The sequence below is a fragment of the Niameybacter massiliensis genome, from assembly GCF_001282685.1.
Lineage (GTDB): Bacteria > Bacillota > Clostridia > Lachnospirales > Cellulosilyticaceae > Holtiella > Holtiella tumoricola.
The window spans coordinates 59,637-117,307 of sequence record NZ_LN875032.1 but is presented as its reverse complement, the minus strand read 5'-3'; the positions used below and the strand labels follow the sequence as shown (position 1 = coordinate 117,307).

Annotated in this window: 54 protein-coding genes, 1 tRNA gene and 1 pseudogene (2 of these 56 cut by a window edge); 49 read left to right on the top strand and 7 right to left on the bottom strand. The window is 33.0% G+C overall.

Annotation, left to right across the window (positions count from 1 at the left end; all coding sequences use genetic code 11):
- Positions 1–117, bottom strand: the 5' portion of a protein-coding gene (locus BN2390_RS01700) for a S8 family peptidase (RefSeq protein ID WP_053982620.1). The gene continues 1,602 nt to the left of window position 1, outside the view; only the first 117 of its 1,719 coding nucleotides appear in the window; its start codon is at positions 115–117; its stop codon lies beyond the left edge, outside the window.
- A gap of 108 nt (positions 118–225) precedes the next feature.
- Here BN2390_RS01700 and BN2390_RS01695 point away from each other — a divergent pair, with 108 nt between their 5' ends.
- Both BN2390_RS01695 and metG read left to right on the top strand, forming a co-directional pair.
- Entirely contained in the window at positions 226–795 is a 570-nt protein-coding gene (locus tag BN2390_RS01695) for an NUDIX hydrolase (protein WP_242847633.1), read from the top strand.
- A gap of 143 nt (positions 796–938) precedes the next feature.
- Positions 939–2,894 (top strand): methionine--tRNA ligase, encoded by a 1,956-nt coding sequence (metG, locus tag BN2390_RS01690; protein ID WP_053982619.1) that lies wholly within the window; start codon positions 939–941, stop codon positions 2,892–2,894.
- Positions 2,895–3,057: 163 nt separating this feature from the next.
- On the opposite strand, the gene BN2390_RS01685 is transcribed toward metG, so the two are convergent.
- Both BN2390_RS01685 and BN2390_RS01680 read right to left on the bottom strand, forming a co-directional pair.
- Positions 3,058–5,121, bottom strand: a complete 2,064-nt coding sequence (locus BN2390_RS01685; protein ID WP_053982618.1) for a methyl-accepting chemotaxis protein — start codon at positions 5,119–5,121, stop codon at positions 3,058–3,060.
- 179 nt (positions 5,122–5,300) lie between these two features.
- Complete coding sequence (locus BN2390_RS01680) at positions 5,301–6,662, bottom strand: glycoside hydrolase family 18 protein (RefSeq protein WP_082238532.1); 1,362 nt, start codon at positions 6,660–6,662, stop codon at positions 5,301–5,303.
- Positions 6,663–6,812: 150 nt separating this feature from the next.
- On the opposite strand from BN2390_RS01680, the gene BN2390_RS01675 reads away from it, so the two are divergent.
- From BN2390_RS01675 to trxA, 14 genes are all read left to right on the top strand, one after another.
- Positions 6,813–7,985: a GNAT family N-acetyltransferase gene (locus tag BN2390_RS01675; protein ID WP_053982617.1), complete on the top strand. Its 1,173-nt coding sequence runs from the start codon at positions 6,813–6,815 to the stop codon at positions 7,983–7,985.
- Between the two features lie 16 nt (positions 7,986–8,001).
- A complete protein-coding gene (locus BN2390_RS01670; protein WP_053982616.1) occupies positions 8,002–8,190 on the top strand; it encodes a hypothetical protein in 189 nt (62 codons plus the stop codon).
- 98 nt (positions 8,191–8,288) lie between these two features.
- Positions 8,289–8,882, top strand: coding sequence for a 5' nucleotidase, NT5C type (locus BN2390_RS01665; protein ID WP_053982615.1), 594 nt, complete (start codon positions 8,289–8,291; stop codon positions 8,880–8,882).
- A gap of 139 nt (positions 8,883–9,021) precedes the next feature.
- On the top strand, positions 9,022–9,780 hold the full coding sequence (locus tag BN2390_RS01660) for a TatD family hydrolase (protein WP_053982614.1): 759 nt from the start codon (positions 9,022–9,024) through the stop codon (positions 9,778–9,780).
- A gap of 531 nt (positions 9,781–10,311) precedes the next feature.
- The gene (locus BN2390_RS22205) at positions 10,312–11,334 is read left to right on the top strand and encodes a 3D domain-containing protein (protein WP_053982613.1); all 1,023 of its coding nucleotides are present in this window, start codon (positions 10,312–10,314) and stop codon (positions 11,332–11,334) included.
- Between the two features lie 124 nt (positions 11,335–11,458).
- A complete protein-coding gene (gene rsmA / locus BN2390_RS01650) occupies positions 11,459–12,343 on the top strand; it encodes a 16S rRNA (adenine(1518)-N(6)/adenine(1519)-N(6))-dimethyltransferase RsmA (protein WP_053982612.1) in 885 nt (294 codons plus the stop codon).
- Positions 12,344–12,732: 389 nt separating this feature from the next.
- Entirely contained in the window at positions 12,733–13,758 is a 1,026-nt protein-coding gene (aroF, locus tag BN2390_RS01645; RefSeq protein WP_053982611.1) for a 3-deoxy-7-phosphoheptulonate synthase, read from the top strand.
- A gap of 4 nt (positions 13,759–13,762) precedes the next feature.
- Entirely contained in the window at positions 13,763–14,719 is a 957-nt protein-coding gene (gene pheA / locus BN2390_RS01640) for a prephenate dehydratase (RefSeq protein ID WP_053982610.1), read from the top strand.
- Positions 14,720–14,742: 23 nt separating this feature from the next.
- A complete protein-coding gene (locus tag BN2390_RS01635) occupies positions 14,743–15,126 on the top strand; it encodes a RidA family protein (protein WP_053982609.1) in 384 nt (127 codons plus the stop codon).
- A gap of 116 nt (positions 15,127–15,242) precedes the next feature.
- A complete protein-coding gene (locus tag BN2390_RS21535) occupies positions 15,243–16,997 on the top strand; it encodes a DUF7922 domain-containing protein (protein WP_053982608.1) in 1,755 nt (584 codons plus the stop codon).
- A 142-nt stretch (positions 16,998–17,139) separates the two neighbouring features.
- Positions 17,140–17,817, top strand: coding sequence for a deoxyribose-phosphate aldolase (gene deoC, locus BN2390_RS01625; RefSeq protein WP_053982607.1), 678 nt, complete (start codon positions 17,140–17,142; stop codon positions 17,815–17,817).
- Positions 17,818–17,841: 24 nt separating this feature from the next.
- On the top strand, positions 17,842–18,495 hold the full coding sequence (trmB, locus tag BN2390_RS01620; RefSeq protein WP_053982606.1) for a tRNA (guanosine(46)-N7)-methyltransferase TrmB: 654 nt from the start codon (positions 17,842–17,844) through the stop codon (positions 18,493–18,495).
- Positions 18,496–18,540: 45 nt separating this feature from the next.
- Positions 18,541–18,750 carry a hypothetical protein gene (locus BN2390_RS01615; RefSeq protein ID WP_053982605.1) on the top strand — a complete coding sequence of 70 codons (210 nt, stop codon included), beginning with the start codon at positions 18,541–18,543 and terminating at the stop codon, positions 18,748–18,750.
- A gap of 80 nt (positions 18,751–18,830) precedes the next feature.
- Positions 18,831–19,148 carry a thioredoxin gene (trxA, locus tag BN2390_RS01610; RefSeq protein ID WP_053982604.1) on the top strand — a complete coding sequence of 106 codons (318 nt, stop codon included), beginning with the start codon at positions 18,831–18,833 and terminating at the stop codon, positions 19,146–19,148.
- An 88-nt stretch (positions 19,149–19,236) separates the two neighbouring features.
- Here the strand turns inward: trxA and BN2390_RS01605 are convergent, their stop codons facing one another.
- Positions 19,237–20,487 carry an AI-2E family transporter gene (locus BN2390_RS01605; protein ID WP_053982603.1) on the bottom strand — a complete coding sequence of 417 codons (1,251 nt, stop codon included), beginning with the start codon at positions 20,485–20,487 and terminating at the stop codon, positions 19,237–19,239.
- Positions 20,488–21,021: 534 nt separating this feature from the next.
- Here BN2390_RS01605 and BN2390_RS01600 point away from each other — a divergent pair.
- The 15 genes from BN2390_RS01600 (at position 21,022) to BN2390_RS01530 (ending at position 37,227) form a co-directional block, all read left to right on the top strand.
- Positions 21,022–21,106, top strand: a tRNA-Leu gene (locus tag BN2390_RS01600).
- Positions 21,107–21,868: 762 nt separating this feature from the next.
- Positions 21,869–23,029, top strand: a complete 1,161-nt coding sequence (gene ytvI, locus BN2390_RS01595) for a sporulation integral membrane protein YtvI (RefSeq protein ID WP_053982602.1) — start codon at positions 21,869–21,871, stop codon at positions 23,027–23,029.
- A 10-nt stretch (positions 23,030–23,039) separates the two neighbouring features.
- Positions 23,040–23,882, top strand: a complete 843-nt coding sequence (locus BN2390_RS01590; RefSeq protein WP_053982601.1) for a fumarate hydratase — start codon at positions 23,040–23,042, stop codon at positions 23,880–23,882.
- Positions 23,883–23,893: 11 nt separating this feature from the next.
- Positions 23,894–24,421 (top strand): Fe-S-containing hydro-lyase, encoded by a 528-nt coding sequence (locus BN2390_RS01585; RefSeq protein WP_053982600.1) that lies wholly within the window; start codon positions 23,894–23,896, stop codon positions 24,419–24,421.
- 33 nt (positions 24,422–24,454) lie between these two features.
- Positions 24,455–25,426 (top strand): ABC transporter substrate-binding protein, encoded by a 972-nt coding sequence (locus BN2390_RS01580; RefSeq protein ID WP_053982599.1) that lies wholly within the window; start codon positions 24,455–24,457, stop codon positions 25,424–25,426.
- Entirely contained in the window at positions 25,398–26,153 is a 756-nt protein-coding gene (locus BN2390_RS01575) for an ABC transporter permease (protein ID WP_053982598.1), read from the top strand. The genes BN2390_RS01580 and BN2390_RS01575 overlap by 29 nt, the downstream gene beginning before the upstream one ends.
- Before the next feature lie 16 nt (positions 26,154–26,169).
- Complete coding sequence (locus BN2390_RS01570; RefSeq protein ID WP_053982597.1) at positions 26,170–26,787, top strand: ATP-binding cassette domain-containing protein; 618 nt, start codon at positions 26,170–26,172, stop codon at positions 26,785–26,787.
- A gap of 79 nt (positions 26,788–26,866) precedes the next feature.
- Complete coding sequence (locus tag BN2390_RS01565; RefSeq protein WP_053982596.1) at positions 26,867–27,820, top strand: carbohydrate kinase family protein; 954 nt, start codon at positions 26,867–26,869, stop codon at positions 27,818–27,820.
- A gap of 13 nt (positions 27,821–27,833) precedes the next feature.
- Complete coding sequence (locus BN2390_RS01560) at positions 27,834–29,027, top strand: AI-2E family transporter (protein WP_198524839.1); 1,194 nt, start codon at positions 27,834–27,836, stop codon at positions 29,025–29,027.
- A 53-nt stretch (positions 29,028–29,080) separates the two neighbouring features.
- Positions 29,081–30,124, top strand: a complete 1,044-nt coding sequence (locus tag BN2390_RS01555) for a PTS fructose transporter subunit IIC (protein ID WP_053982594.1) — start codon at positions 29,081–29,083, stop codon at positions 30,122–30,124.
- Positions 30,125–30,423: 299 nt separating this feature from the next.
- Positions 30,424–32,070, top strand: coding sequence for an ABC transporter ATP-binding protein (locus BN2390_RS01550; RefSeq protein ID WP_053982593.1), 1,647 nt, complete (start codon positions 30,424–30,426; stop codon positions 32,068–32,070).
- A complete protein-coding gene (locus BN2390_RS01545; RefSeq protein WP_053982592.1) occupies positions 32,064–33,692 on the top strand; it encodes an ABC transporter ATP-binding protein in 1,629 nt (542 codons plus the stop codon). The genes BN2390_RS01550 and BN2390_RS01545 overlap by 7 nt, the downstream gene beginning before the upstream one ends.
- A 159-nt stretch (positions 33,693–33,851) precedes the next feature.
- Positions 33,852–34,439 carry a TetR/AcrR family transcriptional regulator gene (locus BN2390_RS01540; protein ID WP_053982591.1) on the top strand — a complete coding sequence of 196 codons (588 nt, stop codon included), beginning with the start codon at positions 33,852–33,854 and terminating at the stop codon, positions 34,437–34,439.
- Positions 34,440–34,582: 143 nt separating this feature from the next.
- Positions 34,583–36,505 (top strand): hypothetical protein, encoded by a 1,923-nt coding sequence (locus BN2390_RS01535; RefSeq protein WP_053982590.1) that lies wholly within the window; start codon positions 34,583–34,585, stop codon positions 36,503–36,505.
- Entirely contained in the window at positions 36,505–37,227 is a 723-nt protein-coding gene (locus BN2390_RS01530; RefSeq protein ID WP_053982589.1) for a hypothetical protein, read from the top strand. The genes BN2390_RS01535 and BN2390_RS01530 overlap by 1 nt, the downstream gene beginning before the upstream one ends.
- Positions 37,228–37,294: 67 nt before the next feature.
- Here BN2390_RS01530 and BN2390_RS01525 read toward each other — a convergent pair whose 3' ends face one another.
- On the bottom strand, positions 37,295–38,131 hold the full coding sequence (locus BN2390_RS01525; protein ID WP_053982588.1) for an ROK family protein: 837 nt from the start codon (positions 38,129–38,131) through the stop codon (positions 37,295–37,297).
- A gap of 229 nt (positions 38,132–38,360) precedes the next feature.
- Here BN2390_RS01525 and BN2390_RS01520 point away from each other — a divergent pair, with 229 nt between their 5' ends.
- Positions 38,361–39,320, top strand: coding sequence for an MraY family glycosyltransferase (locus BN2390_RS01520; protein ID WP_053982587.1), 960 nt, complete (start codon positions 38,361–38,363; stop codon positions 39,318–39,320).
- A 219-nt stretch (positions 39,321–39,539) separates the two neighbouring features.
- Positions 39,540–40,511 (top strand): SGNH/GDSL hydrolase family protein, encoded by a 972-nt coding sequence (locus BN2390_RS01515; RefSeq protein ID WP_053982586.1) that lies wholly within the window; start codon positions 39,540–39,542, stop codon positions 40,509–40,511.
- A gap of 58 nt (positions 40,512–40,569) precedes the next feature.
- Here the strand turns inward: BN2390_RS01515 and BN2390_RS01510 are convergent, their stop codons facing one another.
- Positions 40,570–41,487: a dihydrodipicolinate synthase family protein gene (locus BN2390_RS01510; protein WP_053982585.1), complete on the bottom strand. Its 918-nt coding sequence runs from the start codon at positions 41,485–41,487 to the stop codon at positions 40,570–40,572.
- Positions 41,488–41,787: 300 nt separating this feature from the next.
- Between BN2390_RS01510 and BN2390_RS01505 the strand changes: the two genes are divergently transcribed.
- The 15 genes and pseudogenes from BN2390_RS01505 (at position 41,788) to BN2390_RS01435 (ending at position 55,095) form a co-directional block, all read left to right on the top strand.
- Complete coding sequence (locus BN2390_RS01505) at positions 41,788–42,471, top strand: N-acetylmannosamine-6-phosphate 2-epimerase (RefSeq protein WP_053982584.1); 684 nt, start codon at positions 41,788–41,790, stop codon at positions 42,469–42,471.
- A 77-nt stretch (positions 42,472–42,548) separates the two neighbouring features.
- Positions 42,549–43,919, top strand: coding sequence for an ABC transporter substrate-binding protein (locus tag BN2390_RS01500; protein ID WP_053982583.1), 1,371 nt, complete (start codon positions 42,549–42,551; stop codon positions 43,917–43,919).
- A gap of 87 nt (positions 43,920–44,006) precedes the next feature.
- Positions 44,007–44,903, top strand: a complete 897-nt coding sequence (locus BN2390_RS01495; protein ID WP_053982582.1) for a carbohydrate ABC transporter permease — start codon at positions 44,007–44,009, stop codon at positions 44,901–44,903.
- Between the two features lie 17 nt (positions 44,904–44,920).
- On the top strand, positions 44,921–45,793 hold the full coding sequence (locus tag BN2390_RS01490; protein WP_053982581.1) for a carbohydrate ABC transporter permease: 873 nt from the start codon (positions 44,921–44,923) through the stop codon (positions 45,791–45,793).
- Between the two features lie 73 nt (positions 45,794–45,866).
- Positions 45,867–46,319, top strand: a complete 453-nt coding sequence (locus tag BN2390_RS01485) for a NanQ anomerase/TabA/YiaL family protein (RefSeq protein WP_242847632.1) — start codon at positions 45,867–45,869, stop codon at positions 46,317–46,319.
- Between the two features lie 8 nt (positions 46,320–46,327).
- Positions 46,328–47,203 (top strand): ROK family protein, encoded by an 876-nt coding sequence (locus tag BN2390_RS01480; RefSeq protein ID WP_053982579.1) that lies wholly within the window; start codon positions 46,328–46,330, stop codon positions 47,201–47,203.
- Positions 47,204–47,224: 21 nt separating this feature from the next.
- Positions 47,225–48,082: a MurR/RpiR family transcriptional regulator gene (locus BN2390_RS01475; RefSeq protein WP_053982578.1), complete on the top strand. Its 858-nt coding sequence runs from the start codon at positions 47,225–47,227 to the stop codon at positions 48,080–48,082.
- 265 nt (positions 48,083–48,347) lie between these two features.
- Positions 48,348–48,650, top strand: a pseudogene (locus tag BN2390_RS01470) (NUDIX hydrolase); the annotation flags it as partial.
- Positions 48,651–48,737: 87 nt separating this feature from the next.
- Positions 48,738–50,309 (top strand): RNA polymerase sigma factor, encoded by a 1,572-nt coding sequence (locus BN2390_RS01465; protein ID WP_053982577.1) that lies wholly within the window; start codon positions 48,738–48,740, stop codon positions 50,307–50,309.
- A 212-nt stretch (positions 50,310–50,521) separates the two neighbouring features.
- Positions 50,522–51,346 (top strand): sensor histidine kinase, encoded by an 825-nt coding sequence (locus BN2390_RS01460; RefSeq protein ID WP_053982576.1) that lies wholly within the window; start codon positions 50,522–50,524, stop codon positions 51,344–51,346.
- Positions 51,347–51,466: 120 nt separating this feature from the next.
- The gene (locus BN2390_RS01455; RefSeq protein ID WP_082238528.1) at positions 51,467–51,964 is read left to right on the top strand and encodes an NfeD family protein; all 498 of its coding nucleotides are present in this window, start codon (positions 51,467–51,469) and stop codon (positions 51,962–51,964) included.
- Positions 51,965–52,016: 52 nt separating this feature from the next.
- On the top strand, positions 52,017–53,009 hold the full coding sequence (gene floA, locus BN2390_RS01450; RefSeq protein WP_053982575.1) for a flotillin-like protein FloA: 993 nt from the start codon (positions 52,017–52,019) through the stop codon (positions 53,007–53,009).
- A complete protein-coding gene (locus BN2390_RS01445; protein WP_053982574.1) occupies positions 52,990–53,448 on the top strand; it encodes a hypothetical protein in 459 nt (152 codons plus the stop codon). Before floA ends, BN2390_RS01445 begins: the two co-directional genes overlap by 20 nt.
- Positions 53,448–54,188 (top strand): LytR/AlgR family response regulator transcription factor, encoded by a 741-nt coding sequence (locus tag BN2390_RS01440; RefSeq protein WP_053982573.1) that lies wholly within the window; start codon positions 53,448–53,450, stop codon positions 54,186–54,188. Before BN2390_RS01445 ends, BN2390_RS01440 begins: the two co-directional genes overlap by 1 nt.
- Before the next feature lie 223 nt (positions 54,189–54,411).
- On the top strand, positions 54,412–55,095 hold the full coding sequence (locus BN2390_RS01435) for a manganese efflux pump MntP (RefSeq protein ID WP_053982572.1): 684 nt from the start codon (positions 54,412–54,414) through the stop codon (positions 55,093–55,095).
- Between the two features lie 87 nt (positions 55,096–55,182).
- Here the strand turns inward: BN2390_RS01435 and BN2390_RS01430 are convergent, their stop codons facing one another.
- Positions 55,183–55,662: a hypothetical protein gene (locus BN2390_RS01430; protein ID WP_053982571.1), complete on the bottom strand. Its 480-nt coding sequence runs from the start codon at positions 55,660–55,662 to the stop codon at positions 55,183–55,185.
- Between the two features lie 236 nt (positions 55,663–55,898).
- On the opposite strand from BN2390_RS01430, the gene BN2390_RS01425 reads away from it, so the two are divergent.
- Positions 55,899–57,671: the 5' portion of a glycoside hydrolase family 31 protein gene (locus tag BN2390_RS01425; protein ID WP_082238526.1), read on the top strand. The gene runs 291 nt beyond the window's last position; 1,773 of the gene's 2,064 nt are visible here — the first part of the coding sequence; it begins with the start codon at positions 55,899–55,901; the stop codon falls past the right edge of the window.

Here is a 57,671-nt window from a genome sequence, read left to right as displayed (position 1 = left end):
AATACGATCAGTAACGGGTTGGAACTGAATGTTAGGATAGAGAGTGCGTAGAATACTCAAGTTAGTAATATGTTCAATGATATAATATCCTAGAAGATTTTCATCTATATAGATCACCCCTTTGGTTATGTTTGTGTAGATGAGTTCCGTGAAATATTAAAAGCACTACTTTCTATTTTATATGCTATAATTTAAGAAAAAATAAGTGATTAGGAGATTAAATCCATGAAAATGTGGGAGCAACAAATTAGAGACTATAAACCTTATAATGAACAAGAAGAAAAGGATAAGGCTCTTATAGTAGGTTGTATGGACACTTATGATAACCTTCTTACAAGAGAAAACCCATTAGCACATTTCTCAAGCTCAGGTTTTATAGTAAATAAAACAAGAGATAAGGTACTTATGATTCATCATAATATTTATAATGCTTGGTCTTGGACTGGTGGGCACACTGATGGAGAGATAGACTTTTTAGGCGTAGCTATAAGAGAGGCTCAAGAAGAAACAGGGGTAAAAGAGGTAAGACCTATTTCTCAGGAAATATTTTCATTAGATGTACTTCCAGTAAAGGGACACATTAAAAGAGGAGAATATGTATCCGCTCATGTACATTTATCAATAGCTTATTTAGTTGAGGTAGATGAAACAGAAGAGCTAATGATTAAGCCTGACGAAAACAGTGGTGTGAGATGGATAGCAGTAGACGAGTTAGATACTTATGTTGATAATGAACCGGATATGCTTATTGTTTATAAGAAGTTTATGGAGAAAATTAAGGAATTTAAGTTATAATACGGTATGAAATCTGAAAAAATTAGTCACACTATAGAAAATATAGGTAATATTTTCAGGTATGGTTGTTGTCAATGGATACATTTGTATCTATAATACTATAAGAGATAATGAAAAATAAACTTTAAGGAGGCTAGGGCGTAATGAGCAAACCAACATTTTATATTACAACCCCTATTTATTATCCAAGTAATAAGCTTCATATTGGACATTCGTACACAACAGTGGCAGCAGATGCCATGTCAAGATATAAAAGACTTCGTGGATATGATGTAATGTTCCTTACAGGAACAGATGAACATGGACAAAAGATTGAACGTCGTGCGGCTGAAGAAGGTGTAACACCTCAAGCATTCGTAGATAATATTGTAGATTGGATCAAAGATCTTTGGAAAACAATGGACATCAGTTATGATAAATTTATTCGTACAACAGATGAAGACCATAAGGTAACTGTACAAAAAATCTTCAAGGCACTTTATGACAAAGGGGATATCTATAAAAGTGAATATGAAGGTATGTACTGTACACCTTGTGAAACATTCTTTACAGAACACCAACTTGTAGATGGTAAATGTCCAGACTGTGGTAGACCAGTAGAAAAAGTAAAAGAAGAATCATACTTCTTCAAGCTTTCTAAATACCAAGATCGTTTAATTAAACATATTGAAGATCATCCAGAATTTATTCAACCACAAACAAGACAAAATGAGATGCTTAATAACTTCCTTCGTCCAGGTCTTGAAGATCTTTGCGTATCTCGTACATCATTCAAATGGGGTATTCCAGTAGAATTTGATACAAATCACGTTGTATATGTATGGCTTGATGCGTTATCAAACTATATCTCAGCACTTGGATACGGTAGTGATAATCAAGAACTTTACAATAAGTTCTGGCCAGCAGATGTACATTTAGTAGGTAAAGAGATTATTCGTTTCCATACAATTATTTGGCCAGCTATTCTTATGGCTCTTGATCTTCCACTTCCAAAACAAGTATTTGGTCATGGATGGCTTGTAATTGATGGTGGTAAAATGAGTAAATCTAAAGGTAACGTAGTAGACCCTAGCGTTCTTGTAAATCGTTATGGTAGTGATGCAATTCGTTACTTCCTTCTTCGTGAAATTGCTTTTGGACAAGATGGTAACTTTACAAATGAAGCACTTATTTCACGTATTAACTCTGACCTTGCAAATGACCTTGGTAACCTTACATCTCGTACAGTTGCAATGATTGAAAAATACTTCGAAGGTGGTGTATTACCAGAAGTACATGAAGGCAATGAGTTTGATGCGGATGTACAACAAATTATCACAGAACAAATCGCTAAAATGGAAGCAAATATGGAGAAACTCTTCTTCAACAATGCTCTTGAAGATATTTGGGTAATCATTAGAAGATTTAACAAATACATTGATGAAACAATGCCATGGGTACTTGCAAAAGATGAAGCAAACAAAGCTAAACTTGCAGGTGTACTTTACACATTAGCAGAAGGTTTACGTATTGTAAGTATTATGATTGAACCGTTTATGCCTCGTACACCAGAACTTATCTGGGAACAAATCGGTTTAACACGTGGAGAGCTTACAGCTTGGGATACAATCCATACATGGGGTACAATGCCAAATACTGTACATGCTAAAAAAGGAACAAATATGTTCCCACGTATTGATAAAGAAAAAGAACTTGCAGAGTTAGAAGCAGCAATGAAAGCAACTCAAGCAGCTGCAGCACCACAAGAAGAAAAACCAGCTAAACCTAAAAAAGAAGAAATCACAATTGATGACTTCGGTAAAGTAGAACTTAAAGTTGGTGAAGTTATTGAATGTGAACATGTACTAAAAGCAGACAAGCTTCTTGTATCTAAAATTAAAATAGGTGATGAAGTAAGACAAATTGTATCTGGTATTGCTAAGTACTACACACCAGAAGAATTTGTAGGTAGAAAAGTAGTTGTTGTAACAAACCTTAAACCAGTTAAGTTACGTGGTATCCTTTCAGAAGGTATGGTACTTTGTGCATCAGATGATGAAGGTAACCTTGTTGCTGTAGGGCCACTTGGAGAAATGGTTGACGGAGCAGAAGTAAAATAATCTATTAGTAATAGATTATTAAAAATATATAAATAACCTATAAAAAGGGAGATAAAACTAATTTTTATATTAGTTTTATCTCCCTTTTGTTTAAGCTAAATTTTAATTAATAATATAATAGCAGTGTTTATAAAGAATGTCTATTTTTATAAATTGTTATGTACTAGATTTTAAACTTAGCAACTTCATGAGCAAGTTTATCTACGCTTTCTTTAGTTTCTAAAATCTGTTCCATAACCTCAGAAGAAGAGTGTGTAATACCGTAGACTTTATCTGCAATATTACTTGTACCAATAGCACCTTCACAAGATGCTTGAGACACCCATTCAATAGATTGTAAGATATTTTCCATGGAACTTGTGAGTTCCTGGGTTGCAGCACTGAATTCTGTAACTAGTGCATCTACATAGTTTGCATCATGACTATAGTGGTCTGCTACTTCTAGCATCATTTGATAATCAGCATCTACATCTGTTGTCACATAGTTAAGAAGCTCATTAGCACTATCAGATAGATTCCCTACTGAACTTTGAACAGTATCAGTAATCACTTGAATTTTAGTAACAGCTTCTTTAGATTGCTCAGCAAGCTTTCTAATCTCTTCAGCTACGACAGAGAAACCACGTCCAGCTTCACCAGCACGAGCCGCCTCAATAGCCGCATTAAGGGCTAAAAGGTTAGTTTGTTCTGTGATTTGCATAATAGATTCAGAAAGAACATCAATTTGTTTAACAACTTGAGAAGAGACAATAGCTTCTTCTAATTTAGCTTTGGTATCGCTGAAGATAAGTTGAGATTTCTGATGAGATTGATGTACATTTTCTTTAGTAGCAATAGCACGTTGGTTGATTTCTTTTGCATCTTGAGCACCCTGGCTAGATCTTTCAGCAATAAAACTAACTGCTTTTTGGATATCTTGAGAGATTGTTGTCATCTGTTCAGTAGTAGCAGATGTTTCTTCCATATTTGATGCAAGCTCTTCAGTAGTAGCAGAAATATCTTCTAAATGCATATTAAGAGATACAATATTTTCTTTAACAGTTGTGATTTTATCTTCAATAGAATGTGACTCATTTTTAATATTAGAAATGAGCTGAAGTAATGCATTTTTCATAGCATTAATACCCTTGAAGATAACACCAACTTCATCCTTCATATTTAAGAAGGATTCATTAATATCTCTAGAAAAATCTGTACGACTAATATCATTAAGATGTTCGGCAGAACGTTTAATAGGAATAGTAATACGTCTTACAACAAAAATAATGCAGGCACTAATAATAGCTAAGATTACCAGTGAGACTATAATGAAAAGTGTAGAGATTTGACGTGCAGTTGCTTTAAGCTCTTTATCAGTAATAAGAGAAGCGATAGTCCAATCAGTACCTTCAACTTTTTGTGCATTAACTTGGTAGGCTTGGTCATCAATTTTTATATTAAAGCTAGGTAAGCTTGTATCAAATATTTTTTCTAAGCCATCAATATTTACTTCATCAATTTGTTTATAATTATTATCAGGATTATTACCATCGGCCATAATCATACCCGTATCATGGACAAGCATGAAATAGCCTGTACGTCCAAGTTTCATAGAACTAAGAATATCGCTAATAGCAGATTGTTCTACGTCAATTCCAATTACGCCGAGAATATTACCAAGTTCATCAAGTACAGCACGTGCATTACTAATAATCATTGTATTAGTTGCATCAATATAAGGCGCTGTACGAATAATATTACCACGTGCTTGTTCAGCATCTTTATACCATGCCCTCTCACGAGGATCATATTGAGCAGATATAGTTGTTTCTGGCCAGTTTAGATAACCGCTATCATTTGTTGCAAAATAAACATATTTAGTTCCAGGATGATTAATGGCATAATGATCAAATACCTCATAAGCTATTTGTTCAGTGCCTCCATTAGTAGCTGGAGTCATAAAAGTTTCTGTAGGAGCATCTTTATAGCTTGTAATATGTCCTACACTTGTTTTGATAATAGGATTTGTAGCCATCATATTGATATTTTGGTCTACCTGTTCATAAAAAGTTTGGATAGTATCCGAAACAATATTCATTTGCTCTCTTGAATTTTGAGTGTAGTTGAGTTGAGCCATAAGGGTTACACGATGCATCATAAGAAATAGCATGATAGATAAGCCAATACAGATCATACCTACAGAAAGCAATAGGAATTTTGCTTGGATACTGGATGAAAGTTTTTTCATTCTAGTATTCCTCCGAAGATAATATAATTTTAAACTCTAGACTTTGAGTTAAAATTTAAAGACAATCTATATAATATATCGTAACCTATAACATTATCAATAGGATTTGTATAAAAATTAAATAATGGTATAAAAATAACTACCACTATTCTAGAAAATTAGTGGTAGTTATTTTTATACTATTCGCCTAGGTATTCTTTCTTTAAGATATCTTCAAGTTCGGCTGGGTCATTAATAGATAAATTCATAGCATTAGCTAGAATATTAGCTTTATCCATATTGGCTTGCCAAGAGAAGATACCACCTAAACAATTATCAATAACGTATTGACCTTTAAAGTAGATTGAAATATTATTATCAAAACTTAAAACGAAGTTACCATTTCGATCTACAATATAAGGTGCTTTAGCAACATTATCCCATCTTACAGTATAGCCATTTTTATTAATATAAGATTGTCTAATTTGATCATAGGTCTTTGTAATAGTTGCACCATTACGTCCATAAGAAGCAACACCTAGAAGGATTTTTTCTGAAGGCATACCAGCAGCTATAAGGTTTTGAATATAAAGGTCAGTGCTAATGTTATTAAATGCCATATCAGAAGGGAAAAGGTTAGATTGATGTTTAGCACCAGCAGCACCAGTAGCACCAGCGGTATAATCATAAGACATTAAGTTGAAGTAATTAATGATCGGTGCAATACCAGCAATATCTACATTTTTAATGTAAGTAGCATCACCTATACCAGCTACACTAATCCATGCATTAGGACCTAAGACATCTCTAAGTGCTTGAAGAAGAAGTGTAAAGTTCTCTCTATCTTGTGGACGAGATTTAATACCACCAGCACTTGAACCAGGATACTCCCAATCAATATCCACACCATCTAGTTTATACTCATCTACCCATTTTTTTACTTCACGAGCAAAGTTGTAGCGGGATTGAGGCGTAAGTGCAGCATCAGAGAAGCCATCATTACCCCATCCACCAATGCCTAGGATAACTTGTAATTCAGGATCAATTAAACGTAAGTCTGCGAGTTGTTGTAAATAACGTCTTGAGTAGACATCTAGTGTTAAGTTAGGTTGGATAAGAGCAAAGGCATAGACTACAAAATCTAATAAATAAGGGTCTACATTACTAGGATTACCTAGAACATATTGACCAACAATTCGTTCAATATCAGGGCATGCAGGATTAACTGGTTGTTGACGTATACTTTGAGGCTTGTGTTGTGAACGCAATGAATCAACAATATTAACTAAATGAGTAACAGTCAATGGGGAGCTTTCATCATTATGAAGGGCTGCTCTAAGTATATAATTAGAATCTATAATATAAAGAGTAGTATCAGATGTACGGGCTGGGAAATGCACAATTTCAATGTCATTTTTATTAAAGTAATCATTATGACCTAAAAGGTTAGAACAAGTATCATTGTTTGTATTTGAAGAAACACATACAATACTCCACTTACCTGTACTACTCGTTCCATGAAAATTAGGAAATACAGAACCAATCTGCGGAAGTCGTGACATGAAGGAACCTCCTTTAAAGTATTATATATTAATAATATTTCCAGTTATTTACAAGTGTGCTTGTCTAAGGAGAAAATGTTTAAAGTTTTGCAAAAAATATATAAAAAGATTAAAATAAAGCTTATAAGGATAAGTATGAGGAGAGAGTACATGAATAAGATTATTAAAATCAATGAGAATAAATCAATTTATGAAAACCGCTTTATTGACTTGATGACCTATTGTTTTAAAATGTGCACAGAAGAAGATTTTAAGACAGACTGGAACTTATCGACACCGGAGAGAGAAACTATATTAGGAAGTTTTGATGGTGAGGTATTAGCAAGTTGTATAACGATACCTTATCGTCAAATATATGTAGATGGTAAATGCCTTAAAATGGCAGGATTAGGTGGAGTAGCAACAGCAAGTACTTATAGGAGTGGTGGAATTTGTAGTAATCTTATTAAAGAAGGTATTAAAGTAATGTATGAACAAGGGGCTGTGTATTCTCTACTTGCACCTTTTTCTTATGAGTTTTATCAAAAATTAGGATGGAAATGGTGTTATAACAATTTAACTTATACATTTGAAATAGATAAACTCAAAAAGTTTAGGAATGAAGGATATATAGAATACTTAAGTGAAACCAATAGGTTAGAACTTAATAACTACTATGAAGGGTATATACAAGGTTTAAATGGATCTTGCATAAGGGACAAGCATCATTGGGAACGTCGTATAAGTAGAAAATTAGATTATTATACTGTATTATATAGAAACACAGAAGGTAAGATACAAGGGTATATGATCTATAAACTCATACATGCTACATTAACTTTTGAAGTTGTTGAGATGCAATATAGTAATATGTCTACCCTTAGAAGTTTATTGAACTATATTTCTACCCATAGTGCCCAAGTATTTAATGTTCAAATGAATGTAAAAGAACATGATTTAATATTAGATGTACTTAGTAATCCTAGATGTAATGCATCGATTCAAAGCTATATGATGGCAAAAATTATAGATGTACAAAAAGCATTGGAAGCTTATAATTTTGTAAAAAATGGTACATTTGTAATAGGCGTAAAGGATGATATTTGTGAATGGAATGATGGTTGTTTTGAAATAAACATTAATAAAGAAGTAACTGTATCAAAAACAGATAAACAAGCAGACTTTGTACTAGATATTAGAGACCTTGCACAAGTATTGATTGGATTCAGAACGCTACTAGATTTAGATACTCTTGAGAAGATACAATGGAATCAAACATCAGAATCTATGAAGTCGTTCTTTAAGACAGAACGTAGTAAGGTCGCTTTATATGATTATTTTTAAATCAAGGAGTTAAAAAATGATAAATGACATCAAAAGTATAGATGAAGAAATTAAAAGACGAAGGGTAGTTTTACAAACCTTAGATATTCAGTTTAAAAACTCACCTTATAATAAACAACCAGAAAACACTTTACGTAAAAAGGAAGCTCTATTAATGGAGATTGAAAAATTAAAACAAATAAGGAACGAAAAATTATCTCAATAATAAAATAATAGTAACCTAAAAGTGTAAATGGACAAATCACATCTATTTAGATATGATAGAAGACCCAGGAGTATTTAGCGATAAGGAAGGTGAGGACTTTGCAAAAACATAAACCTGTACTCTTAATTGACCAAGATGACGTACTGGCAGAATATATTAAAGGTGTAGTTGAAATCTTTAATGAGAAATACGATACAAACTATACAACAGATGATTGTGTGTGTTGGGACTTAGTATCTATTTTTGGTGAGGAAATATTAGAACTCATGCATCAACCGGAATTGTTTAGAAACTTAGAGCCTGTATTAGAAGCTATTGAAACATTCCAAAGGTTATATGAGAGTAATTTATTTGATATGTATATTGTAACGGCAGCTCATCCAAGGTCGGTAGAAGCAAAATATGAGTGGATTAGAAACTATATGCCATTCTTTCCACAAAACCACATTATTATATGTTCAGTGAAGCATATGGTAAAAGGAGATTATCTATTAGATGATGGTATGCATAATATTATAGATTTTAGAGAAGCAGGGGGAACACCTGTAATTTTTGATAGACCACATAATCAAAATGCTTGTTCTAGTTATCCTAGAGTTAAAGGGTGGAGAGATTTTGAAAAGTGGATTATAAATGAATGTTACCCTGATATACATGAGAAATATTATGAAATAGAAAAAGAAATTATTTAATAGGTTAGAGAAAGACTCTATTTAAATCACTACACAGCGATTTAGATAGAGTCTTTTAACTTAGATATAGTTTATTTTATAAAGAATACTGCTATAATACACAGTAAAGATTATTAATAAATGATAGAAGGAGATTGTTATGTATTTTGATTCACATGCTCATTACAATGATGAACGATTCGATGAAGATCGTGACATGCTTTTAAATAGAATACACCAAGAAGGAGTAGAGTTTATTATTAATATAGGTGCTGATATGCCTTCATCAAGAGAAAGTATTTCTCTTGCTGAAACCTATCCCTTTATTTATGCAACAGTAGGTGTACATCCTCATGATGTAAGTACAATGACAATGAATGACATTGAAACATTAGAAGAAATGGCGAGACATCCTAAAGTAGTAGGAATAGGTGAGATCGGATTAGATTATTACTATAATCACTCATCAGAAGAAGAACAAGTTAAATGGTTTAAAGCTCAGTTAGAGCTTGCAAAGAAGTTAGACCTGCCAGTAAGTATTCATAGTAGGGATGCAAGTCAACTCACATTTGATATTATAAAAGATAGTGGTATCAAAGAAGGTGTTATTCACTGCTTTTCAGGTAGCCACGAATTAGCTGTTGAATATGTAAAGAGAGGATTTTATATAGGAATCGGTGGTTCCTTAACATTTAAGAATGCAAGAAAAACTGTAGAAGTAGTGGAGCGTATACCGTTAGAATCTATACTTATAGAAACGGATTGTCCTTATTTAACGCCAGTACCTCATAGAGGAAAAAGAAATGATTCTTCTTATTTACCATTTGTAATGCAAAAGATTGCTGAAATAAAGGGAATTACAGAAGAAGAAGTAGCTAGAATAACGTTAGAAAACACAAAAAAACTCTTTAAGATATAGAAAAAAGTCTCTTCATAAACAATGAAGAGACTTTTTTGTTGAAATAAAAAGTTTAGTATTAATAAACATTGTGTGTATCTATATATTTATATATAAATACATAAAATGGAGTATAAAATGTTACAAAATGGTAAAAACTTAAAATATAAAAATAAAAAATGTATTTTTAGTACTAAATCACATTTAAGAACATATAAATGGTATTAAGTAAATGTTACAAAGATGTTAAATTGGAAAAATGGAAAATATTTTAAATTAATAAAGGAGGCATTGAAAAATAAGGGTTTGTAAGATGGAAGAAATGGAAAAATAGCCACTGCCTGGCAAAAAGTATTACAAAAAGCTTGATTTAAAAAATAATTTATATTACAATTCATAATATAGCATTTAAAAATTATGCTATATTTTATTTCCAGTAAAGCGCCGATAAGCACGATTGTAGAAATGAGAGGTTGAAACCTTACTGCTTTGATAAATAAAAATAATACTAAACTTTCTATCAAAGTAGCAACCGGATTCAAGGAGGTAATCATGAAAAATCGAATTAGGATAGCTTTATTGATTGTGGCGCTGTTTATGCTCGGTACAGGCACAATCACAGCGTATCAATCCCTATCGAAAACAGTAGCAATTGTTGAAGATGGGAAAGTAACACAGTATGAAACATTACATCAATCGGTGAGTGATATATTAGCAGCCCAAGAAATTGTTTTAGGTGATAAAGATGAGGTTGAACCAAGTATGGAGACAGCAATCGAGGATGGTATGAAAATTACCGTTACAAGATGGAAACCAACAGTAGTTCTTACTGTAAATGGATCAGCGAGTACATTTAAAACATCTGCAATGACAGTTGGCGAACTAATTGACAATAGACATATAAAACTTGATGAACATAGTGAAGTAACACCAGCTTTAGATACACCTATCACAGATGATGTTGAAGTAAGTGTTAAAACAAGAGAAGTTGCAGTAGAAGTTGTACAAGAGGAAATTCCTTTTGAAAAGACAGTAGAAGAAGTAACAACTCTTGCAGCTGGTGAATTAAAGGTTATAGAACAAGGTGCAACAGGCCTTAAAGAAAAAACTGTTGAAATCGTGCGCTTTGGCGGTGAAGTTCAATCTGAAACTGTCAAAGAAGAATTTGTAATAAAAGAACCTGTAACAAAAGTGGTTCAAGAAGGCAAGAAAAACATTATTAAAGATTCTGCTACTGGAAAAATGTATGAATATACAAAGGCACTTACGTTGGAAGCAACAGCTTACACAGACGTTGAAGGGGATCAATGGTCAGGAAAAACAGCATCAGGTATGCCTACATTCGTAGGAATGGTGGCTGTAGATCCTAAGATTATTCCACTGGGGACAGTTTTATATGTTGAAGGCTATGGCATTGCCATCGCAGGTGATACAGGCGGAGCTATTAAGGGTTATGATATAGACTTATTTATGAATACAAATAGTGAATGTAAACAATTTGGAAGACGTAGTAAACAAGTTTATATTTTACAAGATCAAAATGTTGATGTTCGTGCAGAACGTAAAAATTATTAAAATACAGGCTTAGAGGGACTGTTACATTAAGGGTAATAGTTCCTTTTTTGCGTCTAAAGTATGGTAGACTATACAATATTGATATGGGTATGGTATGATGATAAACAGTAAAGGAGTGAACGATATGAACCGAATAGCAACACCTGAAGGTACGAAGGCGATATTAAATAAGTATCCTTTTGCTTTCCAAAAGAAATTTGGCCAAAACTTTCTTATTGATCCAAGAGTTTTAGATAAAATCATTGCTGCTGCAGATATTACAAAAGAGGACTGTGTTATAGAGATTGGTCCAGGGATAGGAAGTGTAACACAAGCCCTACTTGAGAATGCAGGTAAAGTAATTTCTATTGAAATAGATGATCAGCTTATTCCGATTTTAAAAGAAGAATATGGACACAATGAGCATTTCAAGTTAATCCATAAAGATGTATTAAAAGTAGACCTTAAATCACTTATTGAAGAAGAATCTCCAAATAGAAAGATTAAAGTTGTAGCTAACTTACCATATTACATTACAACACCAATCATTATGATGCTTCTTGAACATAACTTACCAATTGAAAGTATTACAGTTATGGTACAAAAAGAAGTAGCAGATCGTATGGCATCTAAACCAGGTAATAAGCAATATGGAGCTATTACAGTGGCTATGAATTACTATTGTAGTACAAGCCTTGTAGCAAATGTACCACAAAATTGCTTTATGCCACGTCCTAATGTAGATTCAGCTGTTATTAAACTTTCTTTACATGAAAAATCTATAGTAGATGTAGACAATGCAGAACAAATGCTTAAAATCATTAAAGCAGCATTCTCTCAAAGAAGAAAAACCCTTTTAAATACATTAGCATCTAACGGAAATCTAGGCTTAGATAAGGAAGATCTTAAAAATGCTTTAGAGGAAAGTGGTATTGGTGCAAGTACAAGAGGAGAGACTCTTTCTCTTGAAGATTACGCTATGTTATCTAATTTTATAGACAATTATAGAAAAAAGTTAATTGACAAATAAAATCGTGGACTATATAATAGGTTTTAATTAAAAACTAATTATTATACATTTAATTAATATATTAAAAATTATGGAGGAAACAAAAATGGAACGTATTTCTATGTTTACAACAAAATTTTATACATTCTTTTTTAGCTGGGGCTACTTTTATTTTAGCGCTGGTACTTTTTGTTGTAAAAAAAATAGACGTACGCTGCATTTGTTATTAGGGTGATTCCATATTATTATTCGTAGAATAATCTAAGGCTCTATGCATCTAGCGTGCATAGGGCTTTTTTATTTATACAGGAGTGCAATAAAATGCTTTTATAAGCCGGCCATAAAAGTATAAAAAGCATTTCATTATACATCAGAATGAATAAACTTAAATTTGAAAGAGGTGTAAGAACATGATTATTGTTTTAAAAAGAGATATAGATGAAAAAGGCGTAAATAGTTTAATTGGAGAAATTACAGGGAATTACGAAGTACAAGTGCAACCTATCAAAGGAAGTGAATGTACAGTATTAGGTCTTGTTGGAGATACATCTAAAATTGTTGTTGAAGAATTAGGATCAGATGAACGTATTCATAAAGTAATGCGTGTAAGAGAACCATTCAAGAAAGCAAATCGCGCGTTCCATCCAGCAAACAGTATTATCCAAATTGCTGATCGTACAATTGGTGGTGAAGAATTTGCAATTATTGCAGGACCTTGCTCAGTAGAAAGTGAAGAACAAATTGTAGAGATTGCTAAGAGTGTAAAAACTTCAGGTGCTACATTCTTAAGAGGAGGCGCATATAAACCAAGAACATCCCCATATGCATTCCAAGGTCTAGAAGAAGATGGTTTAGATCTACTTAAATTAGCACGTCAAGAGACAGGGCTTCCTATCGTTACAGAAATCATGTACCCACAAACAATTGAGAAGTTCGTAGAAGATGTAGATGTTATCCAAGTAGGTGCAAGAAATATGCAAAACTTTGCTCTTCTTAAAGAGTTAGGAAAAACAAATAAACCTATCTTATTAAAAAGAGGATTATCTTCAACGATTGAAGAATGGCTTATGGCTGCAGAATACATTATGGCAGGAGGAAATGATAATGTAATCTTATGTGAAAGAGGTATTAGAACTTTTGAAAACTACACAAGAAATACATTAGACTTATCTGCTATTCCTGCGATTAAGAAACTAAGTCACTTACCTATTATCATTGATCCTAGTCATGCAACAGGATTCTCTTACATGGTAGAACCGATGTGTATGGCTGCCATAGCAGCAGGAGCAGATGGGGTTATCATTGAAGTACACAACAATCCAGCTAAAGCATTATGTGATGGACCACAATCAATTACACCAGCTCGCTTTGACGAAGTGGTTAGAAAGATGGAAAAATACACTGCCATCGAAGGACGTACAATAAGAAGGGGATAAGAGTATGGAGGAAAATAATTATAAAGGGATTCGTGAACAGCTAAAAGTATCAATAGAAAATTTATATATGGGTGACTTGCAAATTCTAGATGCAATAGAAAAGGGCTTACAATATAAACCTAAACAGATGCCTCAAGTAGGGTATCAAGGGGTAATAGGATCATTTAGTGAAGATGCAGCAACAAGATATTTTAAAGATCAAGATGCAAGCTATACGAGATATGATGAATTTGATGAGGTTTTTGAAGCCCTTGTAAGAGGGGAAATAGATTACGGTGTATTACCTATTGAAAACTCTTATACAGGGGAAGTGTTAGAAGTATACGACCTTATTGGACACTATAACCTTTATATAGTTGGAGAAGAGATTGTCAGAGTTACTCATCATCTAGCAGGTGTACAAGGAAGTAAAATAGAAGAAATAGAAGAAGTTTATAGCCATCCTCAAGCACTAGGACAATGTAAGCAATACCTCAGACAATACCCATATATTCAAAGCATCCCTTATGCAAATACAGCTATGGCAGCACAGTATATTGAGCAATTAGACAATAAGCATAAAGCTGCTATTTGTAGTGAAAAAGCTGCGAATCTTTATAATTTAAGTATCCTTCAAAGAGAAATTAATACTAAATCCAATAACTATACACGTTTCATAATTTTGTCAAAAACTATGCAAATCCTCCCGGAATGTGATAAAGTAAGTATAGCATTTACGACTAAACATGAAAGTGGAGCACTTTATCATATTTTAGCCCACTTTGCATACAATGGTCTTAACTTACTTAAAATACAATCTAGGCCTATGAAAGATAAGTCGTGGCATTATTACTTTTTTGTTGACTTAGAAGGACATTTAGAAGATGCTAATATGTTAATAGCATTAGGAAAAGTCAGCAAAGAGAGTGAGTATTTTAGTATATTAGGTGGCTACAGACAAAGTAAAAAAGTCACTTATTAAATAAAATTTAGGAGGAAATTAAAATGACAAAAAGAATTGTATCAACAGATAAAGCTCCAAAAGCAATTGGACCTTACTCACAAGCAGTTGTAGTAGGAGAAATGGTTTATACTTCAGGACAACTTGGTTTAGATCCAGAAACAATGGAACTTAAAGAAACTGTACAAGATCAAGCACATCAAGCATGCAAAAATCTTATTGCAGTATTAGAAGAAGCTGGTTCATCAATCAATAATGTTATTAAAACAACAGTTTTCTTAGCAGATATCAACGATTTTGTTGCTGTAAATGAAGTATATGCACAATACTTTACAGAACCATTCCCAGCTAGAAGTGCAGTTCAAGTTGGAAACCTTCCAAAACTTGCAAAAGTAGAAATCGAAGTTATTGCACATATAAATAACTAATTAAAAGGAGTCACTTAGGTGACTCCTTTATTTTGACTAAAAACAAAATTGTTCTAACGATGTAATTTTATTCATATATATAGTAATAAGTTTGTACAAGAAAAGAGGAGAGTACTATGTATTTGAATACTTTGATTTGCTTGGAGGAAAATGTGGCTGGGTATGGTAAGAGCAATAAAAATCCAAGCGGACATGTAACAATCATGTCACCAGGAATAATAAAATGCTATGTTCAAAATCTTCGAGACATACCTGGAGAATACACAGTATACTTGATTAGTAAAAGTCAGAATAAAGCTATACGTTTAGGCAATCTTAATACGGAAGATGGGAATAAACAAACTACTTGGAAAGTAGATTTAGATAATCTAGAAGGAACTGGAGTAAAAGGAAAAGACATAGATTGTGTAGCAATTGTAGTAGAAGGTGAAAGCATAGGTAAGACGGATACTGTACTTATTGGTTATACGAAGGATAAGTACTTAATAACAACTATGTTAGAAAGTGCCCTTCCTAAAAGACCAACTAAACCAACCACTCCAGCTATTCCAATAATAAAACCAGTTATAAAACCTACGATAAAACCAACAGAACCAGAAGAAAACTGTGAATGTGAACCTTGTGGATGTGGGTGTGAAGAACAACCAGGTATGAATAAGCCAGCGAAGCCAGGAGAAGGTCCCGGTCCAGTGATTATACCAACGCCAGATAGTAATAAACCAGGTATGAATAAGCCAGCAAAACCCGGAGAAGGCCCCGGCCCAGTGATTATACCAACACCAGATAGTAATAAACCAGGCATGAATAAGCCAGCAAAACCCGGAGAAGGCCCCGGCCCAGTGATTATACCAACGCCAGATAGTAATAAACCAGGGATGAATAAGCCAGCGAAGCCCGGAGAAGGTCCCGGTCCAGTAATTATACCAACGCCAGATAGTAATAAACCAGGCATGAATAAGCCAGCAAAACCCGGAGAAGGCCCCGGCCCAGTGATTATACCAACGCCAGATAGTAATAAACCAGGGATGAATAAGCCAGCGAAGCCAGGAGAGGGTCCCGGCCCAGTCATCATGCCAATGCCAGGTGAGAACGAACCAGAAGAACCTGAAGATGGTATAGGTCCAGTAATTATGCCGACTCCTGATGAGGATGATCTAGGCGAGGGGTATGACCAAAGATATCAAGATGAAATTAAAGTATTAACTAGATTGCAAAATTTATTCAGTGAGTCTTCTGATAAGGAAATGCTTGCTAGACGTGTTCAAAGTATTATAGAAGATAGTGTTAAACCTCTATCACAATCAACTTCATTCAACCAAAATAGAGCCAATGCAGTACCTCATAAAAATAGAGAAGATGAAGAGCAACAGTATTTAAATGAGATAGAAAATGTATTAAAGTCAATTCAAAATAACATGAATGCAGCAAAAGATGAAAAAAAAAGCCCTTTTAATGAAAAAGAGACAGTAGAAAATGAAAAAGTAGAAGACAAAGAGGATGAGGAGCAAGATATAAAAGGTGACTTACTCAGAGTAAGAGATATCTTCACAGATTCATCAGAAATAGAACCTTTTGAAGAAAAAGATGAAGAAATTGATTGGGTAAGGATTTCTATGGCAGAGCTTATATCTATGCCACAATTTTCTTATGAGTGGTGTACTAACCCATTTGTAACTTATTGTTATCATAAATTTGGATTCTTAATCTTAGGAAGAGATAAGAATATTGAGCAATACTATATTGGTATACCAGACATTTATGATACAAAACGTAAATTTATTTTATCGATTGATAAAATAGAATCTTTTAGAGGCAGAAGTAACAAGGCTCTTCAACCAGGTGATTATGGCTATTGGATTGTAAGGGTTTAAAGCAAAGAGGTGTGAAAAACACCTCTTTTTTATATGGCATAGAAAAAAAATTGAAATGATGGTATAATCTACAAAGAGAATTTTTCATAGAAAAGTAGTAAAAATACTATACTAAATAAAAAGAATAATATGAGGTGACCAAATGAATTTAGCAAGTTATATTGACCATACAATTTTAAAACCAGAAGCAACAAAACAAGATGTACTTAGACTTTGTGATGAAGCAAAACAATATGGATTTGCTTCTGTATGTGTAAATGCTTACTATACAAAATTAGTAGCTGATGCTCTTTGTGGTAGTGAAGTAAAAACATGTGTAGTAGTAGGTTTCCCTTTAGGTGCAACATTCACAGAAATTAAAGCACGTGAAACAGAAGTAGCTATTGCAAATGGTGCTGATGAAGTAGATATGGTAATTAACGTTGGTGCACTTAAAGATAAAGACTATGATATAGTTGAACAAGATATTAAAGCAGTTGTAGATGCAGCAAAAGGTAAAGCAATTGTAAAAGTAATCATCGAAACTTGTCTTCTTACAGATGAAGAAAAAGTTAAAGCTTGTGAACTTTCAGTTGCAGCAGGTGCTGACTTTGTAAAAACTTCTACAGGATTTAGTACAGGTGGTGCAACTGTAGAGGATATAACACTTATGAGAAAAACAGTTGGTGATAAAGCATTAGTTAAAGCATCTGGTGGTGTAAGAGATTTCAAAGGTGCAAAAGCAATGGTAGATGCAGGTGCAGACCGTATTGGTGCAAGCAGTGGTATCAAAATTGTTATGCATCAAGATGAAGAAGCAACACCAGGCGGAATGTACTAAATAGACAGCGAGAGGGGATAAAAGATGCGTCTGAGAAGAGACCCAAGAGCAACTGATTACTTAGCACAAGATGAGAGAGTTGTTCAAGACCCAACACAGTACAAGGGTAAATGGCACGAAGTATTTGGAAATAATAACCCTATCCATGTTGAATTTGGATGTGGAAAAGGTGGATTTATTACAGAACTTGCTAGAAGAAATCCTGATATTAATTATATTGCAGCTGAAAGAGCTGAAACAGTAGTATACAAAGCATGTAAAAAGGCCAATAGAGAAGAAACACCAGAAAATCTACGTTTCTTATTTGAAGACGTAGCAAATTGTATGGATATTTTTGAAGCAGGAGAAATTGAAAGGCTTTATCTTAATTTCTCAGATCCATGGCCTAAAAAACGTTATGCAAAAAGACGTTTAACATACCGTGATTTCCTCAAAAAGTATGCCGTTATCTTAGGTGAAACAGGAGAAATTCATTTTAAAACAGATAATAAAGGTCTATTTGCGTCTTCAATTGAAGAATTCTCAATTGAAGGTTGGCTTATGAAGAATGTAACACTTGATCTTCATAATAGTGATATGGAAGATAATATTATGACAGAGTACGAGAAGAAATTCTCCGAGATGGGCTTTACTATTAATAGATTAGAAGCAGTACCACCAAGAAAAGTCTGCAAATAATTCATTACTTCATATACTATAGTAAAAGTATATGAGGTGATAAATATGCGTTTTTTTGAACAAGTTCAATATAAATTACGAACCTTTTTATATGAACAAGAGCGTGCAAAAGCAAATAAGAAAACCGGCAGTTCTTATTCAAGTAATAAAAATGATGAAGAAAAGCCAATAAAAAAGATTATGAATTCTTTAGATGAGATGGATGCATACCTCGAGGAAAAAGTTGAGGAATGGAATCTTAAAATTAAGAGATAATAATTATAGAATAAGATATATTCAAGACTCAAAACATATGATAAAGTATATGTAATCAATGAAAAATGGAGGAAAAAAATATGTCATTCAAATTTACAGATGAAAACTTTCAACAAGAAGCTTTAGAATCAAACATTCCGGTTATCGTAGACTTTTACGCAGATTGGTGTGGACCATGTAAAATGATGGCACCAATTATTGATGAACTTGCTACACAATATGAAGGCAAAATCAAAATTGGTAAAGTAAATACAGATGAAAGCCGTGCTGTTGCATCAAAATACAACATCATGAGTATTCCAACAATTCTTTTCATCAAAGATGGTCAAGTAGTAGAAACAACTGTTGGTGCATTACCAAAACAAGTACTTGAACAAAAAATTAGCCAACTATTCTAAGAATAAATACTAATTGATTTAAAATAATAAGCCTTAGGATATGAGATCTCATATACTAAGGCTTATTTATATGCTTGATATAAACTAATTATTTTTTATTTTCTTCTTCAAAATGTAGATGAGGTGGATCATAAGGAATAACATCCTCAGGGGATAATTTAGGTAAGTCTATATCTTTTGTACGTAGGCGCTTATCAATCCATCTGTTAATCATAGAAAGAAGAACTGCAAGTATTGGGGAAGCAAAGAACATACCTAAAGGTCCAGCGATTGCTCCTCCTATAGTAATTGCTGAAATAATCCAGAAAGGTGTAATACCTATAGAATCACCTAATATTTTTGGACCTAAAATAAGCCCATCAAATTGTTGAAGGATAAGGATAAAGATAGCTACAATAATAGCTGCTTTAGGGCCTTCAAATAATGTAAGGATAACAGCTGGAATCGCTCCAATAAATGGTCCAAAATAAGGAATCATATTACATACACCTACAATGAAAGAAAGAAGAAGGGCATATGGATTTTGAAGTATAGAAAGACCAATAAAGCAGATAACACCAATAATTAATGAATCTAAAGATTTACCAATGAAAAATCTAATAATCGTAGCATGTGCTTCAGAAGCTACACTAACGATCTTGCTCGCTGTAGGATATTTAAAGAGAGCGTAGACAGCACGTTTTGTACCATTAGTAAAAGTCTCTTTTTGCATAACAGCATAAGACGCAATTACAAAGCCGATGACTAAGTTTAAAAAAGTACCTGTTATAGACATTGTACTAGAAACTAACTTATCGAAAACAGATTGTAAAGCAGAAGGGTTGATAAGCTCGCTAACCTTTGCAGGGTTAATGATTTCATTAACAAATTGAGATAAATCTGGATAAGCTAGTGCATCATTAATAGCAAATTGAAGTTTACCAAGGGCATCTTGGAGTTCTCTGAGATAGGTTGGTAAGTTATTTACTAGTAATCTAATATTATCTAATATCTGTGGAATTAAGAATCTGATGGTTAGAAAGACTGTGCCAAAGAGGCATAAATAAACAATAATGATTGATAAGACACGTAAGCGTTGATAATCCTTAGAGTTATTTGAATGTGTCAATTTAATAAGATGACGTTCAAAAAATGCAACTGCTGGATTCATCAAATATGCAATAAGCAATCCGTAAAGGATAGGGGTAAAAATACTTATAACTGATTTGACATAACCGTATACATTAGGGATGATATTATCGGTATTTGATGAAATACGGTAAATAAGAATAGAAGCAGTTAAAACAAAAAGGGTATATAGTGCAATTTTAATATATTTTGCATCCCAGATTTTTTTCAAAAGTAAATCCCTCCTACTATAATGTTAATTTATTTTATCATAGATAAAGCATGATGCCTAAGAAAAATTAATTAAGATTTATTAATAAATAGACATGCTGTTTTTCTATTAAAAATGTCATTTAAATTAGATACTATATACTATATATTAGATATGTTAAAAGGATAAGTAGATTAGAAAAAAATACGTTAAAATTAGAGGAATTATTGAAGCTTAAGAATATAGTTATTTAATGTTATACTGATTGCCTACATGTGTATAGAAATAGTTTTAGAAATTGAGTTATATAAGCAATAGTATTCCTATAGAGTATGTACAGAAATTGTATAAGTCAAACTTGAGTAGAAATGTAGATATATAATTAAATGAAGTAGTTCCTAAATTAGAGTCTATATGAATAAGATAGTGGTGTTAGAAGTATAGAGAAAATATAAGATATTTACTTTGAGAACACAAAATAAAAAAATATGAGATAAGTAGTTGACAAAAGTCCTTAGGTTATATATAATTAAACATGTCTTAAAAAACAAATACGCGATTGTGGCGGAATTGGCATACGCGCTAGACTAAGGATCTAGTGCCTGTAACGGGCTTGGGGGTTCGAGTCCCCCCAATCGCATACATAACCTTGAAACAGAAATGTTTCAAGGTTTTTTGTTTATCTAAAATTATAAAAAGGTTCTAGCATTTGCTAGAGCCTTTTTATTTTGCCAGCATTCGACTTTTGATGGCATTTTATATAAGATGAAATTTAAAATAGATAGTCTCTGATGAATAAAATAATGAGAAATTGGTCAAAATGTATAAAAAAGAAAAATGTTTTTATGCACTTTATTTATAGAATGAAGTATGTTAAAATGATAACATACTTTACTGAAGTAAATGAATTTGCTTACTTTCGTTTTAGATTACAAAATATACAATCTTTCTAGAATAAAATATAAAATATGTCTAAAAAAGTCACGACGTTTACAATTAGTTTACAAATAGGACAAATAATATTCATAAACAGGTGTTATTATATTACACGAACGGACAAGTAATATAATAATATTACTTTGGGAGTAATTATTTGTTACTTTTATTCCCCTAAACCCTTGATTAGATAAATGTAAAGATTCCGTATTTGCATCATTTCTAAACTCCCCTAAACATATAATTACACATAAAAGTAACAAAATTATTTCCGTAAATAGCAAACCCTTACAAAACTCTATTTTAAGGCATCGCATTTCCCCAATGCGATGCCTCTTTTTTTGTCTAAAAAATTAACAGACATATATGGAAAATTCTATAAAATACTTTTCTATCTAGCTTGACATGATTTAAACAGCGTTATAGCATAAGATTAGGATTATTTTGTGAAAAGGGAGGTGTCTCGTTGTTAACAGATCGAGCAGAGCAGTGGTATGAAAAAATGGGTAAAAAGTTTGGTCGTGTTATATCTTTTATATTGATATTGTTTGGTGTATATATTTTCTTTAAATATATACTAGAACTTATATTACCTTTTGTAATTGCTTGGATATTAGCAAGTTTGTTGGATCCTTTTGTAACCTTTTTGAAAAAGAAGCTTAAGGTTCATCGTGGATTGGGAACATTGCTATCTATGGCTACTGTATTAACAGCCTTTTTTGGATTAATTACCTTCCTTGTAAAGTTATTGTGGCAACAGATAGTTGGTTTTGCAGATGCATTTCCTAATTATGCAGAACAAATACAATATACATTGGAAAATATACAGGTTCAATTCCAAGGTGTGATGGATACATTGCCTTTACCTGAAGCTATTCAATCTTTAGATGATTTGATTAATACTGTTTTAAATAGTATCAGTGGATTTTTGTCAGACCTAGTAAGTAGTACAGCGAGTATAGTAAGTAAGGTACCAAATGGTGTGTTTTTTGTAATTGTTGTATTAATAGCAACTTTCTTTATGACTAAGGATAGAAAAATGATTAAAGACTTTGTGAAAGCACAATTGCCTGAAAAGCTTACAGATAAGGTAGTACTCCTACAAAATGGCTTGAAAAGAGCCTTAGGGGGATATGTAAAGACACAACTAATTTTGATGTGCTTTACATTTGTAATTTGTCTAATTGGTTTATTAATACTACAAAGGCCTTATGTGTTACTTGTAGCCCTTGGTATAGCTATTTTAGATGCATTACCTTTGTTTGGAAGTGGAGCAGTACTTATTCCATGGTCAATTTTCCATCTATTATCAGGGAATGTTGTTTTAGCAATAGGACTTATTGCGATTTATGGCATTATTGCAGTAATGAGACAAATTATGGAGCCTAAGGTATTATCTACTCAAATAGGTGTTTATGCCCTTGTAACGGTTATGGCTATGTATATTGGATTTAAAGTAATAGGTGTATTTGGCTTGATTATAGGCCCTATTATCGCCGTTATGCTTAAAACTTTACAAACAATAGGTTTATTGCCAAATTTTAAACCAGTTCCAGATGATGATAATGAACAGCCTATGAAAGGACAACTTAAGTTAGACCAACTAGATAAAACGAATAGCAAATAAGGAGAAACATATGAGAAAGATTCATGTAAATGAAATAATTGAAGCGGTGAAAACTGCCTGTATAGAGGCGAACTATAATCTACCTAAAGATATGCTTCAAGCCTTAGAAAGTAGAACAACTATTGAGAGCAATAATTTAGGCAAGGAAATACTTCAAGATATTTGTGAAAATGCTTATTTAGCACAAAAAGAAGCTATTCCTATTTGCCAAGACACGGGTAGTGCTGTTGTGTTTATAAATTTAGGTCAAGAAGTATATATAGAAGGTGGTTTGTTAAAAGATGCTATTAATGAAGGAGTAAGAAGAGGCTATAAAGAAGGTTACTTAAGAAAGTCTATAGTTGAAAACCCTTTATATAGAAAGAACACAGGAGACAATACACCAGCAATTATTCATTTTGATATAGTTGAAGGAGATGACTTTGAAATGGTTATTGCCCCTAAAGGGGGTGGCAGTGAGAATATGAGCAAAGTATATATGCTTACACCATCTCAAGGAATTGAAGGTGTAGAGGCAGCAGTATTAGAGGCAGTTAAAATAGCAGGGCCCAATGCATGCTTACCTATGGTAGTGGGTATAGGTATCGGTGGTAACTTTGAACAATGTACCCTTTTGGCAAAAAAAGCGTTGGTAAGATCAGTTGGAAGTCATAATCCAGATGAACGTATGAGTGTATTAGAACAAGAATTATTACAGAAGATTAATGCATTAGGTATTGGGCCACAAGGTTTAGGTGGAGATACATCAGCGCTAGCTGTACATATAGAAGATTATCCATGTCATATTGCATCTATGCCATTAGCTATCAATATAGGATGTCATGTTAATAGACATATTAGCGTAAGGTTATAGGAGGAAACAAGATGACAAAACATATTCAAATACCAATGACAAATGAAGAAGCAAGAACACTTAAAGCAGGAGAAAGGGTTCTTCTTACAGGAACAATGTATACAGCTCGTGATGCAGCTCATAAACGTATTGTAGAGGAAGTTAAACAAGGTAAGGAAATACCTATTTCACTAAAAGATGTAGCCATTTACTATGCAGGACCAGCACCAGCAAAACCAGGGCAAGTAATAGGAAGTTGTGGACCTACTACTAGTGGGCGTATGGATGCTTATGCACCTTGGATGATGGAACAAGGACAAACTGTTATGATAGGAAAAGGTCTTAGAAATCAAAAAGTAATAGAAGCAATGAAAGAATATGGAAGTACCTATTTGACAGCTATTGGAGGTGCTGGAGCTCTATTATCAAAGTGTGTAAAGAAAATGGAATGTGTAGGATATGCAGAATTGGGAGCAGAAGCTATTTATAAGCTAGAAGTAGAAGAATTCCCAGTGATTGTAACGATTGATAGTGAAGGTAACAATTTATACATAAGATGATTTTAAAATAAAATTGGGTAAGGGGATAGAGTGATGAAGGGATATTTAAGAAAAATTATAGCATTGTCATGTGTATTGAGTTTGGTAGCTATAGGAGGTTGCACAAAGCAAGCTTCCACTAAACCAGTTACAGTAGCAGCACTTAGTGGTCCTACAGGAATAGGGATGATTAAGCTTATGTCTGACCAAGATAATATATCAAAAAACTATGATATAAGTCTTTATCAAAGTCCTGATGAAATAGTAGGTAAGGTAGTAAGTGGAGAGGTTGATATTGCTTGTGTGCCATCAAATATGGGGGCGGTTTTATATAATAAGACCGATGGTGGAGTGAAATTGTTAGGTGTGAATACACTAGGTGTTTTATACATAGTAGAAAATGGTGATAGCATTAAATCTATAGAAGATCTAAAGGGGAAAACAATACTTTCAAGTGGAAAAGATAGTACACCTGAATTTGTCCTTAATCAAGTGTTAAGAGCCAATGATATAGATCCTATAGAGGATGTAACAGTGGAGTTTATGGGAAATCATGCAGATATAGCATCTAAATTAGTAGCAGAAGAAGGAAGTATAGCACTACTTCCACAACCTTTTGTAACAACAGTACTAGCAAAAAATGAAAACATTAAAGTGGCACTTGATATAAATCAAATGTGGCAAGCTACAGAACAAGTGGATTTACCAATGGGTATTATAATAGGTAGTAAATCTTTTGTAGAAGAACAACCAAAGCAGTTAAAAGCTTTTCTTAAAAGCTATGAAGAGTCGGTTGAATTTGTAACGAATAATTTAGAGGAAGCAGCTAAGTTGGCAGTAGCTTATGCAATTATACCGGATGCTGAAATAGCTAAAAAAGCTATTCCTGCTTGTAATATTGTATATCGCAATGGTGTAGATTCAAAAGATATGCTCTCTAAGTTTTATGAAATACTTGCAGAAGCAAATCCTAAATCTATAGGAGGCAAATTACCAGATGAAAATTTCTATACCATCCCAAATTAAAGTAATTATTAGAAAAGGGTGTATAGTATTTTTGTGGATTATGGTATGGCAATGTGTACATAGTCTTGTGGGGAAGGATATACTAATTCCTTCTCCGGGGGCAACTTTCAAAAAGTTAATAGAAATGATGAGTATGGGAGAATTCTATCAAGATATTCTCCTAACTTTTTATAGAGTGGGTGTAGGTGTAATACTTTCTAGTATATTGGGGGTTATAAGCGCATTGATTGCGTATATGATTAAGCTTGTACAAGAAATATTAACACCTTTTATTACATTGCTGAAAAGTACGCCTGTTATGGCAGTTATTATACTGGCATTGTTGTGGTTTACAAAAGATACTGTGCCTATTTTTGTATGTTTTTTAATGTGTTATCCAGTAGTGTATACCAATGCGTTAAAAGGTTTTAATAGTGTTGATAAAGAATTGCTGGAGATGGCCAAAGTTTTTAAGATTAAAACTTTTACAGTGATCTGTAAGATTTATATTCCTCAAATAAAGCCCTATTTAGAAGCTGCACTAGAAATGATTGTTGGACTAAGTTGGAAGGTAGTAATTGCGGCAGAAGTATTAGCGGTGCCCAAACACTCTATGGGGTACAATCTTTTAAGTTCAAAATCTTACTTAGAAACAGATAGTCTTTTTTCCTGGGTAATAGTTATTGTTGTATTAAGTACCTTGTGTGAAAAAGGTGTAAATAGGATGTTTAAAAGTTCAAAAAGATAAAAAGAGGAGTTAATTTATGATTCGAATAGAAGGGCTCTCTAAAAGCTATGAGAATATACAGCTTTATAAAGATTTTGATATAGAAATAGAAGAAGGTAAAACGACAGTTTTACTAGGTGCTTCGGGGAGTGGAAAAACTACTTTTATAAGGATGCTTTTGGGAATTGAAAGTTATGAAAAAGGAAATATTATAGGATTAGAGAATAAAAATATATCTGTTGTATTTCAAGAAGATAGACTGATTCCTTGGTTGAATGTATCAAAAAATATAGAGATAGTCTTAAAAGCATACTTAGAACCAGATGCTATTCAAAATAGAATTGAAGAAATACTTAAACTTGTAGAATTGTTGGAATATAAGGATTGTGAGATTAATAAATTGAGTGGTGGCATGAAACGTAGAGTAGCTTTAGCGCGTGCTTTGGCCTATGATGGAGAATTATTAATTATGGATGAACCATTTAAAGGCCAAGATTATGCATTGAAGTTGAGGTTATTAGAAAGAATAAAAATATTAATAATAAAAGAGAAGCGAACGGTTGTATTTGTTACCCATGATATGGAGGAGGCCTCTTTGTTAGGGGATGTATTATTGAAATTTGAAGAAAGACCTGTAAAATTTTACAAAATTTAAAAATTATCAAGATGAATGAAATATGTCTAAGAGTGTGATAAAATAGGCATAATCAATACATGAAAAGGAAGAGACGATAATGATACAGCAGAAAGAACCTTATATACTTGTTTTTGGTATGTCTATTTGTGATATTTTTGGATTCACAAATCAGAGTTACAGACCCTATGATTCAAATCCAGGAGTTATAAAAATGTCATATGGTGGTGTATGTCGTAATATTGCAGAAAATATGGCGAGAGTAGGTGTGAATACTAAGTTTATCTCTATTTTAGGAGATGATGAGAGAGGGAAAAGCCTACAAGAACATGCTAAAAAAATGCACTTTGATATGAGTGATTCGTTAATAGTAGAAGGGGCTGCCACTCCAACATACATTGCTATATTAGATGAAAAGGGTGAGATGGTATCGGCTGTAGTTGATATTAGTATTGCTAGCTTGTTCACTGAAGAATTTGTTGAATCTAAAAGAGAGCTTATTAAAAATGCGGAATTTGTAATTTTAGATGCAGATAATCCTGCTATTACAGAATACATTGTTAAAAATTTCTCAGAATATACAAATATTATTTTAGATCCAGTATCTGCTGCAAGAGCATGTACAGTAAAACACTTATTACCTTATATACATACGCTTAAACCGAATCGTTATGAGGCGGAGGTGCTATGTGGATTTGAATTAAATAGTGAAGAAGCAATAAGAGAAGCAGGTAACTATTTTAGAGGTTTGGGTATCAAAAAGGTATTTATTAGTTTAGACTGTGAAGGTATCTACTATCATGATGGTGTAGAAGAAGGAATTATTAAGGCGCAAGAGGCTAAAGTAATAAATGTAACAGGAGCAGGAGATGCATTTGTTGCAGGGATTGGCTATAGCTATATGAATGCTAAGACGATCAAAGATACTGTAAAGTTTGCAAATACAATGTCTCTTCTTACTATAGCTCATGAGGAGACAATTGATCCAACAATATGTGAAGTAAAGGTTCAGCAAGAAATGACTACTAGGGAGTGGATTGAAAAAACATATTAGAAAGGAACTAAATATGTTAGAAAAGCTGAAAAATTATAAAAGGTATTTTCCTATAGGAATAGGTGTTATTATTATAGGAATAATATTAATGTTTGCTGATAGGGTAATTGGTAATAGTCCGAATGTGTTAGGAATAATCTGGGGATATATTAAGCAGTTTGTAGATATTATCTCTCCAGTTATTTATGCATTTGCGATTGCTTATTTACTGTATTATCCAGTGCTATTTATCGAACGTTGGGTGGTGAAAGGGCTAGATGCTGCTTTACCAAAACGTGATAAAGAAAAGAGTAAAGGCTGGGTAAGGCTGTTAAGTGTAGCTGCTGTTTTTTTAATTGTAATTGGTATGATTGCCATGCTGATTAACTTTATTTTGCCGCCACTCTTTGAGAATATTAATATTTTGATTAATTCTATTCCAAAGTTTGAGGCACAATTCAATGCATGGATGACAGAAATAGCTGATACACTAGGGACCTTAAATATGGATAGAATTAGTGAGATAATACCTCCAGATGTATTTAATTATATTAAAAACTTCCTATTAAGTGGTGGTCAGCTAATTTTGAGTAGTATTGGAAACTTTATTGCATCTTTTAGTTCTTTTGTAATAGACTTTATCGTTACTGTTATTGTGACATTCTACTTCTTGAAGGATAAAGAAAGACTATTTGCAGGTGTAAGTAAGGTAGGTACTATTATCTGTACACCAAAAGTAAAAACACAAATAATAGACTTTATTAAAACATTAGATGATGTAGTTGGTAAGTATTTATTGGGAACCATATTGGATTCTGCTATTGTAGGAGCAGTATCGGTTGGTTTAATGCTAATGATTAAACATCCATTTGCCATATTGATAGGTGTTGCAGCAGGTATTACTAATGTGATTCCATATGTTGGACCTATTGTGGGTTCTGGACTTGCTTTTGTATTAGGGTCATTTACAAGCTTAGGTATGGGTGTAACAGGTGCTGTATTACTACTTTTATATCAACAAATTGATGGTAACATTGTTCAACCTAAGATCGTTGGGGACCAAGTGGGACTTCTTCCTGTTTGGATTTTGATATCTGTATTAATTGGAGGAAGTTACTTTGGTGGTGTTGGAATGATTGCATCAGTACCAATAGCTGCACTTATTAAAGTTTATTTGGATAGGATGTATGAGCATAAAATAAAGGGTGAAAAAAAGGTTGCTCGTTAGAGCAGTCTTTTTTTGCGCTTTTATATACATAAGACATAAAAGGGAGAACATGAATGAAAAAACAATCGTTAGGAAAGCAAATTTATGAGCATTTGATGAATGGAATCAATCATATGCTACCATTCGTAATAGGAGGCGGGCTTTTAATGGCTCTAGCATTCCTGTTTGATGATTATAGTATTAATCCGGCTAACTTTGGTTCTAACACACCGTTTGCGGCAATGTTAAAACAAATTGGAGACTTGGCATTTGGATTTATGCTTCCAATGTTAGCTGGTTACATAGCAGTAAGTATTGCAGGTACAAGTGGTTTAGCAACAGGTTTTATAGGTGGGGTAATGGCTCAACAAAGTGGTTCGGGATTCTTGGGAGCGCTTTTAGCAGGTTTTCTTGGGGGATATGTAATTATCTTACTTTCTAAAGTGCTAAAATTTATTCCTAAATCATTTGAAGGATTAAAAGTAATGCTTTTATATCCTTTGATAGGATTATTTATAGTAGGGACAACAATGATGTTGGTAATCAATCCTCCGGTAGCAGCTCTTAATGGAATGATTACAAGTACACTTACAAGTATGGGAGATTCGAGTAAAGTATTATTGGGACTAGTAGTAGCAGCAATGATGGCAGTTGATATGGGCGGTCCACTTAATAAAAGTGCATATATGTTTGCAGTAGTATGTCTTGAAGCAGGTAATGCATCAGTTATGGCTGCTGCTATTATTGGAGGCATGGTTCCAGCAACAGCTATTGCTTTAGCAACTACACTTTTCAAGAGTAAGTTTACAGAGAAAGAAAGAGAAGCAGGGCTTACCAATTATGTATTAGGAATGTCATTTATTACAGAAGGAGCTATTTCATTTGCGGCATCAGATCCTCTTCGCATATTACCATCTGTAACAGTTGGTTCAGCAGTTGCTGGATGTTTGGCTATGGTATTTAATTGTGCATCACGTGCACCACATGGCGGTATTTTTATATTGCCAGTGATTGAAAACCCAATGGGATTTGTTATTGCTTATGTTGGTGGTGTAATAGTAGCTGCATTGATGATTGGATTACTTAAAAAACCAGTAAATCCAAACACACAAAATTAAAATAAATATAATTGTTCTAGAACGGTTTTTGAAGGATTACTTCAAAAACCGTTCTTTTTATTTAGAAACAAATATAGTATAAAAAAGAAACTTCACTATTAAGAAATTATAGATTAGTATAATAAATGAAAGTCTTGGATTTTAAATGGAAGTCTGTTTTTTTACTTATACTCGATGTAGTTTATATAAAATAAGTAACGTAACAATGTTATAAAACATATATTGACAACGTAACGATGTTACACTAAAATAAACTTATAATTCATTCAAGTATAAAAGTTGAATAAGGGGGATGAAAAATGAAAGATCTCTTAATGAAGAGAAAGGGACAATTTATCATTTATATCATAGCTTGTTTTATGCCTGTTATAGATAGCTTAATAAGAATGGGATTGTTCTCTATGATATTTGGGGTTATTGAAAAAAGGGATATAGAGTATTTTAAGATACTTGTAATCCTTTCTATATTTGCAGCTTTATTAACAGGAGGCTTTCATATTGCTAGTAGGTTAATGCGTATTGGCTTTATGAAAAATATATTACTAGATGTAAGAAAGCAAGCTTTTGATAAGATTATTCATATTTCTTACAAAGACTTTAGTAAGCAAAGTAAAGAAGTTTACATGTCTCATTTAATCAATGATATTAATACTTTTGAGAATAATTTCTTTCTAAATTTACTTAATGTCATCTATATGGGGGGCCTCTACATAGTATGTCTCATTATTCTTTATGTTATAGACTATAAGTTAGCTATAGCTATGACGTTAGTATCTATAGGACTTTTCTTATTTGCATCATTATTTTCTAAGAAGACTGAAAGTCTACAAGAGGAAGTATCTAATCAAAATGAACAACTTACAGTAGAAGTTGCAAATACTTTTAACGGATTAGAAATACTCAAACTTAATAATATTGAAGATAAATTCCTAGATAAAAGTTTGAATGCCATTAATCGTGTAGAAAAGCGAAAGGTTGTTTTCAATATTTTTAGCGAACAGCAAAGAAGTTTGATGATGTTTTCAAGTTATATTGTACTCTTTGGAGTAGTTATTTATGTGGCTGCATCAATGAATTCTAGTAACTTTACGACAGCGATGTTTTCTGTTCAGTTATGTAGTAATTTAGTTTTTCCTTTAGTTGAGATCTTACCTAGAATGAATGTCATCAAATCTTCTAGACGTATTTATGAAAAGATTACGAAGCAAGAAACGAATCATGAAGAAGAAGAACAAGGAAAAGTACCTTTTGAATTTAAGGAATCTATAGAAGTTCAAGGTTTAAACTTTGGATATGAAGATAAGATCTTACTTAAAGATGCTCATTTTAAATTAGAAAAGGGTAAGAAATATTTGATCAAAGGGGTAAGTGGTTCAGGAAAATCTACATTAATGAAATTACTTTCTATGATTTATGATGAATATGAAGGTAAGATTTTAGTAGATGGAACAGACTATAAGACGATTCAAGAAAAAGATTTTAATAATCAAGTGGCATTTATCTATCAAGATGTATTCCTGTTTGAAGATACTATGAGAAATAATATAAGCCTTTATAAAGATATTAGTGATGAAATAATACAGGTAGCATGTAAAAAAGCAGGATTACAAGAGTTGATAGAAGAAAAAGAAGAAGGACTTGGAACAGTACTTTCAGAAAATGGAAAGAATTTATCAGGAGGCCAGCGCCAAAGAATATCTATTGCAAGGGCGCTAGCTAAAAATGCAGAGATTCTGTTCGTAGATGAAGGAACTTCGGCACTAAATGAGGACATTGGCAAGAAGATAGAGCAAGAACTATTGAATTTAGAATGTACAGTAGTAGCCATTAGTCATCGTTATTATGAAGGGGTTACAGATCAATATGACTACGTACTAGAACTTAAGAATGGTCATGTAGAAACCTATCAGGCAAGAGAATACTTTGGGGAGGTGGTAATATGCTAAAAAGATTACTAAGAGTAACACCTTATTTCATACTTGCGGCATTAACAGCAGCGCTATTAGCATTTGCAGATTCCTATAGTTTTGTAAAGATGATGGACCTTATGGATATTGCCTTAAGTGGGGATATGACTAACTTTAGAAGTGCATCTATTGACTTAATAGTGATGGCAATTGTTTTAGTTCCACTATGTATTTTGGTAGCAATAACAAGAGCCTTATATAAACGTAAAGCTAATTTAACTATTAAGCATTACTATGTAAATGGCGTATTTAATAAAAATATTAGTGAGTTTCAAAAAGAAAATAATGCGAAGTATATATCTTGTTTAACGAATGACTTTAATCTGCTTGAAGTTAACTTAATTGATAGTTTATACGAAATAGGAGCGTGTATAGGAAACTTTGCTGCAGGAATATGGATGATGACTATAGTATCTCCATGGGTTATTTTATTAGCTGTAGGTGTAATGATTGTGATGATTATATTCTCAACATTGACTTCTAAGCCAACTGCAAAGCATATGAATGAGAGAAGTACTTTATTTGAAGGTTATACTTCTTATACAAAGGAAATGTTATCTGCATTTCATATTATTAAGAGTAATAACTTAACAGAACGTGTACAAGAGAACTTTAATGATAAGAGTGAACAGGTGCAGCAAAAAGGATATATTGTAGATCGATTCTTATCTTATATTCAAGCATCAGAAAATATTATTATTGGCTTAATGATGTATATGATGTTGGCAGCTAGTGGATACATGGCTATACAAGGATTAATTACTGTAGGTGGGGCATTCCTGGTTGTACAAAGTATGCAAAAGGTAATGTGGCCAGTTATGAATCTTTCTGAGCAGTTACCAAAAATGTTTACTGTAAAAGATCTTATTAAAAAGATAGAAAAAACCCTTGAAAATGAAGATAATTATGAAGAAACACAGTCTATGCCAAGTTTTAATGAATCTATTACATTAAAAAATGTGAGCTTTGGATATGCAGATCAAGAGGCTGATTTAATCTTAGAAGATATTAATCTAGAACTTAAAAAAGGTGGAAAGTATCTTATTGTAGGGCCTAGTGGTGGAGGCAAGTCTACTTTACTTAAATTGCTTAGAAAGTACTTTAATCCAACTAATGGGGAAATCTTAATAGATGGTTATAACTTAAAAGATATTAAGAAAAACGATTTCTTTTCACAAGTAGCCAATGTAGAGCAACAAGTTTTTATATTTGAAGATACATTGAGAAATAACATTACACTCTACAAAGATTATACAGAAGAAGAAATAGAAGAAGCCATTAGAAAATCAGGATTAAGTGATTTCGTAAAAGGGCTCTCTAATGGGTTAGATACAATGATCTATGATAATGGTAAGAATATATCAGGTGGAGAAAGAAGTAGGGTGGTAATTGCGAGAGGATTACTTGCCAAAGCAAGTATAATCTTCTTAGATGAAGCTTTTGCAGCATTAGATATGGAAAGAGCTAAAGAAATAGAAAAAAGTATACTTGCATTAGAAGGGGTAACCGTTATTAATGTAAGCCACGTGCTTTTCAATGAAACAAGAAGTAAATATGATAAAATTCTTAAAGTAAATCATAGACAAGTAGAATACGTATAATAAGAAAAAGGGAGATATTGTAAAATATTTCCCTTTTTTATATAGGTTAAAAAAGATGATTGACGGGTGAATTTGAGAGGAATAAAATGAGGGAGATAAATAAAAATAAAAAAATCAAAATATTTGTATAGGCAAAATTAATGGGATGGGAGTGTAGTTATGCCTAAAGTATATTCACCGCAAAAAAGAGAAGAAATTAGAGAACGACTTATACAAGAGGCTTTAATATTAATCAAGCAGCATGGCATGCAAAGAATGAGTATAGAAGCTCTTACAAGTAGAGTGGGGATTGCCAAGGGGACATTTTATAGTTTCTATAAATCTAAAGAAAGTCTAATATACCATATTGTAAAATGTTATCATGACAAAATTAATATGCGTATTAAGCTGGTTAGAGAAGAAAAAGGTTACTTAGATAGAGATGATATAAGAAATTATTATTATAGTATGATGTTTGTAGATGATGATAATATTTATAATTATTTAAGGCAGGATGACTTTGTAAGTTTGTCAATAAACTTACCTGAAGAATATAGAACAAGAAGAGATGTCATAAGAGAGAGAATACAAGAAAATCTTAAATATATAAAAGGTAAGAAGGAACAGTATGATTTGGATGCCGTTATAAATTGGAGCCAAATTATTAATATTACCCTAGGAAATAGAAAGCTTTTAGCAGAAGAAGGGTTAGATAAGATTATTAATCAACTAATAGAAAATATGCTTGATGAGCTATTTGAAGTATAATGCGGATACTCATTCTTAACATATCCTAATGGTTTTTAAAGAAATCTTAAGAAATTTATACGTCTTTTAATAAGAAATAGTTCGTATAATGAGTAGGATGAAAAAAGAACCGTTTTGGAATTTGATAGAGAGTGGGTGAGAAAATGCCTAAACTAACTTGGATTCAACATAAATTTGAAAGACATTATAAAAAGCATGCGCTTAAAAAAGAGCAGCAATTTTATCAAAATATGCTAAGAGGTAATGACTATAGAGGAACAGATGTTATCTTTAATCAAAATACACTAGGATGGCTTATTGTTATTGTAACTGTATTTTTACAGCTGATTTCTTTAGCAACAACTTTTGAAGGGAGTAAAGTATACTTCGGAGGTGTCAATTTACCTTTTGGATTAAGTGCACCGCTTCTTTTTGCACTAGCTATTCAGCTAGTAGTATTTTGTATGAGCCATACTATAAGAAGACATTTTAAAATGTGGTTAGTTTTAATTATGTGTATGTCAACACTTTGCTCAACGTATTTCTCTTATATTGGTATTTATAATCATATCAATTCACCTGTAGATTACTTAGAAGAGCGTTACAAACAAATTTATGGCAGTATGACAGAAGAATATCAGCTGATTCGTGATCAATCTGAAAATGATATGAAAAGCTATGTGTTTGATATTTTTAGTGAGGTAGATAAAAGCTATAGTGCATTAACAAAGCAAGTTGTTGAAAATGAGGCACTTAGTAAAAAATTAGATGGTATTAAAATTGAAACAGGAAAGATTAATGCTCAAACAAATGCATTAAGAAAACCTAATATTAATAATTATGGTGATAACCTAGATCAATATTATGCAGATATGGCAAAGTATAATGCTGCTGTAGGTAATATGATTACAGATACAACTAAGCAAGATGCAACGCTTAAAAATGAGTTGTATGAGCAAGAAGTACAAGCTATATTAGGTGGACAAACTAAGGATGCTTTTATAGAAGCAAGTATTGAAACAAAGACGACACAAGAACAAATAGGAAAGCTTGTAGTTTCAATGTATAACCTTATACAAGAACAGCAAGAGGGGGTTTTAGGAGAAGAAGGAAAAATCTTAAAAGTAGAAGAGCAGATTGCTGCAATTCAAGATTATGTCTTAGACTTTATCTTAACAGGTAAAGGGAATAGAAATATTTTCTCAACCGTATTAACGAACTTCCATACACAAGTGGTAGCGTTAAAAGGAGAGGGAACCCTACCAAAATTTAAGCAAGATCTCAATCATTATTTAATCTTAGCAGACAAAGAAGCTTCTATTATGAAACCACTAGAAGAAGTTATGACTAGTGGTGTAACAGAAGAAGATGCGATGCAACTTTATACACAAATGCAATCAGAGCTTAAAAGTGCTGCTTATATTCTCAATCAAACGAAAGTATTAGAAAATCCTATAGATTTAACTTCACCAAGCTATGTAATGCATAACTTATATGTATTACCTATTAAAAATCTTTTAGATCCAGGTGCTCAAAGAGCCATGGCATGGTTTTGTTTAGCATTTGCAGTCCTTATCGATGGACTAACATTACTCTTTGCCTTAATGCAAGGTAGAGAAAAGACACCTCTTTTTGCTAAGTCTAACAAAGACATTGTAGGAAAGTCTAAAGAAGCAATAGAAGAGCTTCTTATTGCAACTTTAATGGCAGGAGATACCGAGAGTAAAGAAGGAGAGCGTCTACAAAACATGCTTATCCAATTAAAGTATTTCCTGGGACAATTTGAACTTATACCAGAAGGTATTGAAAGTGGTTATTCTATGTGGTGCCCATTAAGTAAATTGGATAAATACAGTGGTTTTGTAGCTATATTGTGTCAGTTTAATTTAGGAAGTATTTTAACAAGAGAAGAAATGTATAAACATAGAGGATTAGAGAACTTAACAGAAGAACAATACGTCTTAATAAAGACAAAGTTTGTAATCTGGGCAAATCAGAAGATGTCAGACCTCGCATTGAAGCTTGAGTATATTCAAAATCTACATGAGCTAGAGCAAGATTATTTATTAGAGGGGGATAGCATATAATGATTCTTATAGAATTTTTAGTCCTTTGTGTAGGGCTAACGGTGTTTATGATGCAACATACATTAAGAAGACGTATAAGTTTAGTGGGAAGCAAGGTGGTTTATTGGTGCACAATGCTTTTTGTAAGCTTAATGTTTAATAGTATTTTATATCATGCATATCCTATAAATTATAGATTAGGTAGTTATGCTAACTTGTCGACACTTTTCTTGTTGATAGGAATTATGTGTGGCTATATTATTATTCAATTACTTTCACCATCTAAGCCTTATAAAAAGATAAAAGATAAAATTTATAAAAATAATAAAAAGAAAGTTCTTAAGAAGGCATTACATGATAGTGAGGTAGATAGAGAAGAAATGATGATTAATCATTTAGAGGAAATAGAAGAACTGTCCCTTTTAGGTACATCAGAGAAAAATACTTACCTTAAGGAATTGCATTTTGAAACATTTTTAGAAACAATTTGTTGGCTTGCCATTATGTTTACGATTGCATTAGAGCTATTTAATATGTTCATGGGGCAAATATTTAGAATAGAATTTATGGCAAATGAATTAAAAGATATCGTTTGTTTGATGATGATGCTAACCATTCCAATTATCCTTAGACAAATTATGTATTATCTTTATTCGGTAAGAGGAATTAAAGAAGAACAAGATTTAAGTGAATTAGAAGTAAGCTTTTATCATAAGTTAAAAAAGAATCATAATAGATTATAAATATTTTAAGTAAGTTTAAAGCCTAAGATATAGTAAGGATGCCTCCTCCTATATCTTAGGCTTTTTCTTAAAGTATAAGACCAGATTTTATGTATTCTAATGCACCTAATGCGACGATACGCTTAAGATCTTTAGGTGTTGTAATAGTACAAGCAGTGTACATATCTTTTAAAGTATACTGGCTAGCAGTTGATAGAGCGTGTTCTAGATAGCCTGTGTAAGTAGAGGTGCTACCTCCTATTACGATGGTATCAGGATTGAAGAGATGAATAATGTTGGTAAGTGCTAGACCGAAGTAGTGTCCTGCTTTAGCGATGAGTGCAGTAGCAGAAGGGTCATTATTCTCTAAACGAGAGAGTAATGTAGGTGCATCACATTGAGCTAATCTTAAAATACCCATGCCTCCAGAGACGTCATCTAAGACAGTTGGACCATCTTCAGTTTGAATGACACAATACCCTAGTTCACCAGCAAATCCATGAGCACCAGTTATCATCTTACCCTTAGAATAGACACCAATGGCAAGCCCTGAACCTGCCATAATAACAGCTAAGGTATCACTATCAGGATGATTGCTAATTTCACATACAGTAGCAGCTTTTACATCGTTGATAAAGCGAATAGGAAAACGACCCTCGCTAAAATAATCTACAGTTACGCCTGTAAGGTCACTCATATCTGATAACTCTACCATATAATCACCTTTAACTAGACCAGGAATAGCCATACCAATACCTTCAGGGATAAAAGGAAGTTCTTTTAAGAAGGCTTCAAGTTCTTCTTTAATACGTTCTTTGGGACAATCTAATCCTGTGAGTGCTCTTTTTTCGATGTAATGATTATCTACTACTGCACAAAAGTACATTTTTGTACAACCGATATCAACGCCTACATAATTGCTCATAATACTTCTCCTTTAAACGATGTAATAGTATAAGATTATTATAGGGTATAAAAATAAAATAGGAATGGAATATCTTATATAATAAATGTAAAAATTTAAGTAAAAATAATAAGAGGAATATATTTTCTAAAATTTATAAAATTTTATATAAAATATATTGAAAAATGTTAGAGGGTAATATATTATTAAAAATTGTAGTGAAACTGTTGAAGCCTTAGGGGGAAAAGCTATGGTATATGCATTTGCGTTTTTACTATCATTAGCCATTATGTTGGTAATCACGCCAGAACTTAGAAAGATTGCTTATAAAATTGATTATGTGGAGAAACCAAAACAAGAGAATACAAGAAAAATCCATAAAGAGGCAAAACCGTACCTAGCAGCAGTAGGTATTTTTACAGTGTTTTGGATTGTATACTTCTTGTTTAGTAAAGAACTTACTACAAAAACAATGTGGATATTTATTAGTAGCTGTCTGATTTTTTTAGTAGGAATGATAGATGATTGGGTTAAAATTCGTGGAGGGGATCTGAAGGCTTGGCCTAAAATGATGATACAGGTGCTTGCTTGCATACTTGTATATGCAGGAGGCGTTCAATTTATAGGTTTTACAAATCCTTTTAATGGGGGATATATTTTGCTACCTACAATGCTACAAGCAATCTTGACAGTAGTATGGGTCTTTGGGGTAACAACGGTTATTAATTTTACGGATGGGATGGATGGATTGGCAGGAGGCGTATCTTGTATCTCAGCCTTTACATTATTTATAGTAGCATGCGGTAAGGGTAATGCAAATGCTGCACTTATGGGGATTATACTAGTAGGTGTATGCCTAGGATATGTAAGATATAATAAATTTCCTGCAAAAATTTTAATGGGAGATGCAGGTGCTACGTTTTTAGGCTTTATGCTTGCTATTATCTCATTAGATGGAGCTTTTAAGCAGGCAACAATTATATCTATATTCATACCAATATTAGCACTTGGGCTACCTATATTTGATAATTTGTATGTTATGTATATGAGAATGAAACAAGGTAAACCACTTTATGTAGGGGATACAAGTCAAGTACATTTTAGACTTGTACAAAATGGTTTAACACAAAAGCAGGCAGTCCAGGTTCTATACTTAGTAAGTATGTGCCTTAATTTAAGTGCAATTATACTATTTATGTTAAAAATTTAAGATATCTAAACTTAATAATAATAAATTAAATAAAAAAGGAGGCATGTATAGTGCCTCCTTTTAGTAGGTAGTACATAAATCAATTAATAATAAGTATTAAAAACTGAATTCATTGTTAGAATGTAAAGATTCTGTTGTGTATAATTTACAATTATAATTTTATGTATTTGTGTTTATAATTTATATTGTGTTAAAAATATAAAAATTGTAGGAGTAACTATGAAAAAAATATTAAAAAAATTAATAGTAGGAACACTTTTAGGAACAATGCTATTAGGTGTAGCAGGATGTAGCAGTACACCATTAACAGAAGGGGCTGAAGAAGGGAGCAAGACATTCATTACAAATATTGTTGCTTTTGGAGATAGCTTTTCAGATAATGGTGGTGCTAATAGAGTATCTACAGCGATTGTAGAAGCTGGCACAGAAGAAAAGGCTTTTATTAAACCAGGTGATCTTTACTGGGAAAATCGTTATTCAAATGGAAAAACATTTATTGAAGTGGCATCAGATTTAGCAGGTTTACCACTTACTAACTATGCTGTAGGTGGTGCAACAAGTGGTTATGAAAATTATTCAGAATGGATGGATAGTCAAGGTGGTACAGGTGTACTAGGACAAATTGAACAGTATGCAGCTTCTTTAAATGGAGAACAAGCAGATGGAACTACACTTTTCTATATCTTTGGTGGGCTTAATGACTATTTCAAATTTGTTGATTATAGTTTAGAAGGAACAGTTGAAGGTGTTGGAAATCAAGTTGTGGCTAATATTGAAGCAGCAGTAAGAAATTTAGCAGAAGTAGGTGCTAAAAACTTCCTTATTCCTTATGCTTTTGATACAGCATATATCCCTTATGAAATTACAGAAGGACGTCAAGAATATGCTAAAGATTATGCCAAAACAGTAAATGCACAATTACCAGAACTTGTAGAGACACTTTCAGCAGAATTAGGCTTAAATATTACAACTTATGATATCACAAAAACAACAGAGGATATTGTATCGAATACAGATAAATATGGTATTACAGAGTTCGTTAATGTAGTACAACCAACATGGCCAGAAGTATTACCGGCTGTTACAGAAAATGTAGAGAGCTATATGTTCTATGATGAATGGCATCCAACAGCAGCTACACACAAAATTATTGGTGAAGCTTTATACCAAGAAATTAAAAATATTCAATAAATAAAAAGAGAACATTGCATGAGCAATGTTCTCTTTTTATTTTAGGCTAATGAATAGATTATACATTTTTCCATTCTTCAATTGTAGCTCTGATATCATTGAAAAGAGCAATGATGGCTGGATCTTTTTCATCAACTGGTAAGAAAGGAAGTCTAGGGTCACCAATATTGCAACCATCCATTCTAATAATTGTTTTGCAAGCACCATACATAGATGGGAAACTGCATAAACGGTAGATTAGATGAGTGATTTTGTTTTGAAGCACTTGTGCTTTAGCAATTTCATTACGTCTAATTAAATCTTCAAGTTTTAAGTAGAGTTCTGGCATAGCACCATATGTACCGCCGATACCTGCATCAGCACCCATAAGACGACCCGCTAAGTATTGTTCATCAGGACCATTAAAAACGATAAAGTCTTTTCCGCCGGCTTCTTTGAAGCGAAGGATATCATGACAAGGTTCAGATGAATTTTTAACCCCAGCAACACGTTCGTTTTCTAACATTCTATTGAAAAGTGTCATAGAGAGATTGAAACCTGTAAGTTGAGGGATGTTATAGATAAAGAAAGGAAGGTCAGCAGCTTCTGTAATTGTTGTCCAATGACGATATACGCTTTCTTCACTTGGTCTATAGTAAACGCAAGGTACAGCTGATGTTGCAGCAGCACCGGCACTTTCAGCATGTTTAGCAAGCTCAGCAGCGTGTCTGCTAGATGGTGTGCCTACATGTACGATAATGTTCATTTCATTTCCAGCTTCTTCGGTAACAGCTTCAACAACTTGTTTACGTTCATTATCATCAAGTAAGAAGCCTTCTCCAGTACTTCCACAAACATAAAGACTCTTAACACCTTTATTAATATAGTAGCGAGTGAGTGCTTTAGCCGCTTTTAAATCAATATCACCACAAGCATTAAATGGTGTATTAAGTGCAACTGTGACATTTCTAAAGCGTGAAGTTTCGTATTTGGACATGTTAAACCCTCCTAGGATATTTATATGAATAATTAAATAACTTTTTACTATAGTATCACTCTTAAAAAAGGAAATCAATAAAAAAAGAAAATTTTGTTCATTTTTTTAAGAAAATAAGAATAAAAAAAATATCATCCATTATATATGTAATATAAACAAATTTAAAATGAAAAAGACAAGTTATTAATAAAAAGTGCTTAATTTATGAAAAAAATTTCCAAAAAACTATTGAAAAAATTTTTCTTTATGTTATTATAAATTCAGAAGATATAAACAAATATTAAATAAGGGGGATAACCTATGGATCACTCCGTACTAGATAAAGTCAAAGGTGGACTTATTGTTTCATGTCAAGCACTTGAACATGAACCATTACATAGCTCTTATATTATGGGAAGAATGGCATATGCAGCTAAGCTGGGAGGTGCTGTAGGGATACGCGCTAATACAGTTGAAGATATAAGAGAAATTAAAAAAACAGTCGATTTACCTATTATAGGGATCATTAAACAACAATATGGAGATTGTAACGTGTACATCACACCTACTATAAAGGAAGTAGATGCATTAGTAGAATGTGGAGTAGACATCATTGCAATAGATGCAACAAAAAGAGAAAGACCTGATGGTAAGACATTAGAGGAGTCTTTCAAAGAAATCAGAGAAAAATATCCAGACCAATTATTTATGGCGGATTGTTCTACATATGAAGAAGGTATACATGCAGCTGAGATAGGATTTGACCTAATTGGTACAACAATGCATGGATATACAGACTATACACAAGGAGCTACTTTACCTAACTTTGATCTCATAGGGTCATTAGTTAGAGACTGTGGCAAGCCTGTGATAGCAGAAGGGGGCATCTGGTGCCCAGAAGATCTAAGAAAGGCTATTGATACAGGAGCCTTAACAGCGGTTGTGGGAACAGCCATTACAAGACCAATGGACATTACAAAGCGTTACGTAGAAGCATTGCAATAATAAGTAGTTAGCCTAAAGGATCTAACAGATTGAATCTGTGATCAATATACGAATTTTATTCTAAGGGGGATAAATTTATGAAAAAAGCTTTCGCATTATTATTAACATTAGCAGTTTCTTTAACAACGTTTGTAGGATGTGGAACAGCAGCGGAGACATCAAAACCTGCAAATAATGAATCACAAAGCAGTTCATCAGAAAAGGATTCCTCACAAAAGGAAGAAGTAAAGACAGAAGAGCCTGTAGAAATTACATGGTGGAACTTCCCTAACTTTGCACCAATAGATGATACAGCAGGAAAGTATGAAGAAGGTATTATCCAAGCGTTCAATGAGAAATATCCAAACATTAAAGTAAACATGGAAATGATTGATTTTGCATCTGGTCCAGAAAAAATCACGAATGCAATCCAAGGTGGTACCGTATGTGATGTACTCTTTGATGCACCAGGACGAATCATTTCTTACGCTAAAGATGGTGTGTTAGCTGACGTAAATAGTATGTTCACAGATGAATTTATAAAAGACGTAAACAATGATAATATTATTAATGCTTCAAAAGTAGGAGATGATTATTTCATGTATCCTATTTCTTCAGCTCCTTTCTTAATGGCGTTTAATAAAGATATGTTAGAAAAACATGGATTATTAGATATGATTAACCTAGAAGGAGATAGAACTTGGACAGTAGATGAATATAAAGCACTTTTAGCAGCACTTAAAGAAAAGGGTGAAAAGGGTGCAGTAGTGTACTGTGTATCTCAAGGTGGAGACCAAGGTCCTAGAGCATTTATTTCTAACTTAGCAGGAACACCTATTACAAATGATGCACTTACAGAGTACACAATTAATAGTGAGGGTGGTATTGAAGCTTTAGCATTTGTTAAAGATGCAGTAGATTCAGGTCTCTTACTAAATGGTAGTGCCCTTGATGGTACAGCATCTATCGAAGAATTTACATCAGGACGTGTATCTCATACTATTCTTTTCAGTCCTGGTGTTTATAATAATAACAAAGCAAATATGGACTTTGAACCAATCTTTGTTCCATTCCCAACTCCAGCAGGTCAAGAGCCAGAACTTGAATACCTTATCGATGGTTTCTGTATCTTTAATAATGGAGATGAAGCGAAAATCGAAGCTTCTAAACTTCTTATTGATTTCATTTGTAATGATCCAACATGGGGACCAAAAAATGTTAAACAAACAGCAACATTCCCAGTTCGTGGATCATATGGCAACCTCTATGAAGGTGATGACAACATGACTTACTTAGCTAATTTAACAAAATACTATGGCACATATTACAACACAATTGATGGTTTTGCAGAAATGAGAACTTACTGGTTCCCAATGATGCAAGCAGTACTTGCAGGAGATAAAACTCCAGAAGCAGCTCTTAATGACTTTGTAAGTTACTCAAACCAATCAATCCAAAATGCTCAATAATAAGTAAGTTTAAAGGGCTGTCGTGAAATAAGATTTAAGTATTTTACGGCAGCCTATTAAGGAAAATCACCGAATAGGAGTGTGACTATGAATAAACATAATCTACCCAAGATTCGTGTTAGGGAAACTATAGTTTCTTATCTTTTCTTGGCACCTGCATTATTGTTTTTCTTTACATTTGTTGTATATCCAATGTTATCAGGGATTTTTACTAGTTTCTTTGACTACACTTTAAAGAAATTTAATTTTATAGGACTCCAAAATTATATTAATCTTTTTCAAGATGAAATTTTTTGGAAGTCTATGAGAAATACATTAGTTATTGTACTGGGTTCTGTGCCAGTAGTAGTAATTTTTTCTTTATTTGTAGCGGTAACTATTTATCAAAAGAAAGCAGGCGTACGCTCTTTCTTTAGAGGTGTATTCTACTTACCAGTTGTTACAGGAACCGTTGCTGTAACTGTAGTATGGAAATGGATTTACGATCCACTTAACGGTATTTTAAATTATGTTTTACAATCAGGCGGTATCATTGATGAGCCTATTATGTGGTTAGGAGATAAACGTTTTGCTATATGGGCAATTATTATTATCTTACTTACTACATCTGTTGGGCAGCCTATTATCCTCTATGTAGCAGCACTTGGTAATATACCTCAATCTTTTATCGAAGCTGCAGAAGTAGATGGGGGTAATAATTGGCAAATCTTTAGAAAGATAAAATGGCCTTGTCTTATGCCGACTACTTTATATGTAGTGGTTATTACTACAATTAACTCCTTCCAATGTTTCTCATTGATTCAGTTGTTGACTTCCGGGGGGCCGAACTATTCGACAAGCACAATTATGTATCTGGTATATGAAAAAGCATTTAAGCTTACTCAATTTGGCTATGCCAACGCAATGGGAGTAGTCTTAGCAATCATTATCGGTATCATTAGCTTTGCACAGTTCAAAGTACTCGGAAACGATGTAGAATACTAGAAGGGAGGGGCACTCTAATGCAATTGGCAAAAAAAGTTAGAGAAAAAGAAGAAGCACTTAGTACACGAGAACAGAAAATAACACCATACAGAGTTATTTCAATGGCGTTCTTATATATACTTACTTTTATTTTTATATTTCCTTTTTACTGGATTATAACAGGAGCATTTAAAGCTCAAAAAGTAACGGTACAAATTCCACCAGAATGGTTCCCGTTAAATCCAACGATGGAGAACTTTGTAAAACTTTTTAAAAACCCAGCACTTCAATGGTTAGGAAATAGTATTTGGATCTCATTAATAACTATGATTTTAGTATGCTTAACGGCAGCACTTGCAGGGTATGTATTAGCTAAAAAACGCTTTTATGGACAAAGATTTATCTTTGCAATGTTTGTAGTTGCAATGGCTCTTCCAAAGCAAGTTGTACTTGTACCACTTGTGCGAATGGTTAATGCATTGGGCTTTCATAACACATTAGCAGCAGTTATTTTACCAGCGGTAGGATGGCCATTTGGGATATTCTTGATGAAGCAATTTAGTGAAACAATTCCTGGGGAACTTTTAGAAGCAGCAAAAATAGATGGATGTGGTGAATTACATACCTTCTTTAACATTGTTTTACCTATTGTAAAACCAGGGGTAGCTGCACTTGCAATTTTCACTTTTATTACTTCATGGAATGACTACTTTATGCAGCTCATTATGTTAAATACAAGATCAAAACTTACAATTTCATTAGGTGTAGCAACACTTCAAGCAGAATTTGCAACAAACTATGGTGTAATTATGGCAGGAGCAACTTTAGCTGCAATACCTATTGTATTGATGTTTGTATGTTTCCAAAAATACTTTACACAAGGTATTACAATGGGAGCTGTTAAAGGATGATAGGGTAAGTAATATCAAGGGGCTTTTGCATATTTTATGCAATGCCCCCTTTTAAATATATAGAATAGAGAGGATGAACATAATGATTTATGATTTAATAACAAATATAGTAAATTACAAAGGAATAAGTGAACATTTGGATAAGGCAATAGAATTTATTGCAAGTAATGACCTAAATAGTCTTCCACTAGGAAGAACGGATATAGATGGTGACAATGTTTTTATTAATGTAATGGAGGCAACTACAAAAGGGGCAGAAGAATTAAACTTCGAATATCATAAGAATTATATGGATATTCAAATTGACTTAGTAGGTACGGAAATGATTCAAGTTGCTACAGAGGGGATAGAAGAAGTTGAAGCTTATAAAGAAGATATAGGATTCTTTAAGGCAAACACAGGAAGCTCATGTATACTTGGACCAGGACGCTTTATTGTATGTATGATAGAAGAATTACATAAACCAGGTATTCAAGTAGGATCTAATACAGCAATTAAAAAATGTGTAGTAAAAGTTAAGAAGTAGGTGAAGAAATGAGAATTGTAGCACTTGATATAGGTGGAACTTCGATTAAGGCAGGGGTATGGGAGAATAATCAACTGAGTGAAATTAAAGAGTACCCAACTAATGCTAAAGCAGGCGGGGAAGCTGTGGTAGCAAAGGCTATTTCTATACTAAAAGAATACGATGAATTTGATAGAATAGGTATTAGTACAGCTGGGCAAGTAGATTCGGTACAAGGTATGATAAGATATGCTAATGAAAATATTCCGGGTTATACAGGTATGAAGGTGAAAGAGATATTAGAAGGCACTTTTCATGTACCAGTAGCAGTAGAGAATGATGTAAATGCAGCAGCAATAGGAGAAGCTGCATTTGGGGCAGGACAGGGGTATGATCATTTCCTATGTTTGACTTATGGAACAGGGGTAGGTGGAGCAATTGTTATCAACAAAAAAATCTATACAGGTGCAGAGTTTTCAGCAGGAGAATTTGGAAGTATGATTGTTCATCCAGAAGATAGAAAAGAAGGGGAGTATTTTAGTGGATGTTATGAGAAGTATGCATCTACAACAGCTCTAGTAGCGAAGGCACAAGCGTATGATCCTACGATTACTAATGGACGCAAATTATTTGAAAGACTAGATGAAGACCCTATTAAGCAGATTGTTGATGAATGGATCAAAGAGATTATGTATGGACTTGTTAGCTTGATTCATATTTTTAATCCTCCATGTATTGTTTTAGGAGGAGGCGTATTTGCTCAAACATATGTAGTGGAAAAATTAGAGAAGATGCTTTACACTAATATCATGCCAAGTTTTAGAAATGTAGTCTTAAGACAAGCAGAACTCGGAAACACAGCAGGTCTTTTAGGTGCAGTGAAACTTGCTTGTACATTAGATTAAACAGCAAAATGGGGTGGAAAAATGGCAAGTAATGATTTGATAGGACGAATACGTGAGGGGTATTCTGGATATACAAAGGCAGAAAAGAAAGTAGCTAATTATATTTTAGAGAATACTAAAAAGGTATTATTCATGTCTATTACAGATTTAGCAGATGCCTGTGAAGTTGGAGATACAAGTGTATTTCGCTTTTGTAGGAGCTTGCGATTACAAGGCTATCAAGAATTTAAGATGCAACTGTCTTTAAGTATGAATCATGATGATCTAGAAGTAGAAGAAGAAATTGGTAATATTAATTTGCAAGATCCATTTGAAGTATTAGCAAAGAAGGTTCTTCAGAATAATATTAATGCAATCAATGAAACTTATGGGCTTATCCAGACAGCTGATTTTGCAAAAGTGATGCACTATTTAGAAACAGCAGACAGTATTCATTTCTTTGGGGTAGGGGCAAGTATGCTAACCTCCATGTTTGCAATGAATAAGTTTTTGAAAATTATTCCTAATGTAAGATGTGTAATGGATTCGCATATGCAAGCAATGTCTGCTTCTATGCTAGGAGAAGGTGATGTTGCCATTGTTATTTCATATTCTGGTGCGACAAAAGATACAATCCATGTTGCCAAACTAGCCAAACAAAGTGGAGCAAGAGTTATTTGCTTAACCCGATATGCCAAATCACCCCTAACAGTCTATTCAGATGTAACTTTGCTATGTGGGGCTAATGAAGGGCCTTTAGATGGAGGCTCAACATCATCTCAAATGAGCCAAATGTTCCTTATAGATATTATGTATAATGAATTCTATAGAAAACGTTTAGAAGTAACCAATAAGAATATTCATAAGACAGCAGATGCTGTTTTAGATAAGATTTATTAGATATGTAGAGGTCTTACTACTAAGAGTAGGGCCTCTTTTTGTATCTCTTTACCTTATTAAGAGGCGAGGTGTATGATGAAAGAGAGTATACTTACCGGATGATGAGAGATAGCTATGACATAGGATAAACAAAAGAAGAATAGGAGAAAAATAAATGGAAGTTAAATTTTATGATGAAATAGAGGATAACAAGCTAAAGTATGCAGTAATTGCGTCTAGATATAAGGGACAATAGGTATATTGCAAGCATAAAGAAAGAGATACATTTGAAGTACCCGGTGGACATAGAGAACAAGGTGAAACAATTTTAGAGTGTGCTAAAAGAGAACTATATGAGGAAACAGGGGCAGTAGCGTTTGAGTTAACACAGATAGGAGTATACTCTGTAGTACGAGGGGATATTGAGACGTTTGGTATGCTCTTTTTTGCAGAGATAAGTGAACTGGGTAAATTACCAGATATGGAAATAGAGCAAGTATACTTTTTTGATGATATACCAGAAAAGCTTACATATCCTTTAATACAACCGAAGCTAGTAGAGAAGATATCAAAAACATTAATAAAATAAAGTGAAGTATTTTTTGATTTTTATTAACCGAATTCATATTCATACGACTATATAAATAACAAATTAAAAAGAAAGGAGCAGAAGGAAATGGAAAAGCACGAAATAGATAGTAAGATAGCTGAAGTATCAAAATCCATATTGTCATATTGCATGACACGTACGTCTACTCAACATGAAGCAGAAGATTTAGCACAAGATATTCTGCTACAGCTCATTAAATCATTACCTAATATTCGTGATGATCAGGCTATTTATAAATTTATGTGGAGTGTTGCAGGTAATGTGTATAGTAGTTGGTACAGAAGAAAGATAAAAATAAAAGAGTGTGAACTGATTGAAGAAGGCTATTATGGCTATTTTGATGACATAAAAGATGACCATACTGAAATTGATTTACTAAGGCGAGAGCTGTCCCTTATGTCGGAAAAATATAGGAAGGTAACGATACTTTATTATCTCGAGAATAAATCATGCTTAGAAATTTCTCAAAAACTCTCTATTAGTGAGAGTATGGTAAAATATTTACTTTTTAAAGCAAGAAAAATTCTGAAAGAAGGTATGAATATGAATAGAAATTATGGTGAACAAAGTTATAATCCTAAACAATTATCTTTGATGTATATGGGAGAAGGACCAAATAGATTTTGGCAAATTTTAGATGGTAAAGCTATTCCGCAAAATATTTTATGGGCATGCTATAACGATGATTTAACAGGTGAAGAAATTAGTTTACAAATAGGAGTTGCATTACCATATCTTGAAAGTGAATTATATACACTTGTTAATGCGGGTATTCTTCTTAAAAGGGGGAATAGATATACCACTAACATTGTCATAATGTCGAAAGATTTTAGTAGAGAAGTTTCTAGTAAGCTTGCAGATATTCAAGATAAAATTGCAGATAGCATCAATCACTTTTTGGTAGCACATGAAAGTGATATTAGAAGTATTGGATTTTATGGGTGTAATATGAGCCATAATACTTATATGTGGCAGATGATGTGTATGGTATTAGCATCAACTTTTAAAAAATGTCAGGAGATTGATTTAGGGAGAGAAACACCAATAACAGCATTTGGAGAAAGAGCATATGTTTGGGGAGAAGAAGAGTGCAAGAATGCTTTTAATATTTGTCAAATACAAGGGGGAGGCGTGGAAATAGAAGATTGTATGCTTTATTTTATGGATTGGATAGAGAATCCAAAGGGAACACATCATGATTTTTATAATGATAGAAAGCTTGTAAATTTATTTATAAGGCTTGCAAAAGGTCAGGTTAAAGATCCAAATGAATATGAAAAAGAAATGATTGTTACCTTAATAAAAAGAGGTTATGTCCTTAATAAGAATGGTGAATTAGCTATAACAGTTCCTGTTTATACTCAGAAACAGATAGATAAAGTCATAAAAATTTTGGACCCTATTATTGAAGAAACATATCAGCTTTCACAGGAGATATTTTCAGTGATTTGTAGCATTTTAAAAAATCATACACCAATACATTTAAAGCAATCTATAAAAGGAATAGCGAGGATGAGATTATTTAGTGAAGTTGTATCTGCTCCTGCTCATATTATGCATTGTAAAGACTATATTAAAACAAATTGGAGTGCAAATGAAATGCCTACGACGTATATAGTTATAGATGAGACAATGTAAATCAATTAAATATTAATAAAGGCAATGGGGTTACTTATTAAATAGGGTAGCACCATTGCCTTTATTCTTTAATTAAAATTCTATTTTGTGAATAAGAGTGTAATAATAATTTTATATTAGAATAATGATAAAGTATTAGGAAGATGCATGGTATAATAGTAAAAAGTTCAAAGAATTATTTATATACTAAAGTATAAAATAGAGGTACAGAAATGAATTTAAAAAAAATCATTAGGCTATCTTTTCTTATCAACATTCTGCAGATTTTATTAATTATCGTAATCATTTTTTATATCAACTATGCACCAAGCCAAGATATGTTCCTTCTTCTGTATGGCTCAGCAGGACTAACAACATTTAATAGTATGTTAGCAGTAGTGAGCTATTATTTTTTAATAGCAAGAGAAGATAGAAAAGATGTGCAAGAAACAATCCAGAATCTAGAGAACTTGAATGCAACCTTAAGAGAGCAACGTCATGACTATTTAAATCATATCCAAGTGATCTATGGTTTGATGGAGCTTGAAGAATTTGAGGAAGCAAAGCATTATATGGAACCTGTTTATGAAGATCTACTTAAAGTAGGCAAAGCACTTAAGACCTCTCACCCAGCGGTTAATGCGTTGCTCCAAGCAAAGATGCAAAAAGGACAAAATGAAGATGTATCAGTCTATCTAGAGGTAAAGTCTAACTTGAAGGATATATCAATGGAGCCATGGGAGCTTTGTAAGGTGTTATCTAATGTTATAGATAATGGTTTTACTGCCTTAATGCAAAAAGAGAATATGAGAAAGTTATATATTGATATTGGTGAGGATCAAGCAAATTATAGCTTTTATATCTACAATAATGGACCTGTTATTCCACCAGATGTATTACCTAATATTTTTATACAAGGCTTTTCAACTAAAAAAGAAGAGGGACATGGTATGGGATTAGCGATTGTAAAGAAGACATTAGAAAAGGTTGGAGGGAGTATTCAAGTAGATTCTAATGTTGATAAAACTTGCTTTACTATATTAGTACCAAAGGTATAGGGGGTAAAAACGACATTTGAGGAGAGAAAATGTATAAGTTGTGGCGTATCTATAGAAAGTCAAATGTAAAAGGAATATGATAGTTCTATAACCAAAAGGTAATAAAAAGGGGGTGAAATAATGATAGCAGGACTACTAGATGGAATGACACTTTTTAGCATAATCTTATTAATTTTAGGTTTTGTATTAGTAGGGATAGAGTTAACTGCACCCGGTATTTCTTTTCCAGGTATAGCAGGTGCCATCTGCTTAGTAATTAGCGTATTCCTGACAGCTGACACGATTGTAGAGGGTATGATTATGACTATTGCTATCCTGGCAATACTGGGAGTAATGCTAGGAATCATGGTCTGGCTCTTGGCGAAAGGAAAATGGGTAAGGCCTATTATCTTAACAAATGAGCTTAACAAAACAGAAGGATACATCAGTTCCTCAGACTTAGATTATTTACTTGGAAAAGAAGGCATTGCTTCAACAGACCTACGTCCTTCAGGTGTTGGTAGTTTTGAAGGTGTAAATTTTGATATTATTTCTGAAGGTCAATATATTGAAAAAGGAACACCAATAGTTATATATAAAGTACAAGGGTCAAAACTAATTGTAAAAGTGAAAGCATAAATACAACCTAAGTTAAAGGGATAATAAATTAAAAAAGTTAGGGGCGAAAAAGATGGATGCAAGTATTATTAGAAGTATTGTTATTATAGGTATTATAGGTATTCTTATTATTTTATTCTTTATTTTTGTACCAATGGGATTATGGGTATCTTCATTAGCTGCAAATGTTAAAGTAAGTATCTTTAACCTAATTGGTATGAGACTACGTCGTGTTGTACCAAACCGTATCGTATTACCACTTATCAAGTCAACTAAAGCAGGTGTAGGCCTTAATGTTAATCAATTAGAAGCACATTATTTAGCTGGTGGTAATGTTGACCGTGTTGTAGATGCTCTTATTGCAGCAGAACGTGCAGGGATTGAACTACCTTTTGAAAAGGCAGCAGCTATTGACCTTGCAGGTCGTGATGTATTAGAAGCAGTTAAAATGAGTGTTAATCCAAAAGTTATTGAAACACCTAATGTATCAGCAGTAGCTAAAGATGGTATTGAACTTTTAGTTAAAGCACGTGTAACCGTTCGTGCTAACTTAGAAAGATTAGTAGGTGGTGCTGGAGAAGCAACAGTACTTGCTAGAATTGGTGAAGGTATTGTTACAACAGTGGGTTCTTCAGTATCTCATAAAGAAGTACTAGAAAACCCAGATGGTATTTCTAAAATGGTGCTTGGTAAAGGACTTGATGCAGGAACAGCATTTGAAATTTTATCTATTGATATTGCAGATATTGATGTAGGTCGTAACATCGGTGCTCAACTTCAAACACTTCAAGCTGAAGCAGATAAAAATATTGCTCAAGCTAAAGCAGAAGAAAGAAGAGCAATGGCTGTTGCTAAAGAACAAGAAATGCGTGCTTATGTAGTTGAAGCAGAAGCTGAAGTACCAAAAGCCATGGCTTATGCGTTAAGAGAAGGCAAAATAGGGGTAATGGACTACTATGAACTCCAAAACATTAATGCAGATACAAAAATGCGTCAAACAATCTCAACTACAAATAATGGCAAGCTACCATTAGGAGGTGGCAAAGATGGGGCGAAACAATCTTAATTCATTTGAAAGTAAGGTAATGGAGCTTAATAATTTTCTTGTTACAGGTCAACGGAATAATAATCCTATGGGAGACTTAGCGGCATTACAATCTATGGCTAAACAATTTGGTGAAGGAATGCGTGATAAGAAAAAGTCACAATGGAAAAACGCGTATAAGGCAACAGAACAATCTCAAGAACAAGATGAATCTACAAAACACCATCCTAAAAAGAATAAAAAACAAAAGCATCAACCGGTAGCAAAAGATAGAGATAGCCAGCTTGAAGAACAAATAAAACGTAAACAACAAGAAGTTCATCGTGAGGAAACTAGGTTAAGAGAAGAAGAAAATAGTAGCAATGAATATTGGAGAGATGCAATACTTCTGTCTGAGATCATTGGCGATCCTATAGCAAAGCGCAGACGAATGGAACGGAGAAGAATGGGGAGGATGTAATGGATATTAAGGTTTTACTAATAGAAGATGAGGCGGGTATACGCTTGTTAATGCGTAAGATTATCGAGAAGACACCTGGGTTTATAGTGGTAGGTGAATGCGAAGAAGGCAAAGAAGGTCTTAAAGTTTTTAATAAGCTTAAACCAGATGTTGTGTTTTTAGATATACAACTTAAAGAAGGTAGTGGACTTGATTGTGCCAAGGAAATAGCAGATATAGAGCCTAAAACAAAAATTATTTTTGCAACAGCTCACTGTGAGTATATGCCAGAAGCTTTCTCAGTTTATGCCTTTGACTATCTAGTAAAACCTTTTAATGTTGAACGTGTAACCCATACTTTAGAACGAATAAAAGCACTTCAGGAACCTGATCAGGCAACAAGTATGGATAAGATTGTACGCTATGAAAAAGGCTTAGAGAAGCTATTAGTAAAAGGTAAGGAGAGTATGAGTTTTGTAAATATCAATGATATTATCTTAGTGCAACGAGAAGATAGCAATACAGTGATATATACACAAAAAGATGCTTTTACCACCTCAGCAAGCCTTACAGAGGTAGAAGAAAAACTAGATCCAGACCAATTCATACGTAGCCATAAATCATATATTATTAATCTTTCTCAAATTACAAAGATTTCTCCATATGGTAGATGGACCTATATTGTTAAATTTAAGGATCTTGATAAAGATGCTTTGATAACAGGAGAAAAATACGAAGAAATCAAAAAGATGTTTTTGTAAAATTGACTTCACAAATATTATAACTTATAATAGATGTAACTTCGTGAGGGAGTAGTTTGCTTATTATGAAATAAGTGGCAAGTCAACATAATGATTACGTTGTAATCTGGTTTGCCTTAATGAACAAGACTCATGTATGGTATTTTTGCCATACATGGGTCTTTTATTTTTTGGAAAAAATAAGTATGTGCTCTCAGAAAATTATAAATTGAGGAGAGGTAATATGGGATTAATTGAAATTATTTTAATTGGAATTGGGCTAAGTATGGATGCAGTTGCAGTATCTATGACAAATGGTATGGTTTATAAGGATGCAGGTAAAGCTAAAACGTATGCAATGCCTATTTTGTTTGGACTATTCCAGGGTCTTATGCCACTGATTGGTTATTTTGCAGGGGGATTATTTGCAGATGTCATTAGCCAATATGCAAGCATTTTAGTATTTATCATATTAGGTTTTATTGGTGGTAAGATGCTTAAAGATGGTATTGAACATATCAAAGAAGAAAAAGAACAAGCAAAAGAAAAGCAGGAACAAAAGCAGGAACAAAAGCAGGAACAAAAGAACACCTTAGTAGATGAGACTATGGTAGATGAAGTAACAACACAAGAAGAAGTAGCAATAACAGTAGAGGTACAAGAAACAGAAGAGAAAAAAGAATTAACCTATAAGATGCTATTTATTCAAGCCATTGCAACAAGTATAGATGCCTTTGCTGTAGGTATTGGGTTTAGTGCAATGCAGGTAGATATTTTACCAGCAGCAGGTATTATTACTTTTACAACAGCAATTTGCAGTTTATTAGCTATCTTTATCGGAAAGAAATTTGGTGACTTATTAGGAAGTAAATCAGAGCTTTTAGGTGGAGCTATATTAGTATTCTTAGCTATTAAAGCCTTATTTTAGAATCATAGGATAAAGAAACTTTTACACTAAATTATAATAAAAGAGTTGATTTTCATATAACTGAAATCAACTCTTTTATTATTTAAGTTATTGTATATACTCATAATCTACCAGTACTTGAGAAAGGAAAGAGTCGGTTTTGACATAGGCAACTAATAATTGATAGGCTGTATAATTATCTGTTGCATTAATATACTTAGATAAATCCTGTTGCATAAATTTAAGAAAGTTAATGATATTAAATAGAGTAAGAAGAGTGTTACTTTGCTCAAGGGTAAGGTCCTGGACATTTTCATAAGGTTGTAGAGCTGAAGATAGAAAATCTATCTGTGTAGCTACTGTTTCCAATATTTTTGATTGAGCTTTTGTAGACTTACCTGTTATCTTATTAGCATAAGCAGATTGAGCAGCAAGTGCCATTTCAGATTGAATATTTTTAATATCATTTAATAAAGTTACTTCATCAAGAGTAAACGTATCACTAGAAGTTGCATAAATAGCGGTGTAGGGTAATAATAAGCTAAGAATAAGTAGACAAATCAGCAAAGGACGAGAGCGTTTAGTCAATGTAAATCACCTCTTTAAAAATATACTTTAAGTGTAGAGTTCTCAAAAAGTTAAAAAGGTATACAATATAAAGGTGTATTTTGAAGGTTAGTTGATATGTTTCAATGATTTGGAAAGTGATATTATATAAAAAATAACCAATAGATTTTACAAATATAATAATTCTACATAACAATGAAATATTGTATACTATAAATAACGGTATTTATACTACATACGAAAAGGATGAGTTGAAAATGAAGCAAACAACAAGTATGAAATATACCTATGGCACACCAATTGAAACAGATGCTGTCGTAGATAAGGGGATTCAACAAGGTAAAGAGTTAATAAGATTAGTAGAGGGAGAAGGTTGCTTTACCTATACACTAAAACCAGAAACAGTAGTATATGGATTAGGTGAAAATCTACGTGGAATTAATAAAAGAGGTTGGATTTATGAAAGTTTTTGTGCAGATGATTGTGTTCACACAGAGGCTAAGCGCTCTTTATATGGAGCACACAATTTCTTTATTGTAGCAGAAGATAAACCATTTGGAGTTTTTGTAGATTATCCTGGACGTATTAGTTTTGATATTGGATACTCCAATATTGATGAATTAATCATTAAACCAGAAACTATGAATTTTAATTTATATATTATAGAGGGTGAGACACCTCTTGAAATTGTAAAAGCCTTTAGACAGATGATAGGGACAAGTTATATCCCACCTAAATGGGCTTTTGGATATCAGCAAAGTCGCTGGAGCTATAAAACAAGTGAAGAAGTGAGACAAGTAGCAAAGAACTTTAAAGATAATGGTATACCAATTGATACAATTTATTTAGATATTGATTACATGGAAAGATTTAAAGATTTTACAGTAGATGAAACAGCCTTTCCTAACTTTGAGGTCTTTGTACAAGAAATGAAAGAGATGGGTATTCGTCTTATTCCGATTATTGATGCAGGTGTAAAAGTAGAAGAAGGTTATGAAACATATGAAGAAGGCCTTAAAGAAAATTGTTTTGTAACAGATGGTGAAGGTAACGTATTTGAAGGGGCAGTATGGCCAGGAAAAGTACATTTCCCAGACTTTTTAAATTCTAAGACACGTAGATGGTTTGGTCATAAATATGCCTTTTTATTAGATAAAGGTATAGAAGGATTTTGGAATGATATGAATGAGCCAGCTATTTTCTATACACCAAAAGCTGTAGAAGCAGCTATGGCAAATGTAGAAAAGCACAGAGGAGAAAATATAGATTTAGGCACATTCTTTGGTATTAAGGATAGCTTTAGTAATATCATGAATCAAGAAGCCTACTATAAGGATATGTATCATGATATGGATGGAGTGAGAGTGTGCCATTATGATGTGCATAACTTATATGGCTATAATATGACTCGCGCTGCAGGAGAGGCTTTTAAAGAACTACGTCCAAATACACGTACACTTCTTTTCTCTCGTGCATCTTACATTGGTATGCATCGTTATGGTGGTATATGGACTGGCGATAACTGCTCTTGGTGGAGCCACTTACTTCTTAATATTAAGATGATGCCATCCCTTAATATGTGTGGTTTTATGTATGCAGGAGCAGATGTAGGTGGATTTAGTGATAATACAACGGAAGAACTTTTGACAAGATGGCTTCAATTTGGTGTATTTACACCTCTTCTTAGAAACCATACGGCAGCCTATACTAGATTCCAAGAACCATATAACTTTAAGTATACAGAACGTATCAAAAAATGGATTGAAATGCGTTACGCACTTGTTCCATATCTCTATAGTGAATATATGAAAGTAACATTAAGCAATGATATGCTCTTTAAGCCACTTGCTTTTGAATATAATGACCCTCATTGTACTCAAGTTGAAGATCAGTTGTTAGTAGGAGAATCCATTATGATTGCCCCTGTATATGAACAAAATAAAACAGGACGTTATGTGTATTTACCAGAAAATATGTTGTATGTAAACTTTGAAAGTGCAACAAATTATACTGTAGAAGAAATGAAAAAG

What these genes read in the sequence shown, in the direction of transcription:
- BN2390_RS01695 (WP_242847633.1), top strand. Translation starts at nt 226, where the DNA reads ATGAAAATGTGGGAGCAACAAATTAGAGACTATAAACCTTATAATGAA.
- metG (WP_053982619.1), top strand. Translation starts at nt 939, where the DNA reads ATGAGCAAACCAACATTTTATATTACAACCCCTATTTATTATCCAAGT.
- BN2390_RS01685 (WP_053982618.1), bottom strand. Translation starts at nt 5,121, where the DNA reads ATGAAAAAACTTTCATCCAGTATCCAAGCAAAATTCCTATTGCTTTCT.
- BN2390_RS01680 (WP_082238532.1), bottom strand. Translation starts at nt 6,662, where the DNA reads ATGTCACGACTTCCGCAGATTGGTTCTGTATTTCCTAATTTTCATGGA.
- BN2390_RS01675 (WP_053982617.1), top strand. Translation starts at nt 6,813, where the DNA reads ATGAATAAGATTATTAAAATCAATGAGAATAAATCAATTTATGAAAAC.
- BN2390_RS01670 (WP_053982616.1), top strand. Translation starts at nt 8,002, where the DNA reads ATGATAAATGACATCAAAAGTATAGATGAAGAAATTAAAAGACGAAGG.
- BN2390_RS01660 (WP_053982614.1), top strand. Translation starts at nt 9,022, where the DNA reads ATGTATTTTGATTCACATGCTCATTACAATGATGAACGATTCGATGAA.
- BN2390_RS22205 (WP_053982613.1), top strand. Translation starts at nt 10,312, where the DNA reads ATGAAAAATCGAATTAGGATAGCTTTATTGATTGTGGCGCTGTTTATG.
- rsmA (WP_053982612.1), top strand. Translation starts at nt 11,459, where the DNA reads ATGAACCGAATAGCAACACCTGAAGGTACGAAGGCGATATTAAATAAG.
- aroF (WP_053982611.1), top strand. Translation starts at nt 12,733, where the DNA reads ATGATTATTGTTTTAAAAAGAGATATAGATGAAAAAGGCGTAAATAGT.
- pheA (WP_053982610.1), top strand. Translation starts at nt 13,763, where the DNA reads ATGGAGGAAAATAATTATAAAGGGATTCGTGAACAGCTAAAAGTATCA.
- BN2390_RS01635 (WP_053982609.1), top strand. Translation starts at nt 14,743, where the DNA reads ATGACAAAAAGAATTGTATCAACAGATAAAGCTCCAAAAGCAATTGGA.
- BN2390_RS21535 (WP_053982608.1), top strand. Translation starts at nt 15,243, where the DNA reads ATGTATTTGAATACTTTGATTTGCTTGGAGGAAAATGTGGCTGGGTAT.
- deoC (WP_053982607.1), top strand. Translation starts at nt 17,140, where the DNA reads ATGAATTTAGCAAGTTATATTGACCATACAATTTTAAAACCAGAAGCA.
- trmB (WP_053982606.1), top strand. Translation starts at nt 17,842, where the DNA reads ATGCGTCTGAGAAGAGACCCAAGAGCAACTGATTACTTAGCACAAGAT.
- BN2390_RS01615 (WP_053982605.1), top strand. Translation starts at nt 18,541, where the DNA reads ATGCGTTTTTTTGAACAAGTTCAATATAAATTACGAACCTTTTTATAT.
- trxA (WP_053982604.1), top strand. Translation starts at nt 18,831, where the DNA reads ATGTCATTCAAATTTACAGATGAAAACTTTCAACAAGAAGCTTTAGAA.
- BN2390_RS01590 (WP_053982601.1), top strand. Translation starts at nt 23,040, where the DNA reads ATGAGAAAGATTCATGTAAATGAAATAATTGAAGCGGTGAAAACTGCC.
- BN2390_RS01585 (WP_053982600.1), top strand. Translation starts at nt 23,894, where the DNA reads ATGACAAAACATATTCAAATACCAATGACAAATGAAGAAGCAAGAACA.
- BN2390_RS01580 (WP_053982599.1), top strand. Translation starts at nt 24,455, where the DNA reads ATGAAGGGATATTTAAGAAAAATTATAGCATTGTCATGTGTATTGAGT.
- BN2390_RS01575 (WP_053982598.1), top strand. Translation starts at nt 25,398, where the DNA reads ATGAAAATTTCTATACCATCCCAAATTAAAGTAATTATTAGAAAAGGG.
- BN2390_RS01570 (WP_053982597.1), top strand. Translation starts at nt 26,170, where the DNA reads ATGATTCGAATAGAAGGGCTCTCTAAAAGCTATGAGAATATACAGCTT.
- BN2390_RS01565 (WP_053982596.1), top strand. Translation starts at nt 26,867, where the DNA reads ATGATACAGCAGAAAGAACCTTATATACTTGTTTTTGGTATGTCTATT.
- BN2390_RS01560 (WP_198524839.1), top strand. Translation starts at nt 27,834, where the DNA reads ATGTTAGAAAAGCTGAAAAATTATAAAAGGTATTTTCCTATAGGAATA.
- BN2390_RS01555 (WP_053982594.1), top strand. Translation starts at nt 29,081, where the DNA reads ATGAAAAAACAATCGTTAGGAAAGCAAATTTATGAGCATTTGATGAAT.
- BN2390_RS01550 (WP_053982593.1), top strand. Translation starts at nt 30,424, where the DNA reads ATGAAAGATCTCTTAATGAAGAGAAAGGGACAATTTATCATTTATATC.
- BN2390_RS01545 (WP_053982592.1), top strand. Translation starts at nt 32,064, where the DNA reads ATGCTAAAAAGATTACTAAGAGTAACACCTTATTTCATACTTGCGGCA.
- BN2390_RS01540 (WP_053982591.1), top strand. Translation starts at nt 33,852, where the DNA reads ATGCCTAAAGTATATTCACCGCAAAAAAGAGAAGAAATTAGAGAACGA.
- BN2390_RS01535 (WP_053982590.1), top strand. Translation starts at nt 34,583, where the DNA reads ATGCCTAAACTAACTTGGATTCAACATAAATTTGAAAGACATTATAAA.
- BN2390_RS01530 (WP_053982589.1), top strand. Translation starts at nt 36,505, where the DNA reads ATGATTCTTATAGAATTTTTAGTCCTTTGTGTAGGGCTAACGGTGTTT.
- BN2390_RS01525 (WP_053982588.1), bottom strand. Translation starts at nt 38,131, where the DNA reads ATGAGCAATTATGTAGGCGTTGATATCGGTTGTACAAAAATGTACTTT.
- BN2390_RS01520 (WP_053982587.1), top strand. Translation starts at nt 38,361, where the DNA reads ATGGTATATGCATTTGCGTTTTTACTATCATTAGCCATTATGTTGGTA.
- BN2390_RS01515 (WP_053982586.1), top strand. Translation starts at nt 39,540, where the DNA reads ATGAAAAAAATATTAAAAAAATTAATAGTAGGAACACTTTTAGGAACA.
- BN2390_RS01510 (WP_053982585.1), bottom strand. Translation starts at nt 41,487, where the DNA reads ATGTCCAAATACGAAACTTCACGCTTTAGAAATGTCACAGTTGCACTT.
- BN2390_RS01505 (WP_053982584.1), top strand. Translation starts at nt 41,788, where the DNA reads ATGGATCACTCCGTACTAGATAAAGTCAAAGGTGGACTTATTGTTTCA.
- BN2390_RS01500 (WP_053982583.1), top strand. Translation starts at nt 42,549, where the DNA reads ATGAAAAAAGCTTTCGCATTATTATTAACATTAGCAGTTTCTTTAACA.
- BN2390_RS01495 (WP_053982582.1), top strand. Translation starts at nt 44,007, where the DNA reads ATGAATAAACATAATCTACCCAAGATTCGTGTTAGGGAAACTATAGTT.
- BN2390_RS01490 (WP_053982581.1), top strand. Translation starts at nt 44,921, where the DNA reads ATGCAATTGGCAAAAAAAGTTAGAGAAAAAGAAGAAGCACTTAGTACA.
- BN2390_RS01485 (WP_242847632.1), top strand. Translation starts at nt 45,867, where the DNA reads ATGAACATAATGATTTATGATTTAATAACAAATATAGTAAATTACAAA.
- BN2390_RS01480 (WP_053982579.1), top strand. Translation starts at nt 46,328, where the DNA reads ATGAGAATTGTAGCACTTGATATAGGTGGAACTTCGATTAAGGCAGGG.
- BN2390_RS01475 (WP_053982578.1), top strand. Translation starts at nt 47,225, where the DNA reads ATGGCAAGTAATGATTTGATAGGACGAATACGTGAGGGGTATTCTGGA.
- BN2390_RS01465 (WP_053982577.1), top strand. Translation starts at nt 48,738, where the DNA reads ATGGAAAAGCACGAAATAGATAGTAAGATAGCTGAAGTATCAAAATCC.
- BN2390_RS01460 (WP_053982576.1), top strand. Translation starts at nt 50,522, where the DNA reads ATGAATTTAAAAAAAATCATTAGGCTATCTTTTCTTATCAACATTCTG.
- BN2390_RS01455 (WP_082238528.1), top strand. Translation starts at nt 51,467, where the DNA reads ATGATAGCAGGACTACTAGATGGAATGACACTTTTTAGCATAATCTTA.
- floA (WP_053982575.1), top strand. Translation starts at nt 52,017, where the DNA reads ATGGATGCAAGTATTATTAGAAGTATTGTTATTATAGGTATTATAGGT.
- BN2390_RS01445 (WP_053982574.1), top strand. Translation starts at nt 52,990, where the DNA reads ATGGGGCGAAACAATCTTAATTCATTTGAAAGTAAGGTAATGGAGCTT.
- BN2390_RS01440 (WP_053982573.1), top strand. Translation starts at nt 53,448, where the DNA reads ATGGATATTAAGGTTTTACTAATAGAAGATGAGGCGGGTATACGCTTG.
- BN2390_RS01435 (WP_053982572.1), top strand. Translation starts at nt 54,412, where the DNA reads ATGGGATTAATTGAAATTATTTTAATTGGAATTGGGCTAAGTATGGAT.